The 57307-nt window shown below is 60.5% G+C and carries 51 protein-coding genes and 1 tRNA gene; 36 read left to right on the top strand and 16 right to left on the bottom strand.

The window, feature by feature from the left end; all coding sequences use genetic code 11:
• Positions 1-167: 167 nt before the first annotated feature.
• A tRNA-Ile gene (locus OBACDRAFT_RS09610) sits at positions 168-243 on the bottom strand.
• A gap of 260 nt (positions 244-503) precedes the next feature.
• The gene (hpf, locus tag OBACDRAFT_RS09605; protein ID WP_043585058.1) at positions 504-884 is read right to left on the bottom strand and encodes a ribosome hibernation-promoting factor, HPF/YfiA family; all 381 of its coding nucleotides are present in this window, start codon (positions 882-884) and stop codon (positions 504-506) included.
• Between the two features lie 166 nt (positions 885-1050).
• On the opposite strand from hpf, the gene trmB reads away from it, so the two are divergent.
• From trmB to atpC, 10 genes are all read left to right on the top strand, one after another.
• Entirely contained in the window at positions 1051-1788 is a 738-nt protein-coding gene (gene trmB / locus OBACDRAFT_RS09600) for a tRNA (guanine(46)-N(7))-methyltransferase TrmB (protein WP_081721937.1), read from the top strand.
• A 142-nt stretch (positions 1789-1930) separates the two neighbouring features.
• The gene (locus tag OBACDRAFT_RS09595; protein WP_052361604.1) at positions 1931-2821 is read left to right on the top strand and encodes a F0F1 ATP synthase subunit A; all 891 of its coding nucleotides are present in this window, start codon (positions 1931-1933) and stop codon (positions 2819-2821) included.
• A gap of 96 nt (positions 2822-2917) precedes the next feature.
• Positions 2918-3136 carry an ATP synthase F0 subunit C gene (locus OBACDRAFT_RS09590; RefSeq protein ID WP_043585056.1) on the top strand — a complete coding sequence of 73 codons (219 nt, stop codon included), beginning with the start codon at positions 2918-2920 and terminating at the stop codon, positions 3134-3136.
• 125 nt (positions 3137-3261) lie between these two features.
• Positions 3262-3843, top strand: coding sequence for a F0F1 ATP synthase subunit B (gene atpF, locus OBACDRAFT_RS09585; RefSeq protein WP_043585054.1), 582 nt, complete (start codon positions 3262-3264; stop codon positions 3841-3843).
• A 19-nt stretch (positions 3844-3862) separates the two neighbouring features.
• A complete protein-coding gene (locus OBACDRAFT_RS09580) occupies positions 3863-4249 on the top strand; it encodes a F0F1 ATP synthase subunit delta (RefSeq protein WP_043585052.1) in 387 nt (128 codons plus the stop codon).
• Between the two features lie 42 nt (positions 4250-4291).
• Positions 4292-5821: a F0F1 ATP synthase subunit alpha gene (gene atpA, locus OBACDRAFT_RS09575; RefSeq protein WP_043585051.1), complete on the top strand. Its 1530-nt coding sequence runs from the start codon at positions 4292-4294 to the stop codon at positions 5819-5821.
• A gap of 69 nt (positions 5822-5890) precedes the next feature.
• Positions 5891-6802 carry an ATP synthase F1 subunit gamma gene (atpG, locus tag OBACDRAFT_RS09570; protein WP_043585049.1) on the top strand — a complete coding sequence of 304 codons (912 nt, stop codon included), beginning with the start codon at positions 5891-5893 and terminating at the stop codon, positions 6800-6802.
• A 24-nt stretch (positions 6803-6826) separates the two neighbouring features.
• Positions 6827-7216 carry a four helix bundle protein gene (locus OBACDRAFT_RS09565; protein ID WP_198529871.1) on the top strand — a complete coding sequence of 130 codons (390 nt, stop codon included), beginning with the start codon at positions 6827-6829 and terminating at the stop codon, positions 7214-7216.
• A gap of 26 nt (positions 7217-7242) precedes the next feature.
• On the top strand, positions 7243-8673 hold the full coding sequence (gene atpD / locus OBACDRAFT_RS09560; protein ID WP_043585047.1) for a F0F1 ATP synthase subunit beta: 1431 nt from the start codon (positions 7243-7245) through the stop codon (positions 8671-8673).
• Positions 8674-8693: 20 nt separating this feature from the next.
• Complete coding sequence (gene atpC / locus OBACDRAFT_RS09555) at positions 8694-9101, top strand: ATP synthase F1 subunit epsilon (RefSeq protein ID WP_043585045.1); 408 nt, start codon at positions 8694-8696, stop codon at positions 9099-9101.
• A 168-nt stretch (positions 9102-9269) separates the two neighbouring features.
• Here atpC and OBACDRAFT_RS09550 read toward each other — a convergent pair whose 3' ends face one another.
• The 3 genes from OBACDRAFT_RS09550 to OBACDRAFT_RS09540 all read right to left on the bottom strand — a co-directional run bounded on the left by OBACDRAFT_RS09550 (position 9270) and on the right by OBACDRAFT_RS09540 (position 13636).
• Positions 9270-10244 carry an aldo/keto reductase gene (locus tag OBACDRAFT_RS09550; RefSeq protein ID WP_043585148.1) on the bottom strand — a complete coding sequence of 325 codons (975 nt, stop codon included), beginning with the start codon at positions 10242-10244 and terminating at the stop codon, positions 9270-9272.
• Positions 10245-10344: 100 nt separating this feature from the next.
• On the bottom strand, positions 10345-12393 hold the full coding sequence (locus OBACDRAFT_RS09545; RefSeq protein WP_043585043.1) for a hypothetical protein: 2049 nt from the start codon (positions 12391-12393) through the stop codon (positions 10345-10347).
• Positions 12394-12445: 52 nt separating this feature from the next.
• Positions 12446-13636: a GntR family transcriptional regulator gene (locus OBACDRAFT_RS09540; RefSeq protein ID WP_198529870.1), complete on the bottom strand. Its 1191-nt coding sequence runs from the start codon at positions 13634-13636 to the stop codon at positions 12446-12448.
• 268 nt (positions 13637-13904) lie between these two features.
• Here OBACDRAFT_RS09540 and OBACDRAFT_RS28865 point away from each other — a divergent pair, with 268 nt between their 5' ends.
• The 3 genes from OBACDRAFT_RS28865 (at position 13905) to OBACDRAFT_RS25240 (ending at position 18703) form a co-directional block, all read left to right on the top strand.
• Complete coding sequence (locus tag OBACDRAFT_RS28865) at positions 13905-16208, top strand: glycosyl hydrolase family 28-related protein (protein WP_043585039.1); 2304 nt, start codon at positions 13905-13907, stop codon at positions 16206-16208.
• 63 nt (positions 16209-16271) lie between these two features.
• A complete protein-coding gene (locus OBACDRAFT_RS09530) occupies positions 16272-17888 on the top strand; it encodes a beta strand repeat-containing protein (protein WP_112787770.1) in 1617 nt (538 codons plus the stop codon).
• Positions 17889-18028: 140 nt separating this feature from the next.
• On the top strand, positions 18029-18703 hold the full coding sequence (locus OBACDRAFT_RS25240) for a type II secretion system protein (protein WP_232766951.1): 675 nt from the start codon (positions 18029-18031) through the stop codon (positions 18701-18703).
• Between the two features lie 39 nt (positions 18704-18742).
• Here OBACDRAFT_RS25240 and OBACDRAFT_RS09520 read toward each other — a convergent pair whose 3' ends face one another.
• Both OBACDRAFT_RS09520 and OBACDRAFT_RS09515 read right to left on the bottom strand, forming a co-directional pair.
• Positions 18743-19444 carry a zinc metallopeptidase gene (locus tag OBACDRAFT_RS09520; RefSeq protein ID WP_043585036.1) on the bottom strand — a complete coding sequence of 234 codons (702 nt, stop codon included), beginning with the start codon at positions 19442-19444 and terminating at the stop codon, positions 18743-18745.
• 271 nt (positions 19445-19715) lie between these two features.
• Complete coding sequence (locus OBACDRAFT_RS09515) at positions 19716-19988, bottom strand: hypothetical protein (protein WP_157836981.1); 273 nt, start codon at positions 19986-19988, stop codon at positions 19716-19718.
• Positions 19989-20247: 259 nt separating this feature from the next.
• Between OBACDRAFT_RS09515 and OBACDRAFT_RS09510 the strand changes: the two genes are divergently transcribed.
• Positions 20248-21702: an SHD1 domain-containing protein gene (locus OBACDRAFT_RS09510; RefSeq protein WP_081721934.1), complete on the top strand. Its 1455-nt coding sequence runs from the start codon at positions 20248-20250 to the stop codon at positions 21700-21702.
• Positions 21703-21720: 18 nt separating this feature from the next.
• On the opposite strand, the gene OBACDRAFT_RS09505 is transcribed toward OBACDRAFT_RS09510, so the two are convergent.
• From OBACDRAFT_RS09505 to OBACDRAFT_RS09485, 5 genes are all read right to left on the bottom strand, one after another.
• Complete coding sequence (locus OBACDRAFT_RS09505) at positions 21721-23049, bottom strand: FAD-dependent oxidoreductase (protein WP_043585033.1); 1329 nt, start codon at positions 23047-23049, stop codon at positions 21721-21723.
• A gap of 265 nt (positions 23050-23314) precedes the next feature.
• On the bottom strand, positions 23315-24343 hold the full coding sequence (locus OBACDRAFT_RS25235; RefSeq protein ID WP_052361602.1) for a sialidase family protein: 1029 nt from the start codon (positions 24341-24343) through the stop codon (positions 23315-23317).
• A gap of 26 nt (positions 24344-24369) precedes the next feature.
• A complete protein-coding gene (locus OBACDRAFT_RS25230; protein ID WP_052361600.1) occupies positions 24370-25098 on the bottom strand; it encodes a type II secretion system protein in 729 nt (242 codons plus the stop codon).
• The gene (locus tag OBACDRAFT_RS09490) at positions 25095-26843 is read right to left on the bottom strand and encodes a right-handed parallel beta-helix repeat-containing protein (protein WP_043585032.1); all 1749 of its coding nucleotides are present in this window, start codon (positions 26841-26843) and stop codon (positions 25095-25097) included. Before OBACDRAFT_RS09490 ends, OBACDRAFT_RS25230 begins: the two co-directional genes overlap by 4 nt.
• A 53-nt stretch (positions 26844-26896) precedes the next feature.
• Entirely contained in the window at positions 26897-27700 is an 804-nt protein-coding gene (locus tag OBACDRAFT_RS09485) for a hypothetical protein (RefSeq protein WP_043585031.1), read from the bottom strand.
• A gap of 178 nt (positions 27701-27878) precedes the next feature.
• Between OBACDRAFT_RS09485 and OBACDRAFT_RS09480 the strand changes: the two genes are divergently transcribed.
• Positions 27879-29033, top strand: a complete 1155-nt coding sequence (locus OBACDRAFT_RS09480; RefSeq protein WP_198529869.1) for an AraC family transcriptional regulator — start codon at positions 27879-27881, stop codon at positions 29031-29033.
• A 141-nt stretch (positions 29034-29174) separates the two neighbouring features.
• Here the strand turns inward: OBACDRAFT_RS09480 and OBACDRAFT_RS09475 are convergent, their stop codons facing one another.
• Positions 29175-30701, bottom strand: coding sequence for a sialate O-acetylesterase (locus OBACDRAFT_RS09475; protein ID WP_043585029.1), 1527 nt, complete (start codon positions 30699-30701; stop codon positions 29175-29177).
• Between the two features lie 550 nt (positions 30702-31251).
• Here OBACDRAFT_RS09475 and OBACDRAFT_RS25225 point away from each other — a divergent pair.
• The 4 genes from OBACDRAFT_RS25225 (at position 31252) to ahcY (ending at position 35591) form a co-directional block, all read left to right on the top strand.
• Complete coding sequence (locus tag OBACDRAFT_RS25225; RefSeq protein ID WP_052361598.1) at positions 31252-31524, top strand: hypothetical protein; 273 nt, start codon at positions 31252-31254, stop codon at positions 31522-31524.
• Between the two features lie 51 nt (positions 31525-31575).
• Positions 31576-32376 carry a TIGR00282 family metallophosphoesterase gene (locus tag OBACDRAFT_RS09465; protein WP_232766949.1) on the top strand — a complete coding sequence of 267 codons (801 nt, stop codon included), beginning with the start codon at positions 31576-31578 and terminating at the stop codon, positions 32374-32376.
• A 496-nt stretch (positions 32377-32872) separates the two neighbouring features.
• Entirely contained in the window at positions 32873-34042 is a 1170-nt protein-coding gene (gene metK / locus OBACDRAFT_RS09460; protein WP_043585027.1) for a methionine adenosyltransferase, read from the top strand.
• Between the two features lie 145 nt (positions 34043-34187).
• On the top strand, positions 34188-35591 hold the full coding sequence (gene ahcY, locus OBACDRAFT_RS09455; RefSeq protein WP_043585025.1) for an adenosylhomocysteinase: 1404 nt from the start codon (positions 34188-34190) through the stop codon (positions 35589-35591).
• 4 nt (positions 35592-35595) lie between these two features.
• Here the strand turns inward: ahcY and OBACDRAFT_RS09450 are convergent, their stop codons facing one another.
• Positions 35596-36765, bottom strand: a complete 1170-nt coding sequence (locus OBACDRAFT_RS09450; protein ID WP_157836980.1) for a LacI family DNA-binding transcriptional regulator — start codon at positions 36763-36765, stop codon at positions 35596-35598.
• 208 nt (positions 36766-36973) lie between these two features.
• Here OBACDRAFT_RS09450 and OBACDRAFT_RS09445 point away from each other — a divergent pair, with 208 nt between their 5' ends.
• The 6 genes from OBACDRAFT_RS09445 to OBACDRAFT_RS09420 all read left to right on the top strand — a co-directional run bounded on the left by OBACDRAFT_RS09445 (position 36974) and on the right by OBACDRAFT_RS09420 (position 44974).
• On the top strand, positions 36974-38278 hold the full coding sequence (locus OBACDRAFT_RS09445) for an autotransporter-associated beta strand repeat-containing protein (RefSeq protein ID WP_043585021.1): 1305 nt from the start codon (positions 36974-36976) through the stop codon (positions 38276-38278).
• 35 nt (positions 38279-38313) lie between these two features.
• Positions 38314-39015, top strand: coding sequence for a type II secretion system protein (locus OBACDRAFT_RS25220; protein WP_052361597.1), 702 nt, complete (start codon positions 38314-38316; stop codon positions 39013-39015).
• 75 nt (positions 39016-39090) lie between these two features.
• Entirely contained in the window at positions 39091-42360 is a 3270-nt protein-coding gene (locus tag OBACDRAFT_RS09435; protein WP_157836979.1) for a hypothetical protein, read from the top strand.
• 126 nt (positions 42361-42486) lie between these two features.
• Positions 42487-42858, top strand: coding sequence for an aspartate 1-decarboxylase (panD, locus tag OBACDRAFT_RS09430; RefSeq protein ID WP_043585131.1), 372 nt, complete (start codon positions 42487-42489; stop codon positions 42856-42858).
• 139 nt (positions 42859-42997) lie between these two features.
• Positions 42998-44152 carry a Gfo/Idh/MocA family protein gene (locus OBACDRAFT_RS09425; protein WP_043585018.1) on the top strand — a complete coding sequence of 385 codons (1155 nt, stop codon included), beginning with the start codon at positions 42998-43000 and terminating at the stop codon, positions 44150-44152.
• 24 nt (positions 44153-44176) lie between these two features.
• Entirely contained in the window at positions 44177-44974 is a 798-nt protein-coding gene (locus OBACDRAFT_RS09420; RefSeq protein ID WP_043585016.1) for a sugar phosphate isomerase/epimerase family protein, read from the top strand.
• On the opposite strand, the gene OBACDRAFT_RS09415 is transcribed toward OBACDRAFT_RS09420, so the two are convergent.
• Positions 44963-45904 (bottom strand): M48 family metallopeptidase, encoded by a 942-nt coding sequence (locus OBACDRAFT_RS09415; RefSeq protein ID WP_232766944.1) that lies wholly within the window; start codon positions 45902-45904, stop codon positions 44963-44965. The two genes, OBACDRAFT_RS09420 and OBACDRAFT_RS09415, sit on opposite strands and share 12 nt — an antisense overlap.
• Before the next feature lie 311 nt (positions 45905-46215).
• On the opposite strand from OBACDRAFT_RS09415, the gene OBACDRAFT_RS09410 reads away from it, so the two are divergent.
• From OBACDRAFT_RS09410 to OBACDRAFT_RS09390, 5 genes are all read left to right on the top strand, one after another.
• Positions 46216-47457 (top strand): substrate-binding domain-containing protein, encoded by a 1242-nt coding sequence (locus tag OBACDRAFT_RS09410; RefSeq protein ID WP_232766942.1) that lies wholly within the window; start codon positions 46216-46218, stop codon positions 47455-47457.
• Between the two features lie 54 nt (positions 47458-47511).
• The gene (locus tag OBACDRAFT_RS09405) at positions 47512-48285 is read left to right on the top strand and encodes a type II secretion system protein (protein ID WP_081721930.1); all 774 of its coding nucleotides are present in this window, start codon (positions 47512-47514) and stop codon (positions 48283-48285) included.
• A 99-nt stretch (positions 48286-48384) separates the two neighbouring features.
• On the top strand, positions 48385-50340 hold the full coding sequence (locus OBACDRAFT_RS30670) for a beta strand repeat-containing protein (protein WP_052361595.1): 1956 nt from the start codon (positions 48385-48387) through the stop codon (positions 50338-50340).
• 30 nt (positions 50341-50370) lie between these two features.
• Positions 50371-51147 (top strand): hypothetical protein, encoded by a 777-nt coding sequence (locus OBACDRAFT_RS09395; protein WP_043585014.1) that lies wholly within the window; start codon positions 50371-50373, stop codon positions 51145-51147.
• A gap of 101 nt (positions 51148-51248) precedes the next feature.
• A complete protein-coding gene (locus tag OBACDRAFT_RS09390) occupies positions 51249-51554 on the top strand; it encodes a hypothetical protein (RefSeq protein WP_043585012.1) in 306 nt (101 codons plus the stop codon).
• A gap of 197 nt (positions 51555-51751) precedes the next feature.
• Here the strand turns inward: OBACDRAFT_RS09390 and OBACDRAFT_RS25215 are convergent, their stop codons facing one another.
• Complete coding sequence (locus tag OBACDRAFT_RS25215) at positions 51752-52042, bottom strand: hypothetical protein (RefSeq protein ID WP_157836978.1); 291 nt, start codon at positions 52040-52042, stop codon at positions 51752-51754.
• Positions 52043-52088: 46 nt separating this feature from the next.
• Here OBACDRAFT_RS25215 and OBACDRAFT_RS30665 point away from each other — a divergent pair, with 46 nt between their 5' ends.
• The 6 genes from OBACDRAFT_RS30665 (at position 52089) to OBACDRAFT_RS09370 (ending at position 57282) form a co-directional block, all read left to right on the top strand.
• Complete coding sequence (locus OBACDRAFT_RS30665) at positions 52089-52220, top strand: hypothetical protein (protein ID WP_269799064.1); 132 nt, start codon at positions 52089-52091, stop codon at positions 52218-52220.
• Between the two features lie 50 nt (positions 52221-52270).
• Positions 52271-52927 (top strand): hypothetical protein, encoded by a 657-nt coding sequence (locus OBACDRAFT_RS25210; RefSeq protein WP_157836977.1) that lies wholly within the window; start codon positions 52271-52273, stop codon positions 52925-52927.
• Complete coding sequence (locus OBACDRAFT_RS09380) at positions 52924-53352, top strand: hypothetical protein (RefSeq protein WP_043585009.1); 429 nt, start codon at positions 52924-52926, stop codon at positions 53350-53352. The genes OBACDRAFT_RS25210 and OBACDRAFT_RS09380 overlap by 4 nt, the downstream gene beginning before the upstream one ends.
• Entirely contained in the window at positions 53349-56117 is a 2769-nt protein-coding gene (locus tag OBACDRAFT_RS09375; protein WP_043585008.1) for a sugar-binding protein, read from the top strand. Before OBACDRAFT_RS09380 ends, OBACDRAFT_RS09375 begins: the two co-directional genes overlap by 4 nt.
• Positions 56114-56272 (top strand): hypothetical protein, encoded by a 159-nt coding sequence (locus OBACDRAFT_RS28045; protein WP_157836976.1) that lies wholly within the window; start codon positions 56114-56116, stop codon positions 56270-56272. Before OBACDRAFT_RS09375 ends, OBACDRAFT_RS28045 begins: the two co-directional genes overlap by 4 nt.
• A 185-nt stretch (positions 56273-56457) precedes the next feature.
• Positions 56458-57282, top strand: coding sequence for a hypothetical protein (locus tag OBACDRAFT_RS09370; RefSeq protein ID WP_043585006.1), 825 nt, complete (start codon positions 56458-56460; stop codon positions 57280-57282).
• The last annotated feature ends 25 nt before the right edge of the window (positions 57283-57307 follow it).

The following is a 57307-nucleotide window of genomic DNA, read 5'->3' as shown; positions in this document are numbered from 1 at the left end:
CGTCTTGCAAAGAACGCACCGGAAGCGGGAGGAAGCAGGGCGAAAGGCGGGAGGGCGGGCCGTTAAAACGACCCGTCTAAAGCGGCGATGAATCGCCGCACTCCATGTCGAACCACTGAAAATGTCGAAGAACCAGAAAATATTGGTTAATTCATTGACTATCAAGATGGTGGGCCCTGCGGGATTCGAACCCGCAACCAAGGGATTATGAGTCCCCTGCTCTGACCGTTGAGCTAAAGGCCCGATGCCATGCAAATGAACCGCGCGACGAGAAAGACTTTTTCCGCGCAATGCAATGCCTGCGTCCACCAAAGACGTCCACCGCTTTTTGTTGAGCGATTTTCCGCGTTGCTCGCATCCACAACCACAAAAAAAACCCTGCGCAATCAGGCGCAGGGTTTGCGGGCGGTTTTGGTTTGGTTCGGCTCAGTCCGTCTAAAAAAGACGAATTGGAGCGAATGAACCGGACGTCTGACCTCTCGCGGCGGAGGGAGTTTTGTTGCCTACTCGTCCGGCGCGGCGGCAATCACGGCCAGCGGTTCGTCGGCGTGACGGCGGCCCTTGAGGGCGCTGTCTCGCTTGCGGATCATGCGGTCGAGTTTCTCGATGAGGAGATGCACCGACTTGTAGGCATCCTCCGAGGAGACGGACGCGATCATATCGGGTCCGCGCAGTTCGATGATGCCTTTGGCGTTGAACATTTGTGGACCGCTGTGAACGCGGTCGAGCTCGACATCAATGCGGATGCGATCAATGCGCGGCTCGTGTCTTACCAACCTTTCCACCATTCCCTCGATGGACGCCTTCATGGCGTCGGTGAGGTTTAGGTGAACACCCCGAAGCAGAAGCTTCGGGCCGACTTGGATAGCTGGGGTGTTTGGCATACGGCGGTATTATACACCAGTTCGTGGGAATTAGTTCCAGCAAAATGCCGGTGGCTGGCGCATAAATTTGGGACCAGCGGCGGGTGGGGCAGGGGAGGGGGGAGGCTGGCGGGGGCGGTGTTTTCGGATTGATGCGGCCCGGGCAACCCGGCACACCGCGCGGGCTATGTCGTTGGAACAAGTCAACTCCATCCGTGCGCAGCGCATTGCCGGCGTGCGCGAACGTCTCGCTCCGTTGCTGGCAGGGGGGGGGGGAGGCGCTGCCGCGTACGAACGCGTCACGCTCGAAATCGGGTGTGGTCATGGACATTTTCTCGCGGCTTACGCGGCGGCGCATCCTCATGAGCTTTGCATTGGCATCGATTTGCTGCGTGACCGGCTGGAGCGCGCGGGTCGTAAATCCGACCGCGCGGGACTGCGCAACATCGCTTGGATTCAGGCCGAGGCCGCTCTCTTCATGGAAGCGCTGGAGGCTCTCGCCGCCGATGGCATTCATGTCCGCCTGACGCGGATCTGGTTGTTGTTTTCCGATCCCTGGCCGAAGCGTCGTCACTGGAAACACCGGGTGGCGCAACCTGCCCTGATGAGCGCCCTGGCGGCTCGATCCGTTGCGGGCACGGAGTTTTGTTTCCGCACGGATCACGAACCTTATTTCCGCTACGCCAGCCAGGTTGTGATGAATCACCCCTGCTGGGCGTTGCCCGGCGGCAGCTTTGCGCCTGAGCCGCCGCATTCATGGCCGTTCGAGGAGGAAACGGTTTTCCAAAGCCGGGCGGAGCGGTTTTATTCATTTGTCGCTCTTCGGACTTCCGCCCTTGTGCCGGTCGAGCCGCCTCCGATGCCGGATATGACGGAACCCTCGACAGTGGAACCACTGGCGCCACTGGCTGGCGCAGTTCGATAAGTTTCCGTTGCCACGTGGGCATTTCGGTTGAATGAAAACTTAAAGCAGCCATAAGCAATGATTCCGCAGGTTGACGAAGGGGAATCCATTTGACTACTTCCAACCCCTTTTACGAACTCACATCCCGCTCCATCGCGTTTCAATGTCCGCTACTAAAACACTGGCCCTCTCCATCTTGTTGATCGCTTCGGGAACAACTGTTTCAGCCGCGGAGGGACACGGGATACTCCCCAAGGCCGAGGCGCTTTTTCATCTCGGCCCGCTTCCCGTGACCAACAGCATGGTGACAAGCTGGGTGGTGGCGGTGGCCCTGATTCTCATCGTGCGCCTCATGGTTGGCCGGGTCAAACTCGTGCCGGGCCGCGGTCAGGCGATCATCGAAAATCTTGTGCAGGGCCTGTTCAACATGCTCGCGCCCATCGTCGGCCCCAAGGTCGCGCGCCCCGCGTTTCCTCTGCTCATCGGACTTTTCGTTTTCATCCTGATTCAGAACTGGAGCGGACTGCTGCCAGGCGTCGGCTCGCTCAAAATCATGGAAGACGGCCACTGGGGCGACCTTATCCGCCCGGGCAATGCCGACATGAATGGCACCATTGGCCTGGCGCTCGTGGCGATGGTCGCCTGGGTGTATTTTATCCTCAAATACGCCGGTGTGAAGTTCATCCTGCACGACTGGTTTGGCAACAAGGCCGACAAAAAGGAAATTCCCGCCCTCATCTACTACTTCCTCTTTCTCATCTTTTTTGGCGTGGGCCTGATCGAAATCATCTCGATCGTCTTCCGTCCCGTTTCGCTCTCCTTTCGTCTTTTTGGCAACATCTTCGGCGGCGAAAATCTCCTGCACGCCATGTTCGGCATGTTCAAGTGGGGTCTGCCCGTTCCCTTCTACCTGCTCGAATTGTTAATCGGCATCGTCCAGGCGCTCGTCTTCACGCTGCTCATCGCCGTTTACATCGGTCTCATCTGCAACCACGACGAAGGCCACGAACACGACACCGGCCACGGCAACGCGGAGGGCAAAGCCGCGCATTGACGACAGGATACAACTTTACCGCCGGGAGTGTGACGTAACGAGCGCACACGGCGGCAAATCCAACCAAACAAAAACCACACAACACACATCACCACCATGATCGACATCCTCGCACAAAGCACCGGCATCACTGGCAGCATCCAAGGCGCCTTCGGCTGTCTCGCCGCCGCCATCGGCGTGGGCCTCATCGGCACCAAGGCCGTTGAAGCCGTTGGCCGCAATCCCGGCGCTTCCGGCAAAATCCTCGTCCAGTCCATTCTGGGCATGGCGCTCGCCGAAGCCGTCGCGTTCTACGCCCTCTTCCTCGGCAAGTAATTCCCACTGCTTCGGACATCCATACCCGAAGCATCGGGCGGGGTCGGTCGCTCCATCAGCCGACCCCTCCCCCCCCCCCCCCCTTCGCCAGCGCGCCCGTCGCACCTTTATTGCCAATCCCGAACATGTTTTTCAACCTGACCCTGCTCGCCGCCGCCAGTCACGGACCAGAAACCGCCGCCGAATCCAGCGGAGGCATCACCAAACTCTTTAACGACTTCGGCATCGACGCGCCGCTCTTCCTCGCCCAGGCGCTGAGCTTCACCATCGTCGCGGTCCTGCTCTGGAAATTTGCCTTCAAGCCCGTCCTCGCCACGCTCGACGCCCGCAACGCCAAGATCGAGCAAAGTCTCAAGGACGCCGAGGCCGCCGCGCAAAAACTCGCCCAAGCTCAACAAGACGCCGCCGCCGTCATTGCCGAATCCCACGCCAAGGCCGGCGAGCAATTCGCCGCCGCGCAAAAAGCAGCCAAGGCATTCGAGGAAAAAGCCCGCGCCGAAGCCGGCAGACAAGCCGCCGAGATCATCGAAAAAGCCCGCCAGGCCAACGAACTCGAACACAAGCGTCTCCTCGAAGAAGCCCGCGCCGAAATCGCCCGCCTCGTCGTCACCACCACCGAGCAGGTGCTTGCCAAAAAACTCACCGACGCCGACCGCTCCGCCTACAACGCCGCCGCCGTCCAGGAACTCGCCTCCCTCAAGGACTAGGCCCTCCCCCCCCCTCTGCATGATCGGCAAAAAACAAATTCAGCACCTCGCGCGTCAACTCTTCCAACTCAGCCTCGTGGACGGACGCCTCAACAGCGAACGCGTGTCAGGAGTTCTTGAATACATCGAAAAGCACCACTCCGCGCAACCCATTCCGATCCTCAAAGCCTACCGCCGCCTCATTGCTGAAGACCTAGCCCGCAGCCAAGCCATTGTCGAGCACGCCGGCCCCGTGGCCGACGCCACCTTTGCCGCCATCGGCGCCGCCCTCAGCCGACGCTACAAGCGCCCCGTTGCGACCCTCGGCAAACCCAACCCCGCCCTCCTTGCCGGCCTCCGCATCCGCGTCGGCGATGACCTCTACGAAGCCAGCATCGCGCAACAACTCGCCTCGCTCGCCCCTTAATTCCCAACTCCTACCTTTTAATTTTTAATTTCTAATTTCCACATGAGCACGGTCCTCGACCAAATCGAACAACAGATCGCCAAACTCAGCCAAAAAGCTGTCCGCAAAAACACCGGCGTCATCCGCACCGTGGCCGACGGCGTGGCCAAGATCAGCGGCCTCTCCGACGTCATGTATAACGAAATGGTGAGCTTCCCCGGCAACGTCACCGGCATCGCGCTCAACCTCGAACAAGACGAAGTCGGCTGCATCATCCTCGGTGACGTCTCCCACCTCAAGGAAGGCGACGAAGTCAGCACCACCGGCAAACTCCTCTCCGTCCCCGTCGGCAAAGCCCTCCTTGGCCGTGTCATCGACACCATTGGCAACCCCCTCGACGGCAAAGGCCCCATTGCCACCACCGAGACCGCCCTCGTCGAAAAAATCGCTCCCGGCATCATCGAACGCAAATCCGTCTCCCAACCCCTCTTCACTGGCATCATGGCCATCGACTCCATGATCCCCATCGGACGCGGCCAGCGCGAACTCATCATCGGCGACCGCGGCACAGGCAAGACCACCATCGCCATCGACACCATTATCAACCAGGCCAAAATCAACAAAATCGGCCTCGCCTCCGGAGCCAAAGACTTCCGCCCCGTCTATTCCATCTACGTCGCCGTTGGACAAAAAAACTCCAACATCGTCCGCACCATCGGAGCCCTCGAAGCCGCCGGCGCCCTTGAATACACCGTCATCGTAGCCGCCGCTGCCGCCGACAACCCTGCCAACCAATACCTCGCCCCCTACGCCGGAGCCGCCATCGGCGAATGGTTCATGGAAAACGGTATGGACGCCCTCATCGTTTACGACGACCTCTCCAAACACGCCGTCGCCTACCGCCAAATCTCGCTCATCCTCAAACGCCCCTCAGGACGCGAAGCCTATCCCGGCGACGTCTTTTATCTCCACTCCCGCCTCCTCGAACGCGCCGCCCGCCTCGAAGGCAAAGGCTCGCTCACCGCGCTCCCCATCATCGAAACCCTCGCCGGCGACGTTTCCGCCTACATCCCCACCAACGTCATCTCCATCACCGACGGACAAATTTTCCTCGAAACCGACCTCTTCAACCAAGGCATTCGCCCCGCCGTTTCCGTAGGCCTCTCCGTCTCCCGCGTCGGTTCCGCTGCGCAAATCAAAGCCACCAAACAAGTCGGCGGAAAACTCAAAGGCGAACTCGCCCAATTCCGCGAACTCGCAGCCTTCGCGCAATTCGGCTCCGACCTCGACGCCAAGACCAAGGCCCAACTCGACCGCGGCAGCCGCATCGTCGAACTCTTCAAGCAACCTGCCTTCAACCCCATTCCCATCGAGCAGCAAGTTGTCACCCTCTTTGCCATCCAGAAAGGTTTTTACGACGGCCTCGACATCAAGAAAGTGACCACCGCTGCCGTCTCGATCCGCGAATTTTTCGCCACGCGCCAGACCGCCCTCCTCAACGAAATCCGCACCAAGGCCGCCCTCGACAAAGACCTCGAAACCAAAATCGAAGCCGCCCTCAACGAGTGGAAAAACACACAACCCAAAGCCTAACTCCATTCCATCCGCTCTATATCGGCTTAAATCGATTTCCATCGCCTTAAGTCGCCCTCTACACGACCCATGCCATCCACCCGCGACATCCGCCGCCGGATCAAATCCGTAAAAAACACCCGCCAGATCACGAAGGCGATGGAGCTCGTGGCGGCCTCCAAGATGCGCAAAGCGCAACAGGCTGCCCTCGCTGGCCGACCCTACGCGCAACTCATAACGACCATGCTCGCCGCCCTCGCCCCCCACGTCGAGGAAGACCAGCACCCCTTCCTCGTCCGGCGCGAAGTCAAGACCCGCGGTATCCTCCTCATCACTACCGATAAAGGCCTCTGCGGCCCCCTCAACTCCAACCTCTTCAAACTCGTTGCGGAGATTGGCGATAAAACCCCCGCGAAATTTGTCACCATCGGACGCAAAGGCGCGCAATACCTCGCCCGCACCCAGCGCAACCTCATTGCCGATGTGCAAGTCACCGACGCCGTCCCCTTCGCCCAAGTTCGCGTCGCTGCCGACCTCCTCATCAAAGCCTACCTCGAAGGCACCGTTGACACCATTGAGATCATCTTTTCGCGCTTCAAAAACACCCTCATTCAGACCGCCATCACGCTCCCTGTTCTCCCCCTCGACAACCTCCGCACCTTTGTCGAAAAAGTCCGCGCCGAGTTTTTGGAAAAAGCCACCGAGAAAGAACGCGCCAGTGTGGTCAGCACCAACCTCGACGACCCTCGCGACATCATCTTCGAACCCAGCGCGCAAGCCACGCTCGACGCCCTGCTTCCCTTCTACGTCAACCGCATCATCTACCAGCACATGCTATCCGCCAAAGCCTCCGAGCACAGCGCCCGCATGGTTGCGATGAAGACCGCCAAGGACAACGCCAGCAAACTCCTCGACGACCTCACACTCAAATACAACAAGGCCCGCCAGACGGCCATCACCAACGAAATCCTCGAAATCGCAGCAGCCGCCGCCGGAAATTAGGAATTAAAAATTAGGAATTAGAAAGTGATCAAAGCAGATAACAATTCAGACCTGCGCAACCGCACCTTCCAATATGCAAGGCGCATCATCCGTCTGTATTGCGCCCTGCCCAAAAACGAACTCGCCCACGTCATCGGGAAACAATTCCTGCGTTCCGGCACCTCTGTCGGAGCTAATTATCGTGAAGCCTTTCGCTCCCGTTCCCGTGCCGAATTCCTTGCCAAGACTGGCGACTGTCTGAAGGAGATCGAGGAAACCGCCTACTGGCTCGAACTCATCGAAGTCGAGACCATCATCGACCCCGCGCTCTTGGTCACCCTCCTTGATGAAACCCGCCAGCTCATCGCAATCTTTGTCAGCATCACCAAAACCACCAAGCAAAACGTAATCCCCAGTCTGTCCGCCACTTCCTAATTCCTAACTTCTACTTTCTAATTTTTATGCAAGGAAAAATCGTCCAAGTCATCGGAGCCGTCGTTGACGTCCAATTCGCGGAAACCGCGATGCCCCCCATTTACCAAGCCCTCACCGTCGAATTTGAGGTCAACGCCAAGAAAGAACGCCTCACGCTCGAAGTGCAGCAACACCTCGGCGACGGCGTTCTCCGCGCCATCGCCATGTCCTCCTCCGAAGGACTCCGCCGCGGTATGCCCGTCATGGATACAGGAGCCCCCATCTCCGTCCCCGTCGGCGACGGTGTGCTCGGCCGCATCTTCAACGTCACCGGCGACCCCGTGGACAACAAAGGCCCCGTCAAATTCGATAAAAAATATCCCATTCACCGCCCTGCCCCCAGTATCGCCGAACAGGATACCAAGGCCGAAATCCTCGAAACCGGCATCAAAGTTCTCGACCTCATCTGCCCCTTCACCAAGGGCGGCAAGGCCGGCATCTTCGGTGGCGCGGGCGTCGGCAAAACCGTCGTCATTCTCGAACTCATCAACAACATCGCCAAGGCCCACGGCGGCTACTCCGTGTTTGCTGGCGTCGGTGAACGCTCCCGCGAAGGCAACGACCTTTACCACGAAATGAGCGAAGCCGGAGTCATCAACCAGGACGACCTCAGCAAATCCAAAGTCGCCCTCGTTTACGGCCAGATGAACGAACCCCCGGGCGCCCGTATGCGCGTTGCCCTCTCCGCGCTCGCCATGACCGAGTACTTCCGCGACGAGAAAAACCAGGACGTTCTCCTCTTCATCGACAACATCTTCCGTTTCTCGCAAGCCGGCTCCGAAGTCTCCGCCCTCCTCGGACGCTCCCCCTCCGCCGTCGGCTACCAACCCACACTCGCCAACGAAATGGGCATCCTGCAGGAACGCATCACCTCCACGAAAAAAGGCTCCATCACCTCCGTGCAGGCCGTTTACGTCCCTGCCGACGACCTCACCGACCCGGCGCCCGCCAACACCTTTGCCCACCTCGACTCGACGATCGTTCTCGAACGCTCCATCGCCGAACTCGGCATCTATCCCGCCGTCGATCCCCTCGCCTCCACCTCCAAGGCCCTCGACCCCGCCATCGTTGGCGAAGAACACTACACCGTGGCCCGCGAAGTCCAACGCGTCCTCCAACGCTACAAAGACCTTCAAGACATCATCGCCATTCTCGGCCTCGACGAACTCTCGCCCGAGGACAAGCAAACCGTTTATCGCGCCCGCAAACTCCAACGCTTCCTCTCGCAACCCTTTTCCGTTGCCGAAGTCTTCACTGGCAGCCCCGGCAAATACGTTTCCGTCAAAGACACCGTTCGCGGCTTCAAGGCCATTCTCGACGGCGAACTCGACCACGTAGCCGAAGGCGACTTCTACATGAAGGGCGGCATCGAGGAAGTTCTCGCCGTCAGCGGTGCCACCAAGCCTGCCAAAACCTGAACCATCATCAGCCGCCCGCCATGCCACTCACTCTCGAAATCATCACACCCGAGGCTCGCGTCTATTCCGACACGATCGACACCGTGGTCATACCCACGGTGATGGGTGAGATTGGCATCCTCCCCGGCCACATGCCGCTCCTGACGCAAGTATCCGACGGAGAACTACGCGTGACCAAAAACGGCCAGACCGAGCACCTCATAGTCAGCGGCGGTTTCGCGCAAGTTGAAGGCGACACCGTATCCGTCCTTGCCGAGCACGCGATTGACTCTGCCAAGATCGACCCCGCCGCCGCCGAAGCCGCGATGAAGCGCGCCGAGGAAGCCTTAAAGAACCCCGACAAACTCGATCCTGCCGAGAAAAACCGTTACGAAAACCTCGTCCGCTTCGCTGTCGCGCAGATCAACATCAAGCACTCCCGCCGCTAGCCCCAAAAGCTAGCGCACATGGCCGTAACGTAGGGGCGTCGCTTGCGACGCCCGCGTCTGCCGGACAGAGCACACTTGCCAATTCGCGGGCTTCGCAAGCGAAGCCCCTACGCTTTGGATTCGCCCCATGCCCATGACTGTACTGCGAGAGGGGGGGGGGGGGGGAGGTCAAGGCACGTCACCGCGGGCGGCGGCGAGCATGGCATACCATTCTTCACGCGTCAGGGTGATGCGCTCAGACTCGGCGGCGTCGGCAATGCGCTCGGGTTTGACCGTGCCGACAACGGGCCGGATGCCCGCCGGATGACGCAGGAGCCAGGCCAGCAGAAGGGCGTCCATCGTGGTGTTTTTCTCCGAAGCCATGGCCTTGAGAAAATCGACGAGGCCACGCAACGGGCTGGTTTCGGGAAGGTCGGTTTTGTGAAGGCGTCCGCCGCCCACGGGACTCCACGCCTGAACGGAGATGTCGTGCAGACGGCAATAATCGAGCATGCCGGTGGCGAGTTGCGAAGGGACGCCGCGTTGGTTGGCCAAAAAGCCTTCCGAAATCAGCGGATGGTGGGCGAGGCTCAATTCGAGTTGGTTGACGATGAGCGGCTGGTGCACGTAGCGGCGGAGGAGGTCGATCTGGAGTCCGGTGTGGTTGCTGACACCAAACGCGCGAACTTTGCCGGTGGTGTGAAGGGTGTCGAAAGCGCGGGCGACTTCCTCGGGTTCCACGAGGCAGTCGGGACGATGCAGAAGGAGGATGTCGAGTTGTTCGATGCCGAGCCGCTGGAGAATGCCGTCAACAGAGCGGAGGATGTAATCGTGGCTGAAATCAAAACGGTGCGCAGCGCCGGGAACCGGATCGTTGGCGAAACGGATGCCGCATTTGGACTGAAGGGTGAGGCGCTGACGGAGACCGGGATGGGCGCGGAGATATTCGCCGAAGACGAGTTCGGATTTACCGCGACAGTAGATGTCGGCGTGGTCGAAGAACGTGATGCCCGCTTTGAGCGCAGCGTCGATTGCCGCAAAGCCTGCGCGGCGTTGTTCATCGGTGAGCGGCGTGGGTTCCCAGACGCCCCCGATGCGCATGCAACCGTAGATGAGGCGCGAGGGCGTGAGGGAGGGGGGGGGAGGGGTGGTGTTGGCGGTCATGATGGTTTTGGTGAAGGAGGGCACGGTAACTCAGGACGCGATTTATGTCGATGCGGGAGCGCTGGACATTCCGCACGGGCATTGCCGTGGGGGAAACCCATCAGGCACGCGAATTGATCTGCCACGGCTTTTCCGGCGCCCAAACGACACGCATGTGCCGGTGCGGAAAATCCACCAGCGGATTCCAACCCGCGTCCGCCTCGGCTCCGTTGAGAAACGGCAGACTGGTTTCGGGTAATCCGTCCGCCTGCCAGCGGGGACGAGGCATGGGTTGTCCATCAATGGCAACATAACGAAAACGGTTCGTCAGCATCCCGTAACCCGCCCCCAGCCGGCTGATTCCCCCTGCTACCTCATCAATCTCGCAAGTAATCGTCCGCTGATCAAAAGCATGATAGTCGAGTAGTCGAACGGCGGATACACGACGCTTGAAATCCTCAAGGCTCTCCTCGGCAGCCAGCCCGATGATGGCAAGAACCCCGTTTTGTGTGCGCGTGATTTCCTCCTGCGTGAAGACGCGCCCGGCACCGGCGTAGTTGAAAAAAGATACAACCATGTAGTCTCCGGCTGGTGTCGGTTCGAGGCGGATGCCGGCGGGATTGGCCTGTGCGGCATCATCCCCCCAGCGCGTGGCGTGCAACCCGCGCAAGGCGATGTAAATCGGCCCGTCTTTGACAAGAACATGGTGCCCGCAAGGGCTGTTCGCTGCGCCGGAAATGACCTCGATGTGTTCCAATGCTCCGAAATGCGTCGGGATCACCACCGAAAACTTCAGCGAATACACCAATTGTCCGGCGAGACGTTCGAGCGGGCGGACGAGCACAAGCGCAACACGGTCTTTGTGAATCGTGTGCACGAGAGCATGAGGTTTTAACAGATGATCGTCCACGCCATTGCCGGGACGTTGTTCGTTGAGCAGATAGCGGGCATAAACCGTGCGGATGTCGGCAACGTCAGTGACTGCGGCGCGGCGACGGTATTGCAGAAAAAACGCTTCCGATTGCAGCGCGGCCCAAGGCTCGCCTAACGATGTGCCGAGCGCGAAATCCTCCTCCGCATAAAAGCATGTTTGCACTTCTGCGGCGTCGTGCGTGCTGCGTTCGGCATCGGCGCGGAGGCGGAACGGATACCGGCGTTCCGCAACCCAGCGCAACAAATGTGCAGGCGGCGTGAGCACGCACGAAGTCAGCCAGCCCAGCACACCGAGTTGCGTGGTGCGGTCGTCGTGATGATGCACGAGACGGACGGAATCATGTTGCAATTCGGCAATCGGATTGAAGGCCGCCCATTCCTCGCCAAGCGCGAGCCAGAGCAGGCAGGCGGCTGTGGAAAAATGTGCCGTGGAATCGAGTTGGTAGGCCCGCGAATACGGCCCCCCCATCGTCCGTGTCGGCGCATGATAATGCCCCAGCATATCGGCCCAGATGCGTTCGCAACATTGGCGGGCGAGCGTGACGGCTTCGGGGTGGCGGGCGTGTTGCGCAATTTCGGCGAGGTTGACGAGCGTGAGAGGCAGGTAGGTCGGACTCGTGTATTCGCTGACAAGGCCGCGGCGGGTGAGCAGGTCGCGGAGCTGGCGCAGATTCCATAGCCCGTGCGCGACGGCGTCGTCGTCGCCAAAATATTCGCCGCCCAGAATCATGCCAAGCGTGGCCTTGGCGGGCATGTTGTCGTTGGCCCCGTGAAACTGGTAGTCGGCCTGACGGTCGCCGGGATAATCGCCGAGAGCATCGCGCGCCCAGCCTTCGAGTTTGCGACGGACGGCGTCGGTGAGTTTGTCGCCGTGGCCGACGAGCAGTTGCACGGCGTGGTTGGTGACAAAGATGTTGAAGCTCGACGCGGCTTCTTCGGGTGTGCGGGCCTCGGTGTGCGTGCGGTTCAGTTGCCCGAGAGCGGCGTTGGCCAGCGCATGGGCGCCGGTGTTGTTGTCATCGCCAAAGAGTCCGAAGCAAAGCCAGAGGGTTTTGCGCGGGTCGGGCGCGGGGAGGGCGGGGGAGGAGCGCCAGCGTCCGTCGGCAGTGTAGTGTTTCGCGCAATACTCGCTGGTAAAACGCGCGACTTGCCGGCGGCGGATTTCGGCGGGGGTTGCGGGTATGGCAGAGATTGCACGCGTTGCGTTTCCGGCAGATGCGAGGCTTGTGTGGCTCATAAAATCAAGTTGTTTCCTGGCGCGAGGAGGGGGGGGGGGGAGGGCGAATAACTCACTCGTGCGCCTCGATGTGGGCATGCAACGTGTGATTCGCGGTGGTGCGTCCGGCGAGTTGGTCGCGGATGTGACTGACGAGCGCGGTGGCGGCATCGGAGGCGCGGACCACAAGCCAGTCCACCGGGTCGGGCCAGAAGAGGGGCACCTCGGCATTGCGATGCACGACGAGGTGCAGGTCCTGGCCGATGCGGCAGCCGTGCCTCGCGGCGGCGATGAGCGCTCCGCTTGCCAGAAAATCAGGATAGAGGAAGAGGCCGTCCGGTTTTTCGGGCTGACTCCAGACGCGGTTGAAAAGCTCAAAACCCAGCGCGGCGTGTTCGATATCATCGCCAATGCGGCCATTGTCCTTCGCACGCGGGACGCCCGCCAGCCAGTCCGGATTGTGGCGCAAGCCCAGGTCGGCGAGCGTTGTGCGGGCGGTGCGATAAAAGCCCAGTTGGTAATCGTCGCCCTCTGGATCCTCGCGCATCACAAGAGAGCTGATAACGCCGATCTTCCGGCAACCACGCGCGGCAAGCTGGCGCAATGCGGTGTCCACGAACTGCTCCCGTCTCCAATTGATGGAGTGCGCAAGCCCGGGCTTGGAAATCAACGCATAGGGGACGGGCAAGCCGGGCACCCAAGTGACCGTTTCGGGGGAGACCGAACTCATGATGACACCCTGCACCAGACGTGCGCGTGCGTGGCGTTGCAACTCCGCGTAGGGTTCAATGGCGGATACCGCGGGTTTGCGAGTGTCGATAAACACATCGACGGCGAAACCCCGCGCGTGGCCGATGCGCGTGATTTCCGTGACGATGGCGCGCGCGAAGCCGGGCAGCGCCGCGTCGGGGGTCGCGCGGTGGTAATAGGCGAGTCGCTTGATGCTTTTCGGTGGCTCGGCAACAAACGTCCCCACGCGCCGGGTGCGAATCAGAAGGCCCTCCTTCACGAGTTGCGCAAGCGCGCGCTGGACGGCGGAGGGATCGACCCCGAGTTCACCGGCCAGAGCGCGGTTGGTGGGAAGTTTCATGCCCGGCTGCAAACGGGCGTCGCGGATCATTTGCCGGACACGCGCCGAGATCTGAAACGTAGGTGATTCGACACGCTCCACGACCACCTGGTCGCAGATGGCCTTGCGGGCAACGGCATCAATGTCGGCAGAAAAAGGGGACGCGGAAGAGGCACTTCCAATCGGGTCAGGCATGATGGGTGATGAGAACATAAATGGGTGTTACGAAAAATAAATATCTGGAAACAGGACACAAAAAGTCAATTGATTCAATAAAAACAATTGACTCACGGAAATTATTCCCTCTTTCTCACCATCGAAATCCTCACCACTTCACGCACACCGCCTCCGCATCCCCTGCCTCTCATTCCTTCTCCCCCCTCCCCTCCCTTTTTTTTTCCTCCTGTCTCGAATGCGGGCCGGCGGCGACAAGGGGGGGGAATCCCGAATTAAAACATCAGCCATGAACAAACCAGCCCTCCTTTTACTGCTTTCCACGAGTTTCTTCGCGAACCTCATGGGCGTTGCCCAGACGCAAATCCCGCGACTGGACTGGACCCCAGGCAGCGACTGGCGCGATGTCAAAAACTTCGGCGTCAAGGGTGACGGGACGACCGACGACACCGCCGCCCTCCAGCAACTCCTGTCCAATCTGGACAATGGCGACGTTCTCTACTTTCCCCCCGGCACCTACCGCATCACCAAGGAACTAATCATCCAGAAAAGTGAGGAAAAAAGCCGTTCCGAGAAACGCCTCCTCGGCAACGCCTTTTACGGACACGGCCCCACCTCCATCATCAAATACGACGGCGAACCCGGTGGCGGTGCCATGCTGCGAATCCGTGGCATGCTCCATTACCGGATGATCGGACTGGTGTTCGACGGCGGAGGCCTCGCCGGCATGGGCATGTTTCACGACAACCTGCACAGCGGCAAAATGCACTTCGAGACCCACCTGTATCACCAATTCGTGACCCTGCGCAATTTCACCCGGTATGGCATTTATTTCGGGTTTCTCGACCAGCGAACCCCCGTGGCCAGCGCCGAAACCACCTTTGCTCACATGATTTTCGAGAACTGCGGCACCGGCATCGGCTTCACCAATTTTAACGACTACAACTTCACCTTCGACGGCTGCACATTCCGTGACAACACGCGCATGGGCATCGAATGCGTGAACGGCAATTTTTACGTCCGCAACTCCCGCTTCGAACGCAACAAACTCGATATTTTTGCCAACCCCGAACACGCCTCCAGCATCCGCCGCACAGTCTCCATCGGCTCCGGTTCCTTCCTCGCCTACCACAACGGCGTTTCTCCCGGCACGGTCGAAAACTGCCTCGTCGCCGACTGGCGGGACGACCACGCAATCACCTCTTCGGGCGCCCCCCTGACGCTCTTCGACAATCATTTCAAAAGCGGCACGCCCAAGGCGCAGGCGCTCGCCCCCGCCCGCAATCAAAAACTCCTCCTTGCCGCCAACCGCCTGACTGGCGTCGAAAAACTCCTCGCCAACGAATCCTCCGGCAACCCCAACATCACCCACGCCACCCTTGCCGACACCTCCCCGCTGGTGCTGACCGAGACGACCTCCTTCATGCCCGCTAGTGCCGACATAAAACTTCCCGGCAAACACTTCGACGCCAAAACCGACTTCGGCGCCAAAGGTGACGGACGCACAGACGACACCGCCGCCTTGCAAAACGCCATTGATGCCGCTCGTGCTCACGGAAAAAACGCCATCGCCTACCTCCCCAAAGGCACCTATCGCACCACCAGCCCTCTTGAAATCAGCGGCCATGATTATCAAGTCGGTGGCTCCGGCCTCTTCAGCATCATCCAATTTGCAGGGGACCCCGAAGCCGACGCCCTGTCTGTCCGCCCCGACGGCGACCTCACTCTCGACGCCCTCAGCGTGCGCCGCGGCAACATCAAACCAGGCATCCCCCATTCCCCCGGAAACACCACCCCCAAAGACAATACCATCGCCTTCGCCGGCAACGGTGCCGACATCCGCCAGCACCCCTCGCCCCACGGCTCACGCGTCACCTACCATACCGTTTACGTCACCGGCAAATACGTGGAAATCCCCTTCCAACTCGGACTCCGTCTGCAAAATCTCGCCAGCCACGACACCGTGATTCTCGACAACATCGAAGGCAACCTCCACGCCATCGATTCCGGCGACGCGACCATCCTCCAGAAAGTCGGTTACGAAGGCACGCTCTGGGTCAAGGGCGCGAAACGAAACGGCTTTCTCGGCCTCATGACACGCCTCGCCACGCAGTCGCGATACAGCATCTACATCGAGGACAACCAATCCCTGGTCGCCAGTGATTTTTACGTCGAGCAAGCCCCTCCCGATTCACTGATTATCAAAGGCTCTCCCACCATGCCGGAAGGCCGCATCACCCTCGGTTTTGTCAAAACCGACCGAAACCTCATGGTCGATAATTACCACGGAGAACTCAGCCTCGTTGCCACGCAATTTTATGACCGGAAATCCGGACTCGGAATCCAGATCACCGGTGCCCCGCCTCAAAAACTGAACCTCCTCGGCTCCTTCTTTTACGTCAGCGACTTCACCGTAAGGCCAGCGGATGTCACGGTGAACCCCGTGGCCTGCTCCGGCAAATCCGCCTTCAACACGGCCACCTTGAAAACAACCGGAACCGCCAGACCCGAAGACATCGGAAACGCTTTTTCTGACCTCCGAAAACTCGGTGAAACCGATTGGCGCCTCAACTACCCCGAACTACTGCCATGACCCCCCCCCTCCCCCCCCCCCTTCTTTTCACCCGCGGCCCAACCACTAAAAAAACACAACCACATGAGCATTAGCAAAACCACAACCCCTATCACCCGGATGCGCCTGTTGGCCGCATCCCTGTTCGCCAGCACATTGGCCGGCACCCTCCCCGCACAAAACTGGAACCAGACCGCAGCCGGTTCCTACAACTGGACCGACAACGCCAACTGGGGAGACGGCACCGGCGTCCACCCCGATGCCACCGGAGCCAGTGCCACCCTCAACACGACGCTTGCTGGCAACCAGACCATCGCCCTCGGCGCCAACATCACCCTTGGTTCTCTCACCCTTGGCACCGCCAGCGGCACGTCGATTTACACCATCGCCACTGCCGCCAGCAAACTGACCTTCGACAACGGTGCCAGCGAAGCCACCTTCACCCATCTGGGCACGGGGGCTGCGGATGCTCTCACCGGCAACATCGGAATCACAAGCGGCGGCCTGCGCATCATCAACAAAGGCGCGTCCACCCTCTCCAAAATGACAGCAACCATCACGGGGGCCGGCAATCTCACCCTCGACGGCAACGTCTCCCTCGGAGGCGCGATCAACAACACCGGCACCCTCACGCTGACACGAATCGATGGGAACACCGGCACCAATTTCCTCACCTCGCCCATCGGGGCCAATGTGACGAGCCTCATCGTCAATTATTCAACAGCCACCGACGTCGTGGCCATTTCCGGAAACAATGCCGCGTTTGCCGGCACTGTTGACATTAAGAAAGGCACCCTGCGCGTCACCGGTGCAACCGCGTTGAACGCCAAAACCGAAGTGCTCATGACCAACGACGCCGACTCCATAATGGACATTCAGACAGGCCTCGTGACCATCGCCGGCCTGAGCGGAGAGGGATTGATCAGGACAGGTGGTTCGGAGAACCGCACCCTGACTCTCGCAGGCAGTGGCAACTATTCATTCGCCATCAACAACTCCTTTAAAATCTCCGACAGTGACACCCGCCCCCTTGCCCTGAACGTGGCGCTTGGCAGCACAGGCACCCAAACGATCACGGGGACAGAACGCTGGCTTGCGCGAGGCGGCGTCACCGTGAGCGGCGGCAGCCTCATCCTCGCCAACTCGCAAGTGTTCGTAGGCTCGAACTACTCGCTCGGCACCCTGCTGATTGACGGCGGCACGCTGGCCACGACCGTCTCCAACACCAACATTGCCTACGGAAACGGCACCTCCATGCAACTGACCCTGCAACAAGGCACGCTCGACCTCAACCATGCCGACATCGGCACCATCACCCTTGGACACAACAGCGCCGCCAGCAACTTCACCATGAACGGCGGCACATGGAAAGTGACCGTAAACGGTGCCAATTCCGATAAAATCCTTGGCAAAACCAGTGCCACCTTTGCCATCACTGGCGGCATCATTGATTTTGGCGGCACCCTGACCGAGTCCGATTATTCCCTGACCTACCAGCTCCTCAGCGGTTTTGGCAGCGGCGCAGCCAGCGGTCTATCCATCGACGGTTACGACAAGACTAAATGGACCGCCATCTATAACGCCTCTAATGGTAATTTGAGCATAAACTTCACGCTCAATCAGATTCCTGAACCCTCCACCTACGCTTTCCTGCTGGCCATTGCTGGTCTGGCTGGAGCCATCATGATTCGCCGCCGGTAAAAACCAGGCTCATTACCATTTCGGCCCTCCCCCCCCCCCCCCCCCTGATTCCAATGTCGTTCACCCGCTCAACGAAGCCCGACCCGCCCCGGCAAATTCTTTCGCGGCAGAATATGGTTCCGCCCGCCATTTGCCCCGTCATGACGGACACCTCATCATGGCGCGCGAAGGCAGACGAAGGCTTCACGCTGGTCGAGTTACTGGTCGTCATTGCGATCATAGGAGTTCTCGCCGCGCTCACACTCACGACAGTGTCCACGATTCGCGGAAAGGCCACGCAGGTCCGTTGCATTTCCAACCTCCGGCAACTCGGCATCGCCACCAGCATGTTCATGATGGAAAACAAGAACACGTATCCACAAGTCAACTTCTGGCCGAAGGACATCGTCCCCTACCTCAGTGTCGCGTATGAGAACGTAAACAGCCAGGAGATTAAAGTTGTCGGTTCCCTGTCCAATAATCCTTACACTTGTCCTGCTGCCATCTCTTCTCCGGACCTGCTCTACTGGGGGCAACTTGCCTATGCCATCAATGGCGACGGTCTCGCCGGATTTACTCCGGAGAAAGTCGTGGACCCCAAAATCTGTCCGCTTGCACTTCGAGGGGCGGCGGCCGGCAAAGCCCAACTCCTCTCGCAATCCATACTCTATGCCGATGCGATCATTGGCACCAACCACCACTATGGCAAACCCGAGCGAGTGCCCGACCGACACCAGTCAAAAGTGAATGTGGTCTTTGCGGATTTCCACGCCGACGCGGTTCGTTACGCACCGGAAAGCGATGAATGGAAGCTCCTGTTTTTTGGTTTCAAGTAGAGGCGATCATTGATTCAGGCCGGGGGGGGGGGGACGCGCTCAATCCCGTCGGCTGCCCGACATGAGGATTAGGACGATGTGCAACAGCGAACCGAGCGCGGCCACGAACGCAGCCACGTAGGTCAGCGCGGCGGCGTCGAGCGTTTCGTTGGCTCCCGTCATCTCGTCGCGGTCAAGGATGCCCAGCGTGGCCAGTTGCTTCTTCGCGCGACGGCTTGCATCAAACTCCACCGGCAGCGTCACCAACTGGAACAGCACGATCACCGCGAGGGCGATGGCGCCGAGCAGAAGCAATTTTCCTCCCAGCGCCGTGCTGAAAAGAAGGATGCCCGCGATAATCACAAAATTGGATACACTTGCTGCGATCTGCGTGGCGGGCGCGAGCGTTTGGCGAATCGTCATCATGCTGTAACCCACCTTGTGCTGGATGGCGTGGCCGGCCTCGTGCGCAGCGACACCGAGCGCGGCAAGACTCGTGCCGTTGTAATTCAATTCCGACAGCGCGAGCCGTTTGTGAATCGGATCATAGTGGTCTGTGAGCTGGCCCGGCACTTGCACGATTTGCACATCGTGAATGCCAGCCGAACGCATGACGGCGTCTGCCGCCTCGCGTCCCGTGATGCGACCGCGCGAGGGAATTCTTACGTTTTTGTTGTAAGCCCCGTGCACGCGCATCTGCGCGTAAAGGCCGAAGAGCATGGGAATGACAATACAGATGATCGGGATGATGAACGGACTCATAGGATGCGTGGTATTTTGTAGTTCGTGAAAGTGTGAGCTTCGATTCGACCCAAAAAACGGCCGAAAGTGGCGTAACAACCACTCATCCTCCGTTTCTTGCAAGCGGAACTTGCATGGAAAAACGCCTTCTGGTTGTAGCCGGGCCGTCATCGTGGTCCGGCGCTTCAGCCCGAGCGGCTTTTGTCATTGGCGCAACTCAACTATTTACGCGTGCCATTGTGAGGCCAACTCCTCGCATTTCATTCGGTCGGAGGATCTTTCCCAAGCAGACCTAACGAATTTCGTCCCGGACAATTTGATCTCCGCTAAACACGATGTGCCTTCGCTCTCCGTTTGGCAGGATGATGTTGAAATTATTTTTGGGTGCGTGGGGCGTCGGGAATGTCAACGCGTAGGGGTAACGCTGCTCGATCAAATTTGCCTGTTTCTTGTAACGGGAGGACGCCGACGTGCAACCGGACAGGGCGAGAATCAGGACGGCAAACAAAGCAACGACAGCACCGCGCGGTAAATGGAACACAAGAGGCTGGAGAGAGGGTTTCATACGTTGTGCAAACAATGGGCGTTTCAAAAAAAAGGGGACCAGAATTAATTCATCATCGGGTAAACGTACCACTGGTTATTAGTGGGATTGTTTTTTAGAATAAAAATTCACAATACAGATGCCCTTTTTCTCTTCCGTGTCATTCACATGCCAGGGGTTGGTAGTCGGGGATGGACGTTCCATATCGACTCTGGCAGACAACGAATTAGCCGATCCAAACAACCTATACCACCACACACTCCGCCCCCAGCCCCTTGCCATGATCTCCCGCGCATCCCTCCTGTTTCTAGTCGCCAGCTTCGCCGGAGCCCTTTTGTCACCTGCACCCGCGCAGGCCCGGATTTGGACAGACCGGCAAGGCAGGACGATTGAAGCAGAGTTTGTTTCAGCCAACGAGACGGCCGTCACCATTCGCCGCGACGACGGGCGCAGTTTCGAGGTGCCGCTTGCCACGCTTGCCGACGATGACCGCGCCTACGTTGCAGCACAACTCGCCGCGCAATCGCCTTCGCCCGCGCCCACTGCTGCCGCAGGATTGCCGCCGTTTTCGTTTGACGAATTTAACGCTCTGCTCGGCCTCAAGCTGCTGGCCGATTCCGAGCTATGGGACGACGAGCCCGCCACTGTGGCGCGCCGCCTTCGTCTGCCCGAGGAGGCGAAAACAGAACACTTCGAAAGCTACCGCGCCTATCCCCGCCGTCCCGTCTCCGTGCTCGGGGCCGACGCCTACACGCTTGCGTTGCAGGCGGGCGAAGGTCGCATCACCGCGTTGACCGTGATGTTTGCCAATCGTGGTGATTACCCTGCTTTCGCGGGAAAAGATTCGCGCCTGCTCATCGTCACCAAGGCCGATCTCCGTGCGTTTGACCAGGCGCTCAAGGCCGACTTCGACAAAATCGCCGCCACCCTCACCGCCCGCCTCGGCGAGCCCCGGCGTGAATCCGCGCCCTCCGGCTCGCTCGACTCCGGACGCCGCGGCCTGCGTTGGGAATACGGTCCGCATGCCCTCGTGCTCAACCACGACGAGGAACAGATGGTGTCGCTCAAAATCGTGCCGTCGGAACGCGTCGTCGCCGCCAAAGTATCCAGCGAACAACTACGCCGCCTGCTGGAGTCGCGCGTCACGCGCCGACCCAACGGCGATGTCATCATCGGCGGCGTGCCGATGATTTCCCAAGGGCCCAAGGGCTACTGTGTGCCGGCGACGTTCGAACGTTATTTGCGCTACGTCGGCATCCCGGCCGACATGTATGAGCTCGCCATGACGGGGGGCACCAGTTTTGGTGGCGGCACTACGTTTCAATCCATGGCGGCGGGCATCGACCGTTACGTGCGACGTCAGGGACGTCGTTTGGAAAACGTGCAGATCAACAAGCTCACTCCCTCGGCTCTTTCGCGTTACATCGACGAGGGACGTCCGGTCGTGTGGGGCTTGTATTCAACGGATGGATTCAACCAACTCTCCAACGCCCGCACCCGCGAACGTGCCGACGTCACGGACTGGGTTGCGTGGAAAAAAACATCCGCCACCGCCGGCAAGGATTTCGGCGGCGGTCGCAGCGGAGCGCATGCCTGCCTGATTATCGGCTACAATCGCGCGACCAACGAACTCGCTTTCACCGATTCGTGGGGCCCCGATTTTGCCGAGCGCTGGGTGCCCGTCGAAGCCGCGCAAAAAGTGTCGCAGAACGAATTTTGGGTGATTGCGCGATAGAGCGGCGCGTTGTTGCTCTCACGCATCCACAATCGCGCCGTCATTGCGGAGGTGGGCTCGGAGGTGAGTGGCGTCGAGAGTGGTGACGGTCTGATTTCGGGCTATGCAGAGGGCGGCGGCGGTGCCTGCGGCCTGACCGAGGGCCATGCACTGGGCTTGCACGCGGATCGTGCCGAAGGCTTCGCGGGTGGCGGAAATCGTGCCACCGGCAACAAGCACGTTTTGCGATCCGACCGGGACGAGTGAGCGATAAGGGATGTGATAGGGGGCTTCGATGAAGCGGGCGTTCTGCTGGCTGTCGGTGGATTGATGGATGTCAATGGGGTGTCCGCCGAGTGCAACGGTGTCGGGAAAATCGCTCGGGGAGAGAACGTCGTCGGCCGTCATGGTGTGGAGGCCGGTGATGGTACGCGTTTCACGGATACCCACTTGCGGAGCGGTGTCGATGAGGTGGCTGTTGGCAAACGCGGGATGTTGGCGGCGAAAGGCGGCGGCAATGGCGTGGATTTCTTCACGCAGGGTGAGTTCGGCACGGGTAAGGTCGCGGGCATCGATGGCGTTGCCGGTGATACGGGTGGCGTTGACGGAGACTTCGCCGGGACGGATCGTGCTGCCGTGCACGGCCCAGGGGCCGCCGAAATTGCGGAGACGTCCGGCGGCGACTTCGGTCTGGAGGATGGCGCGGAGTTCGGGGCTGGCGTATTTGGTCCGGTCGCGCGCCATGAGGAGTGTGAGTTTTTCCGTATCCACTCCGCCAAGACGGAAATAGAGTGTCATGGGCTGGAGTTCGCCGTTGGCGCGGTTGTTGCGCATCTCGATGGGGAGCGTGGTGCGGGCAACGAGGTCGCCGGTGCCGGTGCAGTCGATGACCATGCGGGCAGCGATGGCGCAGCGTCCTTCCTTCGTTTCGATGAAGACGTGGGTGACGCGGCCGGGAGTGTCGGGCGGTTCGATGACGGAGGCGACGTGGGCGTGGAGGATGACATCGACGCCAGCATTGAGGACGAGTCGCTGAGCGGTGAGTTTGTAGAGTTCGGCGTCGTAGGGGATGTTGCCCGAGGGGAGGTCGATGATGGCTCCGCCGGCGGCGTGGAGGGCGCGAATGAATTCGCCGGGGATGCCGTCAACGATGCGGCGTCCGTCGAAGTTGAATTTGCTCAACGGGCCGACCATGCCGGCGGTGGCCATGCCTCCGAGAAATCCATGTCTTTCCAAAAGCACTACGCGCGCGCCGGTGCGGGCGGCGGCAGTGGCGGCTATGATGCCGGAGGGTCCGCCTCCGCATACAACGACGTCGGTGTCGGTGAGGATGGGGATGGCCCGGGCGGGCTCGGTGATAGTTGCCATGACAGAGACAGAGGGGGGGGGGGGGGGGAGGGGCGCGGGCGTCCCGCATGCATTCCCAAAGATCAGAGCGGGCGGGACGCCTGCGCCACGAGGCTGTCGGTTTCGGCGAGAGTGAAACGGGTCGCGACGACGGAGTGCTTTTCCGGGCCGGACCGGTATTTGATGTAAGTGATGGCGACAAAGGCGCCGCCGCCGCCTGTCGAATCGGGTATGTATTCGAGTCCCGGATACCCGCAGTCGAAACCGGCGTGGTTGTGGAGGAGTTTTATACGGTAACTTTTGCCGTGGTCGTTGCTGTGGTTGGCGGAGGCGAAAAGATCTTCGTAACGGCCAACCCATGCGACGAAATGCCCGCTGGTGCCGCTGCTGGTGGCGCGGTCACGGAAGACAACAACGAGGCGTCCGTCGGGCGCGTAGCGGGCGACGTGACGGTCGCCTGCGAGGCCGATGGGAAGGTGACGCAAGGGCGTCCAAGTGCGGCCTTCGTCATCGGTGGTGGTGAACCATGAGCGGCGACGGAGATTTTCGCGGACGAGACAGAGCCAGCGTTTGTCGTGATTATTGTCGTTGGAGGAGGAAGGGGGGGGGGGGAGGGGAGGAGAAACGGTTCGCCGAAGCGGAGGGCGGGATCGTCGTCAACGGGAACGCTCCATGGCGACCATGTGAAACCGCCGTCCGTGGAGATGCTTTGCGTGAGTTGAAGGCTCCATTGTTTGCCGTCGGGGTCGTTGGGACGGCGGGTGGTGGCGAGGCCGAGGAGGCGGCGTCCGCCGTCAATGGGAATGATGCTGGTGAAGGGCATGACGCAGACGAGGCCGTTGCTGCGCATGGGCGACCAGGTGCGTCCGTCGTCGTTGGAATGGGCGGCGGCCATGCAGCCGTCGGGGCCTTGTCCGGCGTAGATAAAAAGTCGATACGTGCGTCCGTCTGGATCGGGCAGGCGGAAGATGGTCGGGCAGTTTTCCACGGTGCTCCAGTTGCCGGGAACGGGGAGCAGATCGCTCCAGGTGAGGCCGCCGTCGTCGCTGCGTTTGAGAGGGCCGCAAGCGCCGCCGTGGTTGTATGTCCAGACGCAATACATGGTGCGTCCGTCCGGGAGGAGGAGGGTGGTGGGGTGGCCTTGGTAAATGTCGGGCGTGCCTTGCGCGATGATTGTGTGGCGGGTGGTGTCGGTGGAGAGATCCACCGTGCGCAGGGGAAAGGGGATGGGCGTCGTGTCGGCGGTGAGTTTGTCCGCGTTGTGCGAGAGGTTTGGCGAGGAGGGGGGGGGGGGGGGGAGGAGTGTTGATGTCATAAGTGGGAATTGGAGGGGGAGTGTATTCAGGGTGTCCATACGTCCTGGGCTGCGTTTGGTTTGAAGGGGTCGTCGGCAAGACGCGTGGCGTCTTTCCAGATGGTGACGTGGCCGTCGATCCAGAGGAGGGCGGAACCGTTGGAGGGGTGACGGCGGTCGGATTGAAGAACTATTTTAGTGACGTTGAGGTCTGCCTGCGGGGAACTGGCGGCCATGCCATTGTCACCGGCCAGAATGGTGCGGGTGGGATTACGGACGGCGGTGATCAGCACATTGTTGTTTTTGGTCATCACACCGCTGCCGTTGCTGACGCGGCCAAGTTTGTCGTTGGCGCCGTAGTTGGCGAGTTCCATGCGGTCGTCACGGGTCATCATTTCACCGCCGATGCGGGCGACTTCGGGGCATTGGAGGACTTTGTGAATGGGTTTTTGGCTGGTTGTGCTGGGGTTGCCAAGGTAGGGGCCGACCGCGAGCCACCATGGCACCCAGCTGCTGCCGTTGTTCACGTTAACGTCGGGGAACCAGCCTTTGTGGTCGTTGGTGTAGTTGATGATCGCTATGTGAATTTGGCGGAGGTTGCTGATGCAGGTGGTCTGTCGGGCGGCGGTGCGCACGCGTCCAACAACGGGAATCAGGATGCCGGCAAGGACGCCTATGATGGCAATGACGGTGAGGAGTTCGACGAGCGTGAAGGCGGCGGTGTCGCGATGGGAGCGGGGCGGGGGGGGGGGAGGGGGGAGGGGCGTCGGTGTCATTGGGATTCGGATACGTGGTTGTTTTTGATCACAATGTTGCGCGAGGTGGCGTCGGAATAGATGGGGGCGAGGCAGGAGCGGAGGAGTTTGTTGCCGGTGATGCGGGCACCGTCAACGGAGGTGAGGCGGATGGCGTGACCATAGGAGTCTTCGATGATGTTGTCCTCAATGATGAGGTTGGCGTGAACGAAGGGGTGGCTTTTCTGGCGTCCGGTGAGGGCCATGATGGCACCACCAGTGGCTCCAAACTGGGCGCCGGCGCGGATGATGCGGTTGCGGCGAAGGGTGATGTCGCGGCAGGAAACGCCTTCGGCGGTGTTGCTGCTTTTTTCGCCTTCGCAGGAGAGCCAGATGGCGGCGCCACTCGTGTCTTCGAAGAGGTTGTCTTCAATGATGGCGTTGCGGGTTTTTACGCGGATGCCCATGCCGCGGTTGTTGCGCACGGTGGTGCGGCGCATGATGAAGGTGTCGGGAATGGCGGTGGCGTTGCCGACGAGGGTGTCGGGCGCGAGGTCGGCGGGGAGGTCGCGGTCGGTGGTGACGGTGTAGAGGCGGGCCTTGCCGTCGGGGCGTGTGTCGATGTGGGAAACGTTGACGATGCGGGCGGTGAAGGCGGGGAGGTAGGGGTTGGCGTCGGAGCCAAATTCGAGGAGGTCACCGGGGCGTGGTTCGGGGTCGGGCTGAAAGGCGTCGTAACCGCGTCCGCCGGCGAGTTGGACGGTGCGTGGGGCGGGTTTTTTGTAAACGCGCATATACATGTTGTGGACGTTGGAGCCGTCGTCTTCCTGGCCTTCCCAGTGGCAGTCTTCGACGAGGATGGTGCCTCGGCATATGTTGAAATGCGTGGCGTCAACGCAGGTGGACATCCAGCGGTCGGCACCGGGGCGGGGTTCGATGCGGACGCGGCTGAGACGGACGTTGGTGCAGCGCGATACGTTCACGCCCATGCCGGGGGCGGAGTAAATGCTGACGTCCTCGACAACAAGGTTGTCGCAGTTTTGCAGGAGAAACGCGGTGGCTCCGCGTGCGCGAAAACGCAGCGCGACCGAGGTTCCTTTGAGCGGGACGTCGCCTTGCGCAGCGGCGAGTTTGCTGATGGTGCGCGGCGTGGGGCTGAGGTGAACGCGGAGGAGTTCGTCGGAAAGCGGCTCGGCTTTCGGCGCTTTGTCTTGAGTGAAGAGATAGTTGGCGTTGGTGGGCACCGGATTGGCGATTTTGCGCTGCGGGTCGTAACCGACAATGAGGTCAACGGGTGTGGCGAACGCGGGGCGGTAAGCGGGCGCGAGGCGGAGAACAAAGCTGCGGGTGGCGGGGTTGCTTTCCACGACTTCGCCGCCGGCGTGCGGAACAGGGTGCCAGTCAACGAGCAGGTTTTTGATCTGGAGTCCGGGGCTGTCGTGAATGCGAAAGAGGGAGTGCCAGGTGCGGACGCGCAGTTCGGCTCCGTTGCCTTCGATGGTGAGGTTGGGGATGTTTTCGAGGAAGAAGATGATCTCCGATGGGGGTGCGCCGTCGCGGGCGGCAATGTCGTAAACGCCTTTTTGGAGAATGAGGGTTGAGGCGGGCCGGCGGGCGCATTCGGCAAACGCGGCAAGAAGTGCCTGCCGGTCGTCGCGTCCGTCGTCGGGGATCGCGCCGAACGCCGCCGCTTCGATGTGTTGCGCGGCGGCGGCAGCGGTGGCGGTGGGACGGGAGGCGGATGTCAACAATCCTGCGAGGACAAAGAATGAAAGGAGTCGCAACATGGCGGAGGAGGAGGATGGAGGAGGGGGGGGGGGGGGGCGGTCGTCGCAATCCGTTATTCGCAGTGGCCGGCATGGTTGAGACGTGTGCGTATCCTAAATGCAATTACGAAGGTGAGTGCAAGCAGGCCGGCGATGCTGGCAATGGTTGCAGGTTCGGGAATCGGTGCGCCCACGACAAAGGAAATATTGGCGTAGTTGGCGGAGCCGGTGTTTGCGCTGGAAGCTGATCCCCAGCGGAGATGGCGAACGGCGATGCTGTTGTCGGCTGCGCCGGTGTAGCCGGTCAGGGTGGCGGTGGTGGCGTTGTCAATGAAGAGCGATGCGGTGCCGGCGACCGAGTTGTAAACGAGCGAAAAGGAATGGTAGTCGGAATCCGCAAAGGTATGGGTAAGGGCGCTGCCGCGAAGGGAAACAGTGAGCTGGCCGGTACTGGTCGAACCGAAATCGAGTCCCCAACGAACCTTTTTGTTGATGTCAACGTAGTCCACGTAGCGGGTGAGATCGGGTGCGTTGTTGGTGTCGGTCACGCGGAGTGTGACGGAGAGTGTCCAACCTTCGGCAGTGGCTTTGTTGGCCTCCGTTTCGGAGAGCACTTTGACGTAGAGCAGGCTGGCAGTGGTTGAGTTGTCGTTGACCTGCCAGGCGGCGGTGCCGTTGTCATTGGCGACGGTGGAGCCAAGTGTGGCGGTGCCGGTGGCTGCCCATCCTTCGGTCGTGGGATTAGCCGCGCCGGTGTGTGAGATGAGCGTCTGGGCGTGGGCGGCGGTTGCGGCGAGAGTCAGGACGAGGGCTGATGCCATTGCGATGAGCCGGGTGGCGTGGGTGGCAGTGGAGGCGTTGGTGGTTGTTGTTTTCATGGTGGGTGATTGCTTGGGTATATGATTTTCCCGACACGAAGTAGAACATGGCCGGGATTGCGGTCAGCTTTTCCTATGTGGTCGGAAGAGGGCGACTGCCGAGCGTGTAAATTTGCCGACAATCGTATAATTTTTCCGGCATTGCATCGGATGGAGAGACGGGGGAAGGATGATGGACATGCAGCACAAAACGTTTCGGAGTTTCACGATGCCGCGGTCAGCGTTTCGCAAATTTGGGCTGCGCGCGTTGGGAGCGGCGATGGCGGGGGGTGATGCGAAAACGGTGTTCACGCGGTTGCTCGAAACCATCCTCGGCACGGGGGCGCCGGAGTCGGTGGTGGTTTTTGAAAATAATCCGTGGCGTCCGCCCAAAGTCACGGGCACAGGTGGGGCGAGCGGGGTGCAGGGGGTGGGTTTTTCTTGTGTGCCGGTGGCGCGGTTTCTTGTCACGCTCGATGGCGAGCAGCGGACGATGTTCTCAATGTCGGCGGAGCGCAGCCAGGACGTCGTTTTGCGGCCGGGGCAGTTTTGCTGGGTGGAGCCGGGTTACTGGTATCTGGTTCGCAATGACAGGCCGCGGACGATGTTTTCGGTGGTGTTCTTTGAGGATTTCACCCGTTTCGTCTGGTATCATCACAAGCGCGAGACGGTGGGAGGTGAAGCGGTTGCGGGGCGTGGTCGCGACACGCCGGGGGCGGCGGTGTCGCTGCATTATCACACGCATGCGCCGGCTGGAACGGGGTTGCGAGAGGCGCTGGCGTTGATGGAGCGTGCGCGGCGGGAGCAGGCGGCTGCTGCTGTGGGAACGGGGAAGGCGGACGCGGGTGGGCGGGAGTTGTTATGGGCATCGGCGCATGCGTTAATGGCATGGTGCCTTGAGGAGCTTCGTCATGAAGAAATAGATACAAATATGGATGCATCGGCATCTGGCGGTGACGCAGGCACCGGGGTCGGGGCGGCGGCTGGAGAGGCGGTGGCGGGGAGGCGGACAGTGGGGGAGATTTGCGCGCATGTGACCGAGCATCTGCATGGCGATTTGTCACGCGAACGGATGGCGGCGCGGTTTGGGATTAGCGAAGATCACCTGACGCGGTTGTTCCGGTTACACGCGCGCTGTGGTTTTTCGGAGTTCGTGAATGCGGAGCGGTTTCGGCTCGCGGAAAATTTGCTGAGGCAGGGGCGGTTTTCGGTGAAGGAGGTGGGCGCGGCCTGCGGTTTCAATTCGAGCGCGTATTTTGTGAAACGTTTCCGCGAACAACATGGCGTCACACCGACGGCGTGGCGGCAGCAGGGCAAATCAATGCAGGGGAGGGGGGGGGGGGGCCAGAGCTAGAGCTTTTCAGGGATCTGAAGTCATAGCCTAACTGGTAGGGAGGCCTCTCCGAGGCCTCCGTCGTGGATACGAAATTCGTAGGGAGTTGGAGCGTGGTGGCGGGAGGTGGAGGCCTCGGAGAGGCCTCCCTACCGTTACGGGTTACCAGTCGTCGCTGCGGAAGGGGCAGGCGGGGAGGCCGTCGCGGTTGAAGAGACCGGCGTCGGGCGCGTTGCGCCAGGCGTAACGGACTGCGATAGGCTCGGGAACTTTGTCAGAGGTCACAACCACGGTCTGGCCGTCGATCTTGGCTTCGGCGGGATAAAAAACCTTGTCGGCTCCGGCGAGTTCGAAGCCGGGAGGCGTCATGCCACGCGGGCTGGTGAGCGGGCTTTCGATGTCGGCGGGCTTGAAGCTCACACGCATCGCGGAGCCTTCGCGCACGGCGGCGGCGAAGATGGGGCCGCTGTCAACGAGGCTGGTTTTGCCGTAGTCATTCTTGAGGGCAACGAGGGCGAGGCGGCGTCCGACGTCGCTTTTGTTGCGCGGGTGAATGTCGGTGACGTTGCCGATGTCGATGATGACGGCCTGGCCGGTCTTGGGGAGGGCAAGGCATTCGGTCTGCGCGCCGCGAAGGAAGGCGTATTCGAGTTTGTCGGGGCCTTGGCCTTTATAGTTGGCGAGTTGAGCCCAGTAGAAGGGCACGTCGCCTTGGGCGAATTGCTGGCGCCAGCCGGTGATCATGGCGGTTTGGAAGTCGCGGTATTCGTAGTGGCGGCCGGTGTTGCTGCATCCTTGATACCAGATGAAGCCGCGCAGGGCGTAGGGGACGTGCGGAGCAATCATGCCGTTGTAGAGGCCGCTGGGTTCGGCGGGGTGACCGGAACTGCCCGCTGGGGCGCTGGGGCGGCGGTCGGCGAAGGGTTTGCCAGCAGCTTTGGCGGCGTCACGGGCAGCTTCCCATTTTTTGACGCTTTGTTCGTAACGGGTTTTGGCGGCAGGGTAGTCGGCGAGGGTTTTGTCCCAGCGGGTGTGGATTTCGGCGAAGGCGGGGCCTTTGGTTTTGTCGGCGGAGGCGGCGTCCATCCAAGCCTCGATGCGGGTGCCGCCCCAAGAGCTGTTGATGATGCCAACGGGTACGCCGAGGGCGCGGTAGAGGTCGGCGGCAAAATAATAACCGACGGCGGTAAAGCTGCCCACGGTTTCGGGTGTGGTGCGTTCCCATTTGCCTTCGGCGGTGGCAAGCGGGGTGCTGGAAACTTTTTTCTTGGTTCCGTAGTGGCGGATGAGCGGGTTGTTGGCGAAGGCCATCTCGAACTTGCCTGCGTCGGTGTTGCTGACGCGCCACTCCATGTTGGACTGACCGGAGGCGAGCCATACTTCGCCAACGATCACGTCGTTGACAGCGAGTTTGTTTTTGCCCTGCACGGCGAGTGTGCGCGCCTCAGCGGAGGCGGTGAGGGCGGGCAGGTCCACGCGCCACTTGCCATCGGCGGCGGCGGTGGTCGTGACGGACTGGCCGGCAAAGGTCACGGTGACTTTTTCACCGGCGTCGGCGGTGCCCCAGACGGGGACGGGCTTTTCGCGCTGGAGCACGGCTCCATCGCGGAATAGGGGCGCGAGCACGACGTCGGCGTGCGCGGCGCAACTGAGGATCAATGCAGATACACAGATGAGGGGTGTTTTCATGAGAGAAAGCGTTGACCCAAAACATAACGCCACGGTCTCGCAAGCATCGTTGTGGCAGCGCAGGTGGGGGGCAGGAGAGAGAAAAAGAGAGAGCGGGGGGGGGGGGGAGGGGCGATAAATAATTGCCTGGACTGGCATGCGAGCGAAACCGGGCGTAATGTGTCGCGCGTTTGTTTCCCTTTCTCATTTTTTTTGATCCCATGAACATCACCCGCACCGCCTCCATCGTTCGCATCGGTATCGCCGTTTTCATGACAACGTTCGGTTCGATCGTTTCGCGGGCCGCTCAAGACGCCCCCGACGCGCCTTCCACGCCCCCCCCGCCGGGCAATCTGCTTCGCCGGCGCCAACGCTCTCCGACAAAGCCGGGCAGGCTCTCGATGCGACCAAGGAGACCGCGCAGGAGGTCTGGGATGCGACCAAGGAAAAGTCCAAGGCACTCTACCGCAGCGTCCGGGACGCCGCCCGCGGCGGCATCGCCTGGCTGGACGACGCGACGTTTGATGCCCGCGCCGATGTTGCCGCCCGGCTCGGCAAACTTGCCGACAAAGTGGGCGCGAAAATCGCCGAATGGAAGGCCGATGCCAAGGAACTCACGCCCGAGGCCAAGGCCCGGCTCGACAAAGCGCTTGTCGATTTTCGCGCCGCCAGCAAAGACCTCGGCAACGCCACCGCCTCGACTTGGAACACCGCCAAAGCCAAAGTCCGCAGCTCTTGGGACACGTTGCAAAAAACCATCCGCGACCCCAACGCCACCTGCGATGATGGCTCTTCTTGCAACGACAAGGCACCGGAGGCCGGCGGGGCCGCCTTGGAAAATTAGGGGTTGGTTTCCCCGGGCACGGCGTATTCGCTTCGTGGCGTGGTTAAAATCTTGTTCATTGGAGATATCGTAGGGCGTCCCGGTCGGGAAATTTTGGCAGAGCGGCTTGGCCGCCTGCGTCGTGAATTGGGAGCCGATGTCATCATCGCCAACGGCGAAAACGCCGCCGCTGGCTCCGGTATCAATGAAAGCATCGCCCGCAGCCTCCTCGCCATGGGTATAGACGCAATCACGCTCGGCGACCATGTGTGGGACCAGCGCGGTTGGGACAGCGACATCGGCCAGTTCGAGCGCGTATCGCGTCCCGCCAATCTCCCGGCCACATGCCCCGGGCGCGACCACCTGATCGTCAACGTCAATGGATTCCGCCTCGGCATCATCACGCTGCTTGGCCGCCACTTTCTCAAACAGCAGGCCGACTGCCCCTTCCTTGCCGCCAATGCGATGCTCGCGCGGCTCGATGGCCAGGTGGACGGTGTTTTCGTCGAGATTCACGCCGAGGCCACAAGCGAAAAGCAGGCGATGGGCTGGCACCTTGATGGCCGCGCCATCGCCGTGCTCGGCACGCACACGCACGTCCCCACGGCCGACGCCACCGTGCTGCCCGGCGGCACGGCTTTTATGTGCGACGTGGGCATGACGGGGCCCTACGCCTCGATCCTCGGCCGCACAGTGGAGCCGGTGCTAGGCAAATTTATCGATGGCATGCCGCGTCGCTTCGAAATCGCCGAGGGCGATGTGCGAATTTCCGGCGCCCTCGTCGAATACGACGAGACGATTAAACGCGCCGTGCGCGTGGAACTCGTCACCGTGCGCCGCAACAACGTGGATTTGACGACCTCGCGCCTGTGAGTCCCAAAGAGACATCCTGAACATCGCAGGATGTCCGTAACTCGTTTCCAGTCAAAAGATTGGCATTTCTTGCCAATGTCGAAATCGGTACAAAAAGTTGGCCGGTCGCCTACCCCTAAGCGACCGGCCATTTGCTTTCTTAGTTACCCCAAAACTCCCGCTATGCGGGAGAAAGTGAAAAACTGATGTTGCTAGAGATAGTGCACGCCCGGCCTCCGTCAACATAAAATCTCTCATTTTCTTCCAAAAAATTCACATCTATCATTCCATAAATAAGATAAAATTCACAAAATCTCTCAAAATTACTGAGATTATGCAGAGCCGGGAAAGGAGCGGGCGATCTCCAGAACGCCTCTCCGTCACAAGCATTCGCATAGAATCAGTGATGCATCATGAAATCCTGATGCGTTGATGTTCTCTGCTTGCCCATGTCGGTGAATCCGTTTTGCCTCCTGTGCTCGCACTCATCCGTTCACCCGCAACATCGCATTCAATCATGTCCCAAGAATTCGTTTTCTCCTCCGAGTCCGTTGGCGAAGGCCATCCCGACAAAGTCGCCGACCTCATTTCCGACAGCGTGCTTGACGCCTGCCTCGCCGCCGACCCGCACAGTCGCGTGGCCTGCGAAACCATGGTCAAATCCAACATGGTTATCCTCGCCGGCGAAATCACCACGTCCGCCAAGCCCAACTACGAGGCCGTCGTGCGCGAAGCCATCCGTGACATCGGCTACGTCAACAACGATGATGTGTTTCACGCCGACTCTGTATTCATAAACAACTACCTCACCCGCCAGTCGCCCGACATCGCGCAAGGCGTTGATGCGCGCGCCGCCGAGGGCAAGGACACCGCCGAGCAAGGGGCCGGCGACCAGGGCCTGATGTTTGGTTACGCCTGCAACGAGACGCCCGAGATGATGCCCACCGCCATCATGTATGCGCACCGTCTGGGGCGCGAACTCACCAAGCTCCGCAAGAGCGGCGTCGTGAGCTGGCTCCGTCCCGATGCCAAGTCGCAAGTCTCCATCCGCTACGTGAACGACAAGCCTGTGGCCGTCGAAAACGTCGTTATTTCCACGCAACACCAGGACGGCGTGGCGCACGGCGCGATCCGCGAATTTTTGATCGAAAACGTCATCCGCAAAGTCATCCCCGCGGACATGATCGCACCCGCGACCAAGTTCCTCATCAACCCGACCGGGCGCTTTGTCATCGGCGGGCCGCAGGGCGACTCCGGCCTCACCGGGCGTAAGATCATTGTGGATACATACGGCGGTTGGGGCCGTCACGGTGGCGGTGCTTTTTCAGGCAAAGACCCGTCCAAGGTTGATCGTTCCGCCGCCTACATGTGCCGCTGGGTCGCCAAAAACATCGTGGCCGCCGGTCTCGCCGACATCTGCGAACTCCAGGTCGCCTACGCCATTGGTTATCCCGATCCTGTAAGCGTGTGGGTCGATGCCATGGGCACGGCCAAAGTGCCCGAGGCGCGCATCGTTGCCGCCGTCAAAAAAGTCTTCGATTTCAAACCCGCTGCGATCATCCGCCAGCTCGACCTGCTGCGTCCGATCTACCGCTCGACAACCAACTACGGTCACTTCGGCAAAGACGATCTCCCTTGGGAGCAAACCAACCGCACCGCCGAACTGATCGCCGCCGCCAAATCTTAAAGAACCGGAATTAACCACAGAGACACGGAGGCACAGAGATCAATCCGAAGAGGACTTTGTGTTTGTTCTCTGTGCCTCTGTGTCTCTGTGGTTAACTTAATTTTTCAGTTCCAGTTTTATTTTTCCAAAATCAAATCCGTATCCAATGTCTGACTACGCCATCCGCGACATCGCCCTTGCAGAATGGGGCCGCAAAGAAATTTCCGTTTCCGAACACGAAATGCCCGGCCTCATGTCCGTGCGCAAAAAGTTCGGCCCCGCCAAGCCGCTTGCCGGCGTTCGCGTCACCGGGTCGCTCCACATGACGATCCAGACCGCGATCCTCATCGAGACGCTCACCGCGCTCGGTGCCGACGTGCGCTGGGCATCGTGCAACATTTTTTCGACGCAAGACCACGCCGCCGCCGCCATTGCCGCCACTGGCGTTCCTGTCTTCGCGTGGAAAGGCGAGACGCTCGAAGAATACTGGGACCTCACCTGGCGCGCCCTCAGTTTCCCCGGCGGCAAGGGCCCGCAACTCGTCGTCGATGACGGCGGTGACGTTACCCTGCTCCTCCACAAAGGCGTGGAACTCGAACAAGGCTCCGATTGGGTCAACAGCCCCTCCGCCTCGCACGAAGAGCAAGTCATCAAAAACCTCCTCAAGCGTATCCATGCCTCAGATACAGGCGTGTTTGCCCGCATGGCGAAAGACTGGCGCGGCGTCTCCGAGGAAACCACCACGGGCGTGCACCGCCTCTACCAACTTCACGAGCAAGGAAAACTTCTCGTCCCCGCGATCAACGTGAACGACTCCGTCACCAAGTCGAAATTTGACAACCTCTACGGTTGCCGCGAATCGCTGGCCGACGGACTCAAGCGCGCGACCGACGTGATGATCGCCGGCAAGGTCGCCGTCGTGTGCGGCTACGGCGACGTTGGAAAAGGCTGCTCGCATTCGCTGCGCGGCTTTGGCGCGCGCGTCATTGTCACCGAAGTCGATCCCATCAATGCCCTTCAGGCCGCGATGGAAGGCTTTGAGGTCAACACCGTCGAAAGCACGCTTGGCACCGCCGACATCTACGTGACCACCACGGGCAACCGCGACGTCATCACGCTCGAACACCTCACCGCGATGAAAGATCAGGCGATTGTCTGCAACATCGGCCACTTTGACAACGAGATCCAAGTTGACCGCCTCCTTGCCTTGCCCGGTCTCAAGCGCATCAACATCAAACCGCAATACGACCAGTTTGTGCTCCCCAACGGACGCAACATTTACCTGCTTGCCGAAGGTCGTTTGGTGAACCTCGGCTGCGCCACCGGCCACCCGTCGTTTGTGATGTCCAACAGTTTTACGAATCAGGTGCTCGCCCAACTCGACCTCTGGAAAAACAAGGACACTTACCAAGTCGGCGTGTATCGCCTTCCCAAATACCTCGACGAGGAGGTGGCGCGTCTGCATTTGGAAAAGATCGGCGTGAAGCTTACCACGCTCACCCAATCTCAGGCCGACTACATCGGCGTTCCTGTGAACGGCCCCTACAAACCCGAGCACTACCGCTACTGATTCCTCAAGCCGGTGGAGCCGGAATCAATTCGGAGCGGCGACCTTCCCTCCCCCCCCCCCCCCCCCGCCGCCGCTCCTTCCGCAAAACCGTTCCCCCGTCCCGCACCGTCGGCCCCGGCACCCACAAACTCTCGATCAGCGTCCCCTGCTGAAACGGCGGCACGCCGGCCTCACGCCTGAGTAGTTGCCCGATCACTACATCGACCGCCGTCATGCCCGTGTTGACATGCTGTTGTTCCATTCCGGCCACTTTGCCGCGCAAGCCCTTGGGCAGATCAAGCACTGCCACTCCGATGTCACCGGGCACTCGCAGGCCCGCCATCGCAAGCCGGTTTAACACGTGGCTGTTGACCGCAAGACAGGCCTCCACCCGATGTTCCGTGAGCCAGGCGACAAAGGCCAGTTGAACGTCGGCATCCGTGCCGTGCCGCCTGTTCCGGGGATCGTTGATGAAGAAAACCGGCGGCGTTTCCAGATTCCATGCCTCCATGCAGGCGCGCCAGCCGGACACAAGGCGATGCTCCCACGTTTCATCCAACCAGCGCACCATGTAAAATCCGATGCGCCTGTAGCCGCGCGCGAGCAATTGCGCGGTGCCCTCCATCGCGGTGGAGTGATAGTCGTTGCACACGAAATTCAAGGGAACTGTCCGCATCCGGGAGCCGATCAGGACAAACGGAAACTGCTGCCAGATCTTGTCCTGTTTCCGCAACTGCAACCGCGTGGTGCTGTCGAGCGAGTGCAGCACGACGCCCTGCACATTGCGCGCCCAGAAAATCTTCGCCAGCCGTTCATGGGAGACCTCCGGGTCGTTCAGCCAGAAACGATCCAGCCCGTAGCCCAGTTGCCGCGCCCGCGTTTCCGCCCCGGACAGCCAGTCGGCGGCGGTGCCGGAGGGAAGGACCTGCCGTGGATCGGACACCGCCGCGCTCACGAAGGCGAGAGTCGCCTTGTAGCGCGCCTTCCTCACCGAACTCAGTTCGCTCATGAGCCGCGCGAGGTGGGGCCGGGGTTGCCAGCCCATTTTTGTCGCTATTTTTTGGATACGTTTTCGCTGTTTTTCCGAGATGAGCGGATTGTCGCGCAAGGCCAGCGACACCGTGGATTTTGCCACGCCCGCGCGCCGGGCGATTGCAATGATTGAAACAGCGTGGTGCTCGGTTGTGGGAGACATGTCGGAGAAGGGGCGGCGACACTGCCACGGGCACTCGTCCGGGTGCAACCCGCACCTTCTGTAAAAATGCGTTTTCCCGCTCTATGGAACGTTCTATTGGACGGCGTTTGTAATCCTCGCCCAAGCCGCCCCTAATTTTTCCCGTTTCCTCCTCAAGAAGGCATTTCACCCGCCCGACAACCAAACGCTGACTCCCTGCTCCCGCATCATGAAAACCAACACTCAATTCATCTTTTCGCCCTGCGCCCCCGCGCCTCGTCGCATCGCCCAAGCCCTCCTTCCCGGCTTCCTGCTCTGGGCCGCCCATCTCGACGCCCAAAGCACACGCACTTGGGACGGCGGCGGCAGCACCTCCAACTGGAACGAGGCGGCAAACTGGAGCGACGACGTGGTTCCCGGAAATTCCTTCGAGGCACAACTGGGCAACGCGGCTCCCGAAACGATCACGGCGCCCAATGGAACCGCGCAACCCAGGGGCATCCGTTTTTTGGATACAGCTGCCAATGACATCACGATTCAACTGGCCGCTGGCAGCACCTGGAGGCTCGTCACGCCCGCAAGCGGTGGCGGCGTGTTTGTCGATGGAGGCGCGCGCAGCCAAACCATCGACCTCAATGGCGGCAAACTCCTCCTCGGGGCCAATGCCCTGACAGGCAACAAGGACGTGGATGTCACGAACAACGGCGCCGGCACGCTGAGATTCACCGCAGGCTCCTTGAACATGTCCACGACGGGAGCGGCGCCGGCTGGTTCCATCCGTGTCAGATTCGGCGGCTCCGGCGCGGTTGTCATCGACTCGGCTCTTGGACATGAAACGAGCGAAAACCCCGCGACCTTCAATCTCAGCCAGACCGGTTCCGGCGTCACCACGCTCAACGGAGCCAACACCTACAACGGCGTGACGACGGTGAGCGCGGGCGTCCTTTTGGTGAATGGCACTCACACCGGCGGCGCGGCCTACACCGTCAACGCCGGCGGCACTCTCGGCGGAGCGGGCATCATCACCACCGCTGGCAACGCGGGCGTGACGGTCGCCACCGGCGGCAGAATTTCCGCCGGCTCCGCAAGCTCTGCCGGCACACTAACTCTGAACCTCGGCACCGGCACACTCGACCTGAGCGCGACCTTCGTGGGCGACAGCGCATCGTTGCTCTTCCGCCTCGGTGCGCCCAGTGCCAGCGACAAGATCGTGCTGGGCGCCGGAACCACACTGAACATCGGCTCAGACGCGCTCTCCTTTGGCGATTTTGCCTTTTCAACCGGCGCGGGATTTGCGCCCGGCGTTTACACTTTGTTTGAAACCTCCGCCTCCATTGTCGGCTCGCTTTCTGACGGCGGTCTTTCGGGCATCATCGGAGGTCTGGACGCAACCCTTTCGCTGTCGGGTAACAAGGTCTTGTTGACCGTGGCCGCGGCCAGCGTTCCCGAACCCGCGACCACGGCCCTTTTGCTTGGCGGCGCGTGTATCTTGTTTTTCATTACATCCCGCGGCAAACGCCGCGCCTCCGCGTGAGGCATGTTTGATCTGGCCCCCCCCCCACACACGCCATGAAAACCACTCGCTACCTTTCGGCCTTCACGCTGATTGAACTGCTCACGGTGATCGCCATCATCGGCATTCTGGCGGCAATCATGATTCCCGTTGTCGGGAAAGTCCGGGAATCCGCGCACCGGGCAACCTGCGCAAGCAACCTGCGCCAACTCGGCGTGTTGGTCATGAATTACGCGGCGCAAAACAAAGATCAGCTCCCCAAAAGCCGGGAGGGAGGAGTCTTCAGTTTCGTCAGCAACCTGCTGCCCGATGTTAAATTCGGCAACAAGGCGGATCACCCGTTGGGCAAACTGCTGTATTGCCCGGCGGACAAATCGGGCGGCGTGGCCACCTATTCCATCACGGCCGGATACTCGGCGGACAACGTTGGAGTCTATTTGCGCAAGGGCGCGAGCGACCCCGTGGAAGGCCGTTGCCTGCTCAATGCGTTCCCACGCCCGGCTCAGACGTTTTTATTAGTCGAGGCACCCAATGTCGTCAGAAGTTACACCCTTTACGGGACGGGCGCGATTATGATTCCCAAAGAACAATTCGAGTCCGGCGGCACCGGTTTGCATGGAGGCAAGGGCGCCAACTATCTCTACCTTGACGGCCACGTGGCCGTCTTGAAGACGCCCCTTGCCTTGGGCCAGGCATGGCCCTCCACCCCGTTGGAAACCTATGAACGGTGGGACATGGGATATCGGGCGACAAAGTAGCGCCGTCGAACTCTCCTGTGCGCGGCCGGTTCGATCCGGCGTATCCATATACCAATGACGTTTTTCAAAATGCTTATGATTTCACTCCCAACCGCGACCCTGCCGGCGGCGACCGGTGGCGCGCAGCCGATTGTCCCCTCCCCCCCCCCCCCCGCATCCGTCACCAATCTGCTGACCAACGGTTCGTTCGAACTGGGCCTTGGCGCGGAGCCGTTTTATCCGGGCTGGCGAACAACCAAAGCCAGTCTCCCTTACGACAAAACGCCTTCGCTCCCCGTGCTGGACAGCTCCGTTTTTCACTCGGGCAGGCAATCATTGCGGCTGTCGCGAGCAGAGGGAAAGGGAATCGCCTATCTGGACATGCAATCTCCGCTTCTGCCTCCGAATTCGGCGACGTGGTTCTCATTCTGGGCCAAGGCCGGACGGACAGGCGTGAAGCTGCTTGCCGGGATTTGTCCTCCGGACGGCAAGGGCAGAACTCCCACCGCGCCGCGTCTGCTGCACGGCGACCTGTCCACCGAGTGGCAACGGTGGCAATGCGAGTTGCCCGCCCGTTCCGGCGTTGTCCCGCTGCGACTGGAATTCTCCAGCGACAGGAAAGAACCGTTCGCGGTGTGGATCGACGACGTGAGCTGGACGCTGGAAAAACCGTCCGCTCCCGATGCCGGCGCGCGGCCTCGTGTCCGTGCCGGGGCGGTCGAGATGGTGCTGCTGCCAGCCACGCGAAACGGCATTCATTTTGCAGACAAGCCTGTCGCGCTGCGCTGGAGTGCGGACGCCGACCGGGAGCGCAAGGTCGCCCTCGCGTTGAAATTGACCGACCTGACGCGCAGGAGTGACGCCGTGGTCGCGTGGTCGGGAGAGGCCGCGCTGGCTCCGCTTGCCCGGCAGGGAAAAATCGTTTTGCCGGACTTGAAACGCGGTGCGTGGCTGGCCGAACTGGAAGCGCGCGATCCCGGTTCCCGCGCACTGCTCGGAGTCGGTCGGGAACGGTTTACCGTGATGACGGATTTGCGCGGCGTGCCGCCTCCCGTTGACTTCGCCGCCGGTTATCATGGCGGCATCGAATACGGCGAGGAAATCGGCTTCAACTGGCGCGGCCATTGGTCGCTGGACGAATTTTACGCCACCAATTTCCAGACCGGTTTCCGAGTGCAGCGCGACATCTGGGACTGGGACAAAATCGAACCGGACAAAGGCCGTTTCGTCTGGGATCTCATGGATGCGCGCATCGAGGCCGCCCACCGGAACGGCGGGACCACGATCATCTGCGCGCCCCACAAACCCCTGAACCTTCCCCGCGACAAATATAAGGCCATTCTCGACAACCCGGATGCCGGCGAGGGTCGCTGGCTCTACAAAACAGGCGTGGATATCAGCGAACACGGCGTTCGCTCCACGCCCATGGGCTCCTCCGCCGATCCGGCCAAACGCAACATCCTCCTTGCCGCCGACCCCGATGCCCTGGCCGGTTTCATGGCTGCCGTCGCCGCGCGCTATCAGGACAAAATCGACGCGATCGAATTCATCAACGAAGCCAATCTCTTCATCACGCCCAAGGGACTGATCGACCACTACCTGAAGCCCGCCTATCCCGCCATCAAACGCGCGGCCCCGACGCTGCCCGTCCTCATGAACCAGACCGCCGACTTCTCGGCTGATGGCAACGGCTACACCGGCCAATTCCTGAAACTGGGCGGCCCCGGCTACTGTGACGGAGTTTTTTACCATCCCTACGGAGTCTCGCTTCTGGCCAAACGCGGCCTGCGCGCAGCCAAGGCGCTCGAACAACTGGCCGCGGACTATTCAACGCCGGACAAAAAACTGCTTCTGGGCATGAGCGAAATCCACGGCCTGCACGAAATCAGCCGGGAGTTCGCGCGTGGTGAAGTCGTGCAACGCGCCTTGCTGGACTGGTCCGTCGGCTGTCGCTGGAGCGCCGGCGTGATGCTCACCCGAAACACGTTTTATGAAGGCAGCGGTCCCCGTCACTGGTTCCTTCGCGGCCCCTTCGTCCCAGGCGTGGGAGCGGTGCACATGAACGCGCTCCACGCGACTTTGGGCGGATACCGTTCGCTGGGCCGGATCGAACTGGACGACAACGTGCTCATCATGCGCTTCGAGAAACCGGACGCGAAGCCGGGTGAGGAACGTTATGCGGTGGCCATCACCGCCGCGCAGTTTCCCCTGAAAACCGTCGTGCTGGAGGCGGACTTGCGCGGAGTCGGGCTCACCGCGTTCGATCCCTTCGGCGAACCGGTGACGTTGCCGTCGCCCGAGCGGCTTCACTTGCCCGGGATGGATGCGATTTACCTGAGAAGCAACGATCTTTCGCTATTCGAGCGCCTGCGCGCCGGACGGATAATCTGGGGACAAAATTTTGCCGGCGAAGTGGAGGAAATTTCCGGCGATGAGGCGGAGGCGGTCATTTATGCCACCGGCGCGCCTCCGCGCAAACCGCGGACGTGCGGGGTGCTCACCCGCTGGACATTGCTCGACAAGGCACACGCCCAAACCGACCACCCGTTGCCTTACGTGGTGTTGTCCGGGGAACCCCCTCCCGAAGTCACCTGGCACCGGGCCCGCACCTCGATCCACGCATCGCAGGCGCAGGAGGTGACGTTGTATTTCAACGCGACCGGCCCGGCTTCCCTGTGCTTCAACGGGACGGACAACATCGACTTTTCCAAGCAGGCTTACGGCTTGGTCGGGCGCGCGTGGCAATCCTTCACGGTGAAGTTGAAGGAGGGGATGAATCACGTCCTCGTGCAGGTTGCCTCGCGCGGCGCCCCCTGCGCATTCGCCCTGAGCGCCAGCAAGGACGCGCTCAACGATTCTCCCGTCGCGGTGGACGCGGAGGGTTTTATCCGGAAATGGAAAATGGTGGGGCCGTGGAAAAATCCACTGGATCGCGAGGGAAGGTTTTTGGGCAACGCACGGGCGTTCCCTCCCGAACCGCTGCCCGATTTTCTCCTGCACGCCAGGGGACTGCGGGAGATGCCGCTGATCTGGCACGAGGCGTCGTTTGCCACTCCGGTGATTCCGCATCCGTGGGTCGATGGAGTTTCCTATGCGTTTGCCCAAGTGGAGGTGGGGGAAGACACGCGGTGCCTGGCGTCATTGGGGTCGGACGATGGTTTTGCGTTGTGGATCAATGGCGTGCTCGCCGGGCGAAACGCGACTTCGCGGTCACTCAAGATGGATGAGGAAAAAATCCCCGTGCTCCTGAAAAAAGGCCGCAACCAAGTGTTGTTCAAAATCGACGATACCGGGGGGGGGGGGGGATTTGCCCTGCGGTTCCTTCACGAAGACGGCAGGCCGGTGGCACTGATGGTCGGCAAGTAAACGAATGAACGGTCCGTAATGCACTGAGGCACTCCGATCCTCGGGCTCTTGGACTTCGGGCTCTTGGATTTTTGACCCGTTACTTGAGCGTTGAGCGTTTCATTTCGTTCGTTCAACCTCCCCCTTGTGCATCGCACCTTTCTCAAGACCAAACTTCACCGGGCCACGCTCACCGCGGCGGACCCCGATTATGAAGGTTCGATCTCCATCGACCGCGCCCTCTGTCGTGCCGCCGGCATGCTCGAATACGAGCAAGTGGACGTGCTCGACATCAACAACGGCGCCCGTTTCACGACCTACGTGATCTACGGCGAACCCGGCCAGGTGCAGGTCAACGGCGCCGCCGCCCGTCTTGTGCGCCCCGGCGACCTCGTGATCGTCCTCGCCTATTGCCGCCTCGACGAAAAGGAAGTGCCCGCGCACAAACCACGCGTCGTCCTCATGGGCCCCGGCAACACCATCGTCTCGACTGAGGACAAGCCGCTCGCGCAACCGTAACCCCCCCCCCCCCCCTTGGTGCTCCTTGGCGGTTTGGGTATTTTTTGCACATCAATCCGGGTGGATTATGGACGCGGTGCCGCGAGGTGTCTGATACGCTGCGAACATCTTTCGTTTTTCTGATCCTCTTTATTTTTCCATGAGTAATCCGGTTTCCTCTTCCTCATCTCCGTCAGCAAAACCCATTGGCGTGGGCATCTGCGGCTTCGGACGCAGCGGCTGCGGCATCCATGCCAAGGCGATTGCACGCATGGGCGGGCAGTTCGCCATCAAGGCGGTTTTTGACCCTATCGAAACACGGCGCGGCGATTACACAACGCTCCCGTCCGAAGTGGCGGCGGGGATTCGTCCGGCAGCCTCGTTTGAGGAATTGCTGGCCAACCCGGATGTGGAACTGGTGATCGTGGCGTCGCCCAATCTCTGGCACGCGCGTCAGGCGCGTCAGGCGCTGGCGGCGGGCAAACATGTGCTGTGCGAAAAACCGTTCGGCTTCACCACGGCGGATGTGGACGCGATGATTGCGGCGGCGAAGGCGGCGGGGCGGGTGTTGCAACCGTTCCAGCAACGGCGTTTCGAACAGGATTTTCAAAAAGTGCGCGAGGTGTGCGCGAGTGGACGGCTGGGACGGATCACGCACGTGCGCACGGCATGGCATGGGTTTTCGCGGCGCTGGGACTGGCAGACGCTGCGCAAGTTTGGCGGCGGTCAGCTTTACAACAACGGGCCGCATCCGCTCGACCATGCGCTGGAGTTATTTGGTCCGGGCGAGCCGGACGTGTGGTGCGACCTGCGGCGTTCGCTCGCCAGCGGCGACGCGGAGGACGAGGTGCGCATCATCCTGCGCGGCAAGCCGGGCACGGACTCAGCCAACGCGCCGGTAATCCAGATCGAATTGCTGGCGACGGCCGCATATCCCGACGACCGCTGGCTGGTGTGCGGCACGGCGGGCGGGTTGCGCGGCAATGGTTCGCGGCTCGACTGGAAATGGGTGGACTGGACGAAAATGCCGGCGCGTCCGGTGGATGAGCGCCCCACGCCGGATCGTAGTTACAATTCGGAGCCGTTGGAGTGGGAGACCGCAAGCTGGGAGCCTGCCGTGAAAGCCGACGCCGGCGCGGGCGCACCGCCCGCCGAGCAGCCGGTGGCCGACATGTATGGCACGCTATGGGCGACAATCCGCGAGGGTGCGCCGCAATTCATCACGCCCGAGGCGGTGCGGCGGCGCGTAGCTGTATTGGAAAAATGTTACAGGCAATGCGGCGTGCCGTTCCCGGAGGGAACGCTCGGCGCTTAATTCTTAATTTTTGTTAAAACAACCATGAGCAACCCAACCTCTTCTTTCGATCTCGCCCGTGAACTGGGCGTAAAGAGTTACTCGTTTCGCCACATCAAGGACAACGTTGACGTGGCGGCGGCAGTCCGGCGCTGCGCTTCGGACGGCATTGATCTGTCCGCGTGTCATGTGAATTACGACGATCCCGCGCAGCAGGAGCAGGCGCTGGCGGCGTATCGCGCGGCGGGCGTTCGCGTGAGCGGGATTGGCGTCGTGGGGTTGCGTCCCGACGAGGCGTGGAACCGGCGGTTTTTCGAATTCGCCCGTCGTGCCGGATGCGGCGTGGTGAGTTTCGCGTTCGAGCCCGACGGATACGAAGAGACGCTGCGCAGCGTGGAAAAACTGTGCGAGGAGTTTGGCGTGCGTGCCGCGATTCATAATCACGGTGGCAGGCATTGGCTGGGGAATTCGACGATCCTTGATTACATTTTCCGCAGGACAAACGCGGCGCGCATCGGGTTGTGTCTCGACACGGCGTGGTGTTTGCAGGCGGGTGATTCGCCGGTGGCGTGGTTGGAGAAATTTGCCGTCGCGCAACCGCGTCTCTTCGCGATGCATCTGAAGGATTTTGTATTCACAGAAAAAGGACAATGTCATGACACCATTGTCGGACACGGTGCGTTGGATCTGCCGGCGTTTTTGAAGGTGTTCCGGTCACTGCCTGTCGCATTCAATGGCTCCGCGGTGGTCGAATACGAGGGCGACGATGCCGTCGAAGCGACCGCGCGTTGCGTCGAGTCAATTCGAGCGGCGTGGGCGGCGGTGGTTGCCTCACAATCCTAGCAGCGACCCGTTGCGTTTGAGCCAGAGTTCGGCGGCGCGCCAGGCGGGGCAGACTTCCTCGACGCGCGCCCAGAAACGGGCGGAGTGGTTCATCTCCTTCAGGTGCATGAGTTCGTGATAGATGATGTAGTCGCGCACGCTGTCGGGTGTCTGGATGAGACGCCAGTTGAGCGAGATCACGCCGCCCGTGGTGCATGAACCCCAGCGCGTGCGCTGGTTGCGCACCGACACTTCGCGTATCGACATTCCCGTGACAGCCGCCAGTTCCCAGGTGCGCGCGGGGAGTTCGATGCGGGCCAGCCGCTGGAAATGCGCCTCCAGCGTGGGGCGCAGATCGCCGTCGAGCCGCGCCACGCGAAATACATCCGCGCCCAGGCACACCTTGGGGCGCTCGCCTTCCACCGCCTTGCGAATCTCCAGCAGGTCGCCGCGCCACAACACATGCGCGCCCACGGACCAGACACTCGCGCCACGCGGGCGCACGCGCTGCCGGGCGCGGGCGCGTTCGAGCCAGTCGGTGTGTTTGGCGACGAAGGCGCGCGCCTCGCGTTCGCTGCCGCGCATTGGAATTGTGGCTATGGCGACGCCGTCGCGCCGCAGCGTGAGCCGGTAATGGCGTGCGCGCAGGCTGCGTTCGTAAATGATCGTCGGATGTGTGGCGTGGCCGTCGGTTTGCGTCTCGGTCGGTGCAAGTGCGGTTAGCGTCTCGCGTTCGTTGCCAGGGGGGGGGGAGGGGGGGGGCGTTTCGGTGATTTCGTCGATGTAATCCGAGACATCGGGTGGCGACGTGGGAACGGCGACTTCGGCGGCCGGTTGCGGCCGGTCCGATCCGAGTCCGAAGAGGTCCAAAAAACTTTGCTGCACCGCGTTCACAGAATTGTCCGCCGAATAAACGCCACGCCCGCCGGAGAGCGAGCGCGTTTGTGACAACGCTTTTCTCAGAGCAAATCCTGATCGTTTAGTCGCATTTTGAGGATCGAATTACGCCGTGGTGGGCACCGCGTCTCGCGACTGCGTACGCACTTTGAGACTCTGGGCGGATGGATTGAGGGCCAAAATGATCTGCCAGTGGCCGAGATGCTTGAATGTCTGCGAGCCACTGGTGGGATTTGGAACAATAACAGCGGATGGTTTTAAAAAATTAAAAACCAATAAATTAAAAAATAGAACCAGTATTTTGATTTTGAACTTGTCTTCTGCTTTAAAAGTTCGATTCTTCGAAGAATCGAACTAAGATAACCGTGGTCTCATCCATTTCCAATTCCCCGATCGCCGACTGTCCCGATCCATCCATCCCGCCCCCCCTCCTCCGACTCGACCGAGAGCAGAACCCAAACGGCAAAAAACACAGCCACTGGGACTGGGAAAAACAAATCCGCTCCATTGTTCTCGACCGCGAAGGCGGCATCCCCCTGCACGTCCAACTCCGCACCTCCCTCCGGCGCGTCATTCAATCCACCCCCACCCACGTCGAAAAACTCACCCCCGAAAACACCCTCACCGAATTACTCGGAGTCTCGCAAGCCACTGTTCGCACCGCCCTCAACGGCCTTGTTGAAGAAGGCCTTATTCAACGCAAGCGCGCCCTCGGCACCGTCATCACCCGTCCCGTCCAAGGCACCCTGCTAAAACACGTTGCCGTCATTGCTCCCAATTTCCCCAGCTACACGCAAAACGCTCACCTCTCCGCCCTCAACGCCCTGACCAGTGCCCAAGGCACCACACTCACCCTGATCTCTTTTGAAAAAAGTGACGACTGGCAGGCCTGCAAACGCCAGATCACCTTTGGCCCTGCGGAGGGCGCGCTCGTATTCCTGCACAACGCCCCGCATACTACGATCGACCTGCACGGACTGCTCTTTCAGGAAGGCTACCGCAGCGTTAACATCGGTCCGCCCCTTTCCGGTTGCCTCTGCAACAGCGTCGGCATCTCCAATCGCGCCTTTGTCCGTCTCGGTTTGCAACGCCTCATTGCCGCCGGACACCGCCGCATTCTTTTTCTGGTCAGCGAACCGGAGGAGGTTCCCGAAGTCATCGAACGCGTGACCTACTTTGAAGAAGCCGCCTGTGAATTTGGACTCGCCGTTCCTGACGAAGCCGAAGTCCTCCATTGCGGCACGCACTCTTGGGAAAACTCCTCTGAAGCCTCCGCGCACACCGTCGAAAAATTCTGGCAGCAACGTCCCGTCGCGCATCGCCCTACTGCCATCTTTGGCATCTCTGACGGTGCCGCTGCCGGAGCCCTCTTTGGCCTCAACCGCATCGGCATCCGCGTCCCGGATGACGTATCCATACTTAGCTACGATGGCACTGAACTCACCCGCATCGTCCAACCCAAACTCAGCACATTGGTCACTCCCATGGACACTTTTGCTGCTGCCGTGCTGAACCTCCTCAACACCGGAGCCAGTGACAGCCACATCTTCATTGACCCCGAATTTCGCGAAGGCGACAGCCTCCGTACCCTCACCGCTGTCCAATAACTCCCCCCCCCCCCCGCAGTCCACCTGACTCCTGAATCCTGTCATTAAAAAACCATGACAACCTCCAACATTCGCCTCTGTTGCCTCCCTACCCAGAAGATCCGACCCCATGCTGGATTCACACTGATCGAATTACTCACGGTCATTGCCATCATTGGCATCCTTGCTGCCATCATCATCCCCACCGTCGGCAAAGTCCGCGAATCCGCCCGCAAGGCCGCCAACGTCTCCAACATCCGCCAGATCGCCATCGCCCATATGATGTATCGGCAGGACAACAAAGGCGTTTTCAGCAGACAAACCACCGGTGACTACACATGGATCAGTGATTCCCGACTCATTATCAGTGATAATAAATTCGCCCCTTTCGGCTACCTGCTCTCCTATCTGTCTCTGAAAGGAGCCCCCAACTCGTTCACCCAAACGCCGGACGTTTTGATGTGCCCCTTCTACCAGCGCGACAGCACTGGCACCGCCGGTGGGCTCCAGCATACGATCAAATACCAGCCGACGCTCATGGCCGGCTATCAACTTAATATTTATTCCGCTGTTCCAACTTATGCTGGATATACCGAATACCGCGATCCCGACATCCCCGCCCGTCGCGTCATCGTCGCCGACCTCACTCACTGGTGGGACGGATCGCTGGACGGCATCATCAAGAACGGCCGCAAGCCATGGGATGGCAAAGGATTTCACGTTGGCACATGGAGTGGCAGCGCCCGCTGGATAAAACTCACCGGAGGCAACATCGCAGGTGGGCAAGGAGTCAGCGGCGATCCTCCTGCCGGAGGCCGTTCCCAATGGGAAGGCCTCGACAAATACTGACGCCTCTCCTCCCACCGAATCAACGCAACCCTTGTTCGATAACATCCCCTATCCATCCGCAGGAATGCGGCAACCCGAACCATAAACCCACACCAAAAAATGAGAAACATCTCGCTCCTCATAAATGATCTGACCGTCCGTCGCCTTGCCTGCACACTGGCAGCGGCGACCCTGTTTGCCACTATAGCCAGTGCTGATAACGCCACTTGGAACGGTGGCGACGGCAACTGGTCCACTGGCAGCAACTGGTCCACCGGCACCACGGCTCCCGGAGCAGGCGACACCGCCACCATCACCGGCGGCGCTGCCGACCAGACTGTCACCTACGACTCTGCCGCCAGCGGTCAGCTTGGCACATTGATCCTCGACCAAGCCGGGTCCGGCTTCACCAACACCCTGCTCATCTCCAAGACTGGCAGCGTCGCCACCCCGTCACTCACCCTTGCCAACGATCTTGCGCTCGGAGGCGACTCCGGCCTCGGAACCGTCCGGCTCCAGCTTGGAACGGGCTCTTATCTAAAAATCGGCTCCAGCACCGCCGGCACTCTCATCATTGGGCAAAACGCCATCCTTCTGGGCACCGGTGCCTCCAGCAGCGTTTACCCCACCATCGACGGCAATGTCATCCTCAACGCCGGTGGCCTCATCACCCTCAACGCTTCTGGCAACGAGGATACACGCACCACCATCCTCGGCAACTTCACCGCCAACGGTGGCACCATCGAACGCACCAGCGGAAACGCAGGACAAGGCATCCTCCAACTCAAGGGCGCGACCAACGTCATCAACAACGTCACGTTCTCCGATGCGCAGGCCTCCACCAAAGGGATGCCTTACATCTACCTCAATGGCACCGGAGACCAGTCGTTCTCCACCAACGTCACCGTCGCCAACCTCGCCTTCCGCGCCACCACCGGCACCAAGACCCTCTCCGGCACTGGCACCATTACCAACCTCCGCATTGGAAATTACACCTCCGCCACCAACCTCACCTTCAAACTCGGTTCCGACCTGAAAACCACAAACGGCTTCGTCAACGGCGGCTGGGGTGGTGCGACTGGTGCCAATCTCGCCTTGGATACCAACGGTCATGACTTTTCCGTTACAAACGGACTCTCCCTTGTTGCAGGCGACGCGACGAGCGTCAACTGGACCCTCAGCAACACCGGTTCCACTCCCTCCGAAATCTCTGCTACCGCCTTCACCTTCCATTCCAACGCAAGCTCCACCACCACCCTCAACGGCAACCTCACCCTGCACGCCACCGGCACAGGAGCCAACGCCTTCACCAACGCCACCTTCACCTCAAGCGTCCGCTTCCTTTACACTGGTACAGCAGCCAGCTTCTCCTCAACCAACGCCCTCGGCTCCATTGAAATAGGCGACGGTACCACTGCCAGCACCCTCACCCGCAGCAGCAGCAACCTCACGGCCTCTGGCGACCTCAAGATCAACACCAACGCCACCTATGCTTCCGGCGGCTGGTCAACCAGCCTCCAAGGCGCAGCCAACCTCACCGGCAACGGCACCTACAAAGCCGTCAATTCCACTGGCAACGTCAGCTGGGCGGCCGGCTCAACCGGAGGCTTCTCCGCAGGTAACGGACGCGACAACATCGGCACCTTCCACATGAGCGCTGCTGGCACCGTGTCAGGCATCCCCACCGTTACACTCCGCGCCACCTCCATCTCAACCTTCGACATCGCCAGCCTTGCCAGCTTCGACACCGTTGATCTCGGCGCCTTCAGTATCACCTATGCGGGTACACTCGAACTCAATTTCATGGGCGGCTACACACCCGAGGCAGGCGACACCTTCCACCTCTTCCAAAGCGCCTCCGAACTGAACAGCGTTGGCGGCACATTTGCTGGCACACTCGCTGGCAACTTCAGCACCATCACCAGCAACCTCACCGGCTACGAATTTGCCTTTGATGCCAGCACTGGTATCCTATCCGTCACTACTGCCCCCATTCCGGAACCTGCCACCCTTGCTGCCATCGTTGGCATCTCTGCCCTTGCCGGAGCCATCGCCTGCAAACGCCGCCGCAACTAACCCGGACAAACCTCGCAACACACTCCCGCCATGAGTCGCCTCCTCCTCTTCACGCTCCTCACCCTCCACGCCGCGATCCTTGTTTCCACAACGACCGCCCAGCCGCTCTTCCGTGAAAACTTCGGAGGCGACACAGCCAAAGGCACCCTCATCCCAACCGAACCCACGCCCGACACCTGCAACGGCTGGTATGCTCCGGCCAATACGGATGACTCTGTCAACGGCTCGCGCCCGCACGTATGGACCTGGGGCCATGCCAAGGAAAAACTCAACATGGCCGTCACCTTTCAAAGCCGTGCCCAACCCGAAGAACAACGCTGGCTCTTCCGCAAACTCACCACAGGCGGCCCCCTCGCCCAAGGCCGCGCCGTGACTAATCCCAAACTCACCGCCCTCTTCAACATGGCATGGGGCGGCAACACCTCTGGCAACTGCTACAACCTCGCCCTCCTTGATGACTCCGGCAAAGGCTACGTTGCCCAAATCAGCCGCTCTGGCACTGCCACGCTCTACCGCCTCGACAACGGCCTCACTGGAGGCTGGACCATCCTCGGCACCAAGGACAGCGAACAACAGTTTAATACCAACCTCATCTCGCTCAGCGTTTCCAACGGCAAAGTCACTGTCGCCAGCAAACTCATCACCATGAAAAACGCCCCCGGTCCCGAGCTTACCGAAACCGACACCACCTACACCCGTTTCACAACCATCGGCTTTGCTGGCATCGGCTTTCAAGACGCCATCGACACCCGCATCCGCGACGTGACTCTCGAAGGTCAGGTCGTTTCAAATGTAGCAGAAATGTAGTCCAGAAGTAGGGGCTTCGCTTGCGAAGCCCGCGTCTGCTTTACCCCCCCCCCCCCCCCCGTCCCTCACTAAACACCGCCAAATCGCGTATTCAAAAAACCATGGCAACTCGCTCACTCATCCTGTTTATTTTCACGTTCGTATCCTTAAAATCGATACTATTATCCGCGACCGCCACTGACGCACCCCTCATTGCCACAGGACGTGACTACCCGCTCATCACACCCGACGCAGGCGAAAAACAACTCCGCCTCACGCTCTCCCCAACACTCCGCGCCAACAGTATCCGCACCGAAATCCGTGCCCATGACGTCTCTGCAGGCATCGCCCCAAAAATCCTCTCAAGCACCACGACCTCCCCCCCCCCCCCAACTCAACCAACGATGCCACGCGTGACATCACCCTGAAAATCACGCTCCCCCACCTCGGCCTCTACGACATCACCATCACCGCCCTCGACACCGCCAACGAATCCCTTGCCACAATCAACATCCCCTATGCCGCCGTTCCAGCACGCACTCAAATCGGCCCCTCCGACTTTGGTGTTGCCACACACTTTGGCCACACACCCACGGCCAACGACCTCGAATCCATCCCCACATCCCTAGCCCTCATCAAACTGGCCGGCTTCTCGCGTATTCGCGACGAAGTCTCCTGGGACACCATTGAACGCACGCCGGGCAACTTCACCTTTGGCCTCCATCACGACGCCTACATCCGCCAGGCCGCCGAACTCAATATCGCCCCACTCCTTGTCCTCGATTTCGGCAACAAACGCACCTACCCCGCGGAATTTGCCAGCACCAAAGCCGGATTCCCCGAGACACCAGAAACCCGCGCCCTCTTCGTTCGCTACACCACCGAACTCCTCAAACGCTACGGCGACAAAGTCCACCACTGGGAAGTCTGGAACGAACCCCAAGCCTGGGGCAAACCCACCAATGAACAATACACCCTCCTCCTCAAAGACGTTTACGCCGCCATCAAAAAACTCGCCCCCGCCGACACCGTCATCGGCTGCGGCGGAGGCGGCGCGGGCGGCGGCCCCGGCGGTGACTACGCCGCAGCCGTAATCAGCAACGGAGGACTCAACTCAATGGATGCCTTCAGTATCCATCCTTACATGACACCACCCTGCACACCCGACAACGGTTACAGTGCCTACAATTCCCCTATTGGCCGCGTCAGCATCCCCAGCATTTCGCAACACCTCGCCCGCTTCATCAATCACCCCAACAACATTCGCTCCGACGGCAAAAAACTCGGCCTTTGGGTCACCGAATACGGAGCCATCAGCTCACCCGTCGGCATGGTTCAAGGTGAGCCCTTTCAGGCACTCTATCTCACCCGCGCCTATCTCCTCGCCCGCCGTTACGCCACCATGAACGTCCTCATCTGGTATGACTTCCGCGACGATGGCACCAATCCGCGCAACCCCGAACACAACTTCGGCCTCATTCGCCAAGACTATTCCCCCAAACCCGCCTACGTCGCTGCCGCCGTCCTCACTCACACCCTTGGCGACCGACCTTGGAAACGCGCCATCATGGAAAACCCCACCAACGCCATCCACGAATACAGCAACGGCGACAACGACTCCGTGATCGTCGGCTGGTGTGTCCAAAGCCTCTACCACGAACTCGTCAACATCCGCCCCAAACCCGGCACATACATCCTCCGTGACTGGCAAGGCGGCGAACAAACCGTCGAAATCGGCGAAAAAGGCTACCTCTGGAAAATCCGCCCTCTTCCCCAATACCTCATCCCTCAAAACAAATGACAGCTCTTGCTCGCCATCTCCTGACGCTCGCCGCCCTGCTCCTCTTTGCGGTCACGCCAACACACGCCACACCCGTCGAACTCCAATTCCCTGACCCCCTCGTCTTCACAGGCACCAATCCGCAAAACATCCGCGTCGAAGTCGAGACCGGCTTGGCCATTTCCGGGCTTACCATTACGCTCGAACTTCGCCGTTACGATGCCGACGCACGCCTTGCCACTCCCTCCCCCCCCCCCCTCTCCACGGCTCAAGCAACCGACGACATGAACGGCGGCGGCGGCCCTGTTTTCCTGCAACTCACGATCCCAGCCACCGGCTTTTACGAACTCACCGCCATTGCCACCGATGCCGAAGGCAAAACCCTTGCGCGCAAACGCACACTCCTTGCCGCCCTTGCCCGCCCATCCGTATCCAATACCAAATGACACCGGCCTGCCTCCTCAAAACAACCCTTTTCCTCGCCACCCTCACCTCTGCGTGGAGCCCAATCGCAACTGCCGCCGATGAAAAATCCGTACCCATCATAAAACTACAACGCGAGTCCGACCTCTCAAAATATCCCCGCTACGAAATCCGCAACACCACCACGGCACCCCTCACCATCACACTCGCCTCATCGCTCGAAACCACTGACGGCACCCTCTACCAACAAGCGACCACCACGCACACCCTTGCGCCCGGCCACATCGACACCTACCCCGCCTACGCTCCCTCACCCACCGATTCCCGCATCGCGCTCCGCAACGACATCGCCCTCCTCCGCACCACCATCACCCTCACCCCGGACACGCTTCCTTCTTCCCTCCCCCCGCATACAGAAACCCACACCGCCATCGTCGGCACCCCGCGTCCCCTTGCCCGGGACGGCGATTACTTCATCGGCATGAACGTTCACCTCCAACGCTACACCCCCGAGGAACAATGGCGCGCCCTCCGCATGATGCGCGACGCCGGAGTGCGCAGCATCCGCATCGAACCCGGCTTCCGTGCTCCCGAAAAAGACGGCACCTTCCTCATGGACCCCCGTTACGAACAAGCCCTGCTCGCCACGGAAGCCTACGGCATGAACAGCCTCTTTGCCCTCACCTTTTTCAACCCCGCCTGGCAGAAAACCGACAAGAAAACCCAACTCGCCTACGACTGGGCCAAAGCCGTCGCCACCCATTACAAAAACCGCGTATGGGATTACCACTACGGCAACGAAACCAATTCTGGCTGGAGCGGCAGCGGCACTGCTGCCGACATGGCGGCACACAACCAGGCAATGTCCCTTGGCACCCTCTCCATCGACCCCACGGCCCGCCCCGCCACCTTTGCCATTGCCGAGGCCACTCCCGATTACCTCGACGAACTCTTCCGCAACGGCCTCGCTCCCTACGTCAAAGCCATCACCCTCCACCCCTACTGCGGCGTTCCCGAAGCTGGCGTCGCCAAACTCGAAGCCAACCAACGCGTCGCCGGTGCCTGGGCCACCGCCCTCGGACGCCCTCCCTATCAACTCTGGGCCACCGAAGTCGGATTTCACTACGACGAAGGCGGCACCCTCAATCCCACCACCCAACAACTCACTCTCGTCAACGGCTACACCGAGAAACAACAAGCCGATTACCTTGCCCGCCTCTACATCCTCGCCCGCGCCAAAAAAATCGACCGCATTTACTGGTATAATTTTTACGGAAAAAACGACCGCGAAACCTTCTGGCTCACCGACGCCAGTTTCAATCCACGCCCCGCGTATCAAACTCTCAAATACATCGCCCCCTGGCTCAACGACTCCACCCCGCTTGGCGGCACCCACTCCACCGAACCCATCCAAAAACAACTCTTTCGCCGCGCCGACGGCACCCTTTTCCTCGCCGCCTGGGCACTCCGTGATGGTATCGAAACCACCATTACGCTCCCACCGGGAGGCGCCTACACCGCCACCGATGCCAACGGAAAAACCGACTCCATCAATAATTCAAAACTCCAAAACACACCCTCCACCCTTACCCTTAACGAAACCCCCATTTTCATTACAGGCTTTCCGCCAAACGCCTCCACCACCCTCACCACTTACGACCAACTCGACCTCTTGGCCGACTCCCTCGACAACCGTCCCTGGACCAAACCCATGACACGCTGGGAAGCCAATCCCGGCGACACCATCACCGTTCCTTGCGTCGCCTTCAACTCCACCGACGCCCCTCTCGACGCCCGCCCCGTCATCATCACCCGCGTGCCCGGCTGGAAAGTTGAACTCCCTGCGCCCTTCAGCATTCCCCCCGGCCAAACCATCATCAAACACATCAAAATCACCTCCCCCTCCCCCCCCGACACCATTCCCGGAGTCGAGTATCGTTTCTCCTTCGCTCTTGAAACACCCGGCCCCCGCCGCACCGCGCCTTGGGAAGCACGCATCTGGCTCAAAGGACAATTCCCCTACGCCGAACATCTCCTTGAAAAAACCGTAACCGATTTCCCAATACGACGCCCCATTGACGAAGACGCCACCGGTTTTGGCCCCGCCGAAATCACCGCCCGCCACGCAACCCCTGCCCTCAATCCCGCCGCCATTGACGGCAACCTTAGCTCCGCCAAATGGTCGCCCAACGACTTCATCACGCTTGCCCAACGCGGCCACTGGCGTCTCCGCGACACAACCCATCCCGCCCGCGAAGACTCCTTCGTCCGAGCTGCGCTCCGTTGGGACGCTCAAAACCTTTACATTGCCTGGCTCGTTCAAGACGACGATCTCAGCCTCCTCGACCTCGTCAGCCGAGACTGGCGTGACGCCGATAACGTCCGCCTCTTTCTCTCTGCCGAATCCGAACCCTCCAAACGCTCCAGAAACATCAGCCCCCGCGACCTCCTCGTGCTCATGACTCCCACTCGCCAGTTTCACGACGAAGCCCCCGCTGTTCTTGTCGCCTCCCTTGGCGGGTATGTCCGCACTGGATACGAATCCAAAATCAAAATCGCCAGCCGCATCTGGCATGGCGGATACCTCATTGAAGTCGCCATCCCCTTTGATGCCATTGGCATCACACCCACTGCCAATCAACTCCTCGGCATCAACCTCATGAGTGACGATTGCGACCGCGGCTTCCGCAAATCGGTCAGCCTCCTTGCTCTCAAAAATTACGACTACTGGAACAGCCCGACATCTCTCACACAGCTCCGTCTCCTCCCTCGCACTGACAGGCAATGACTCGCGTCACCAACGCCATTCGCCAGAAATACAACGCCGCCCTCACGCAACTCGCGGCCAACATCGTTTACGTCCACGGCTACCCAACCTCTAGGTGGCGCGTATCAAGGCATCTGGCTCGAATGCGCCCACACGAGGGGCTCCTCTACGCGTAATGAACACGCTGAGACCGCGTAGTCTGAACGCATTTGGCCAGCATCGAGATTTGTCGATCGCAGCAGTGAGGGGAGGAGGGGGAATGTGATGCCCGCAGGGAAACAGGATGATCTGCATATATTTCGAATCATGCGCAGATCGATAGTTTTTGTTGCGAAGGTGAGGCCCTTGCAATGTGAGGCGCATGAAATCAAATTTTCTGAAAAAATACCTCTCTGCAGCCGTCCTGTTTTCCGCGTTTGCAGGCGCTCCCCTCTTTTCGGGCACCTTGTTTGAGGAAGCATTCAACTACCCCAATGGCGATCTGGCCGGCAATCAGGGCGGGACAGGATCGGCTGCGGCATGGAGCGGCGGCGCGGGCAGTTGGACGGTGTCCAATGGCGTGGCCACGGTGAAGGGGAATGGCGGTTCCATCAGCACGCTCGCCGTCAATCCCATCAATGCTGCGACAACCAGCACGTTTTATTTTTCCCTCGACCTCAGTGTGCTGCAGGCCAGCGCGATCAGCTCTTTGAATGATGCATTGGTTTTCCAAATGTATAACGGGACGAGCAATGTCGATGTGTTCGGCATCGGCATCGCTTACAGTTACAATAGCGGGACTGACGCGACGGCGGTGTCGGTAAGATCGACGATCAATGGCGGCACTTACGGCAATTTCACCCCAGTGATCGGCGAAACGAATACGATTGTTGGCAAGTTTACATTTACCGCGGGTGCGGCCAACGCGACGCTGTCGCTCTGGTGGAACCCGGTGGATGAGAGTTCGGCGACCTTCCGCACATTCTCGCTGACGACACCGACGGGCGTGGACAACATCAGCCGCCTGCTTCTTCGGCGGCAGACTGCCACTGACAATGGCGCCAATGTGAGCACGGCGTTTGACAACATCCGTATCGGGACGGATTGGACGTCGGCCACCACGCCGATTCCGGAACCGGGGACGTATGCAGTGGTGCTTGGCGTTTTGGTTCTTGGTGCCGTGGCATGGATGCGTCGGCGCGGATGAGTGTGTCGGCGGGGGGGGGGGGGGG

It is taken from the genome of Geminisphaera colitermitum TAV2 (assembly GCF_000171235.2).
In the GTDB taxonomy this organism is placed as follows: domain Bacteria; phylum Verrucomicrobiota; class Verrucomicrobiia; order Opitutales; family Opitutaceae; genus Geminisphaera; species Geminisphaera colitermitum.
The sequence above is the reverse complement of the archived record's forward strand: the minus strand, read 5'-3'. Positions and strand labels throughout refer to the sequence as shown.

Excerpts from the sequence above, each read along its gene's own strand:
- OBACDRAFT_RS25235 (WP_052361602.1), bottom strand. The coding sequence starts at position 24,343 with ATGACATCAACACTCCTCCCCCCCCCCCCCCCCTCCTCGCCAAACCTC.
- OBACDRAFT_RS09370 (WP_043585006.1), top strand. The coding sequence starts at position 56,458 with ATGAAATCAAATTTTCTGAAAAAATACCTCTCTGCAGCCGTCCTGTTT.
- hpf (WP_043585058.1), bottom strand. The coding sequence starts at position 884 with ATGCCAAACACCCCAGCTATCCAAGTCGGCCCGAAGCTTCTGCTTCGG.
- OBACDRAFT_RS09425 (WP_043585018.1), top strand. The coding sequence starts at position 42,998 with ATGAGTAATCCGGTTTCCTCTTCCTCATCTCCGTCAGCAAAACCCATT.
- OBACDRAFT_RS09505 (WP_043585033.1), bottom strand. The coding sequence starts at position 23,049 with ATGGCAACTATCACCGAGCCCGCCCGGGCCATCCCCATCCTCACCGAC.
- OBACDRAFT_RS09395 (WP_043585014.1), top strand. The coding sequence starts at position 50,371 with ATGAGTCGCCTCCTCCTCTTCACGCTCCTCACCCTCCACGCCGCGATC.
- atpD (WP_043585047.1), top strand. The coding sequence starts at position 7,243 with ATGCAAGGAAAAATCGTCCAAGTCATCGGAGCCGTCGTTGACGTCCAA.
- atpC (WP_043585045.1), top strand. The coding sequence starts at position 8,694 with ATGCCACTCACTCTCGAAATCATCACACCCGAGGCTCGCGTCTATTCC.
- OBACDRAFT_RS25210 (WP_157836977.1), top strand. The coding sequence starts at position 52,271 with ATGACACCACCCTGCACACCCGACAACGGTTACAGTGCCTACAATTCC.
- OBACDRAFT_RS09390 (WP_043585012.1), top strand. The coding sequence starts at position 51,249 with ATGGCAACTCGCTCACTCATCCTGTTTATTTTCACGTTCGTATCCTTA.
- OBACDRAFT_RS28865 (WP_043585039.1), top strand. The coding sequence starts at position 13,905 with ATGAACAAACCAGCCCTCCTTTTACTGCTTTCCACGAGTTTCTTCGCG.
- OBACDRAFT_RS09490 (WP_043585032.1), bottom strand. The coding sequence starts at position 26,843 with ATGTTGCGACTCCTTTCATTCTTTGTCCTCGCAGGATTGTTGACATCC.
- OBACDRAFT_RS28045 (WP_157836976.1), top strand. The coding sequence starts at position 56,114 with ATGACTCGCGTCACCAACGCCATTCGCCAGAAATACAACGCCGCCCTC.
- OBACDRAFT_RS09595 (WP_052361604.1), top strand. The coding sequence starts at position 1,931 with ATGTCCGCTACTAAAACACTGGCCCTCTCCATCTTGTTGATCGCTTCG.
- OBACDRAFT_RS25220 (WP_052361597.1), top strand. The coding sequence starts at position 38,314 with ATGAAAACCACTCGCTACCTTTCGGCCTTCACGCTGATTGAACTGCTC.
- atpA (WP_043585051.1), top strand. The coding sequence starts at position 4,292 with ATGAGCACGGTCCTCGACCAAATCGAACAACAGATCGCCAAACTCAGC.
- OBACDRAFT_RS09530 (WP_112787770.1), top strand. The coding sequence starts at position 16,272 with ATGAGCATTAGCAAAACCACAACCCCTATCACCCGGATGCGCCTGTTG.
- metK (WP_043585027.1), top strand. The coding sequence starts at position 32,873 with ATGTCCCAAGAATTCGTTTTCTCCTCCGAGTCCGTTGGCGAAGGCCAT.
- OBACDRAFT_RS09515 (WP_157836981.1), bottom strand. The coding sequence starts at position 19,988 with ATGAAACCCTCTCTCCAGCCTCTTGTGTTCCATTTACCGCGCGGTGCT.
- OBACDRAFT_RS09590 (WP_043585056.1), top strand. The coding sequence starts at position 2,918 with ATGATCGACATCCTCGCACAAAGCACCGGCATCACTGGCAGCATCCAA.
- atpG (WP_043585049.1), top strand. The coding sequence starts at position 5,891 with ATGCCATCCACCCGCGACATCCGCCGCCGGATCAAATCCGTAAAAAAC.
- OBACDRAFT_RS09445 (WP_043585021.1), top strand. The coding sequence starts at position 36,974 with ATGAAAACCAACACTCAATTCATCTTTTCGCCCTGCGCCCCCGCGCCT.
- OBACDRAFT_RS09510 (WP_081721934.1), top strand. The coding sequence starts at position 20,248 with ATGATCTCCCGCGCATCCCTCCTGTTTCTAGTCGCCAGCTTCGCCGGA.
- OBACDRAFT_RS09480 (WP_198529869.1), top strand. The coding sequence starts at position 27,879 with ATGCAGCACAAAACGTTTCGGAGTTTCACGATGCCGCGGTCAGCGTTT.
- OBACDRAFT_RS09475 (WP_043585029.1), bottom strand. The coding sequence starts at position 30,701 with ATGAAAACACCCCTCATCTGTGTATCTGCATTGATCCTCAGTTGCGCC.
- atpF (WP_043585054.1), top strand. The coding sequence starts at position 3,262 with ATGTTTTTCAACCTGACCCTGCTCGCCGCCGCCAGTCACGGACCAGAA.
- OBACDRAFT_RS09580 (WP_043585052.1), top strand. The coding sequence starts at position 3,863 with ATGATCGGCAAAAAACAAATTCAGCACCTCGCGCGTCAACTCTTCCAA.
- OBACDRAFT_RS09545 (WP_043585043.1), bottom strand. The coding sequence starts at position 12,393 with ATGAGCCACACAAGCCTCGCATCTGCCGGAAACGCAACGCGTGCAATC.
- OBACDRAFT_RS09405 (WP_081721930.1), top strand. The coding sequence starts at position 47,512 with ATGACAACCTCCAACATTCGCCTCTGTTGCCTCCCTACCCAGAAGATC.
- OBACDRAFT_RS09380 (WP_043585009.1), top strand. The coding sequence starts at position 52,924 with ATGACAGCTCTTGCTCGCCATCTCCTGACGCTCGCCGCCCTGCTCCTC.
- OBACDRAFT_RS09520 (WP_043585036.1), bottom strand. The coding sequence starts at position 19,444 with ATGAGTCCGTTCATCATCCCGATCATCTGTATTGTCATTCCCATGCTC.
- OBACDRAFT_RS09485 (WP_043585031.1), bottom strand. The coding sequence starts at position 27,700 with ATGAAAACAACAACCACCAACGCCTCCACTGCCACCCACGCCACCCGG.
- OBACDRAFT_RS30665 (WP_269799064.1), top strand. The coding sequence starts at position 52,089 with ATGAACAATACACCCTCCTCCTCAAAGACGTTTACGCCGCCATCAAAA.
- ahcY (WP_043585025.1), top strand. The coding sequence starts at position 34,188 with ATGTCTGACTACGCCATCCGCGACATCGCCCTTGCAGAATGGGGCCGC.
- OBACDRAFT_RS09450 (WP_157836980.1), bottom strand. The coding sequence starts at position 36,765 with ATGTCTCCCACAACCGAGCACCACGCTGTTTCAATCATTGCAATCGCC.
- OBACDRAFT_RS30670 (WP_052361595.1), top strand. The coding sequence starts at position 48,385 with ATGAGAAACATCTCGCTCCTCATAAATGATCTGACCGTCCGTCGCCTT.
- OBACDRAFT_RS09550 (WP_043585148.1), bottom strand. The coding sequence starts at position 10,244 with ATGACCGCCAACACCACCCCTCCCCCCCCCTCCCTCACGCCCTCGCGC.
- trmB (WP_081721937.1), top strand. The coding sequence starts at position 1,051 with ATGTCGTTGGAACAAGTCAACTCCATCCGTGCGCAGCGCATTGCCGGC.
- OBACDRAFT_RS09435 (WP_157836979.1), top strand. The coding sequence starts at position 39,091 with ATGATTTCACTCCCAACCGCGACCCTGCCGGCGGCGACCGGTGGCGCG.
- OBACDRAFT_RS09375 (WP_043585008.1), top strand. The coding sequence starts at position 53,349 with ATGACACCGGCCTGCCTCCTCAAAACAACCCTTTTCCTCGCCACCCTC.
- OBACDRAFT_RS25240 (WP_232766951.1), top strand. The coding sequence starts at position 18,029 with ATGACGGACACCTCATCATGGCGCGCGAAGGCAGACGAAGGCTTCACG.
- OBACDRAFT_RS25230 (WP_052361600.1), bottom strand. The coding sequence starts at position 25,098 with ATGACACCGACGCCCCTCCCCCCTCCCCCCCCCCCGCCCCGCTCCCAT.
- OBACDRAFT_RS09420 (WP_043585016.1), top strand. The coding sequence starts at position 44,177 with ATGAGCAACCCAACCTCTTCTTTCGATCTCGCCCGTGAACTGGGCGTA.
- OBACDRAFT_RS09540 (WP_198529870.1), bottom strand. The coding sequence starts at position 13,636 with ATGCCTGACCCGATTGGAAGTGCCTCTTCCGCGTCCCCTTTTTCTGCC.